This is a genomic window from Streptomyces sp. NPDC006193 (assembly GCF_040613915.1).
Lineage (GTDB): Bacteria > Actinomycetota > Actinomycetes > Streptomycetales > Streptomycetaceae > Streptomyces.
In genome coordinates this window covers 1-56228 of the sequence record NZ_JBEXTB010000005.1, presented here as the reverse complement: position 1 = coordinate 56228, position 56228 = coordinate 1, and the positions used below count along the sequence as shown (strand labels likewise).

Below are 56228 nucleotides of genomic sequence, written 5' to 3'. Positions count from 1 at the left end.
GTTGGTGTCCTTGTCCACCACGACCGGCACCCCCAGCAGGTCCGCGAGCGCGTCCCGCAGCGGGAAGCCGTCCCATTCGGGGAAGCCGGTGACGCGGTGCAGCACACCGCTGGCGTGGTCCAGCGGCCCGGGGAGCGCGAGCCCGACCCCGAGCAGCGACCCGTACCCGGGCAGCGGCCCGGCCCCGCCGGTCCTGCCGCGGCCGGCCGGTCCGCGCGAGGTCCCGCCGAGGCTGTCCCGCACCAGTTCCTCGACCGTGCCGCGGACCGCCGCCAGGACGGCGTGCGCCCCCGACCCCAGGTCCACCTCCCCGCGCCGCTCCCCGACCACGGCGCCGTCGAGGTCGACCAGCACCACCCGCAGCTCGTCCCGGTCCAGGTGCACGCCGACCGCGTGCCCCGCCTCCGGCACCAGCCTGAGCACGGTCCGCGGCTTGCCCCCGGTGGACGCGCGCCGGCCGGCCTCCGCCGCGAGCCCCTCCTCCCGCAGCCGTGCGGTGATCTTGCTGACGGCCTGCGGGGTGAGACCGGTGCGCTCGGCCAGCTCCAGGCGGCTGATGCCCCCCGCCCCGGCGTCGCGCAGCAGGCCCAGCACCAGCGCGGTGTTGTGACTGCGCACCGCGCCGAGGTTCGCTCCCGCCGGTTGGCCGCTCCTCGTCCTGTTCACCCGCCCATTGTCCCCACCGCTTGCACTTTCGCAACAGCGTTGCCAAAGTGGAGGGCATGACTACTGCCCCCCTGCGCGTCGGCCTGATCGGCTACGGCCTCGCCGGCTCCGTCTTCCACGCTCCGCTGATCGACGCCACCGAGGGCCTCGCCCTGGACACGGTCGTCACCTCGAACCCGGAGCGGCAGCAGCAGGCCCGCGCCGAGTTCCCGGACGTCCGCCTGGCCGCCGCCGCCGATGAGCTGTTCGACCGCGCGGACGAGCTGGACCTGATCGTCGTCGCCTCCCCGAACCGGACGCACGTGCCGCTGGCCACGGCCGCCCTGGAGGCGGGCCTGCCGGTGGTCGTGGACAAGCCGGTCGCCGGCACCGCGGCCGAGGCCCGCGGCCTCGCCGCCCTCGCCGACGAGCGCGGCCTGCTGCTGTCGGTCTTCCAGAACCGCCGCTGGGACAACGACTTCCTGACCCTGCGCAGGCTCCTCGCGGACGGCGAGCTCGGCGACGCCTGGCGCTTCGAGTCCCGTTTCGAGCGCTGGCGCCCGAAGCCCAAGGGCGGCTGGCGCGAGTCCGGCGACCCGGCCGAGATCGGGGGCCTGCTCTACGACCTCGGCAGCCACCTCGTCGACCAGGCGCTGGTCCTCTTCGGCCCGGTCACCGAGGTGTACGCCGAGACGGACGTCCGCCGCCCCGGCGCCGAGACCGACGACGACACCTTCATCGCGCTCACCCACGCCGGCGGCGTCCGCTCCCATCTCCACGTCTCCGCGACCGCCGCCCAGCTCGGCCCCCGCTTCCGGGTGCTCGGCTCCCGCGCGGGCTACGTCAAGTACGGCCTGGACCCGCAGGAGGCGGCACTGCGCGAGGGCAGCCGCCCCCGCACGGCCGCCGGCTGGGGCGAGGAGGACCAGGCCCTGTGGGGCCGCCTCGGCTCCGGCGAGTCCCCGCTGACCGGCGGCGGCACCCCCGTGCCGACCCTCCCCGGCGACTACCCCGCCTACTACACGGCCGTCGCCGCCGCCCTGGCCGGCGCCGGCCCCAACCCGGTGACCGCCCTGGAGGCGGCCGCCGCGCTCGACGTACTGGAAGCGGCCCGCAGGTCCGCCCGCGACAAGGTGACGGTGACCCTCTGATGTCCCCCGCGCGGCACACCCCCCGGCCGGCGTCCGAACCCGCCCCGAGCCTGGAGGAACTGGAGGCGCAGGAACGCCGCCTGGTCTTCCGGCGGTTCACGTACGACGACGCCTGGGCCCTCGGCTCGCTCCTGGTCGAGCTGGCCCGGGAGCGGCAGGCGCCGGTCGCCGTCGACATCCACCGCGGCGGCCAGCAGCTCTTCCACGCGGCCCTGCCGGGGTCCACCCCCGACAACGACGCCTGGATCACCCGCAAGCGCCGGGTCGTGGAGCGCTACGGCGCCTCCTCCTACCTGGTCGGCGCCCGGTTCCGCGCCAAGGGGACGACGTTCGAGGAGTCCTCCCGCCTCGACCCCGACGCGTACGCGGCGCACGGCGGTTCCTTCCCGATCCACGTCGAGCACGCGGGCGTCATCGGCGCGGTCACGGTCTCCGGGCTGCCGCAGCTCGAGGACCACCGGCTCGTGGTCGAGGCCCTGGAACGGTTCCTGGACGCGTAGCCCGGCCGACGCGCCGGCCCGCCGGGCGCACCCGGCGGGCCGGCCCTCCGTCCGGCGGGCGCAGCACCTGCCTGCGCCGCCCCGGCCCCGCGATCTCCGGCTCCACGACGTGCCCGTCTCGGCGGGGACCGCGTCTCGGCGGGGACCGTGTCTCAGCGGGACAGCAGGGCCTGCTCCGCCGCGGTCCACGCCGTGCTGGTGACGATGTACAGCGCGGCGGCGAGCGGGACGACGGCCACGCTGACCAGCGTGAAGAAGGACAGGAACGGCATGACCCGGGTGGCCGCGCCGAGCCCCGGCGCCTCGCCGTGGACCGCCGGCGCCGGCTGCTGCGCCATCGCCCGCCGGGCCCGCCGGCAGCTGACGGCGGCGAGGGCCGCGACGACCGCGAAGAGGCCGAGGTGGACCAGCCCGGCCGGGCCGAGCACCCCGCCGTCCGCGAGCAGGTCGGCCCAGCGTCCGCCGAGCGGCGCCGCGAACAGCCGGTGCGCGAGCAGGCCGTTGGGCTCGCCGGCGATCGTGGAGCTGGAGAAGAGGTGGTAGAGGAGGAAGAACGCGGGCGCCTGGAGCAGGCTGGGCAGGCAGCCGGCGAGCGGCGAGACCTTCTCCTCGGCGTGCAGTTCCAGCATCTTCTGCCGCAGCCGCTGCGGATCGCCGGCGTGCTTCTCGCGCAGTGCGGCGATCTTGGGCTGGAGCGCGGCGCCGGCCCGCCTGCCGCGGGCGGCGGCCCGGGACAGCGGGTGCACGAGGAGCCGTACGAGCGCGGTGAACAGGACGATCGCGGCGGCCGCCGCGGACGCGTGGAAGAGCGGGGTCAGCAGCTCGGCGAGCTGCTCGACCAGGTGGGCGAAGACGGACATGGGTGAGCCCTCCGGGGGTCTCGTCGTGCCGGGAGCGAAGCGGTGATCGGCAGGACGACCCGCGCGGGGTCACGCACTGGGATACGGGAGGACGTGCCCTACGCGGCGGTCGCCACAGCCGCGTGTCCGGGCGCTCTGGGGCGGCGCCGGCCGGGCGCGTCGGGGTCGCGCTGGGGCAGGAAGGCCGTACGGCGGGCCCGGTCGCGCATCGCCTCGCGGACGCGGGTGGGGGGCACGGCGGGCACGCTGCGGGCGGCCAGCAGCACGCAGACGGCGAGCGCCGCGGCCGCCGTGGCGGTGGCGGCGAGGGCGGTGGACAGGCCGCCGGCGCCGAGCAGCGCGGCCTGGAGCAGCAGCAGGTGCACCAGGACCGGGAGGAGGGCGAGGGGACGCGTGGCGGCGCGGCTGCGCATCGACGGCTCCCCCCTTCCCCATCGCCGGCTGTCGCCGGCGTTCAGTGTGCCGAGGCCACGATATCCGTCTCCAGCGGCTCCAGCAGCCGTTTCGGCCGCAGCAGCGCCCTGCTGACCGGATCCGCCGGCGCGGGGTCGAGTCCCGGCCCCGGCAGCATGAGAACGTCCGCGACCGGCACGGGAGTTCCGCACGTCGCGCAGTCTCCGGACGGCCCGACGTCCCCGCCGCAGTCCACGTGCCGGAAGAGGCGCATGGGGGTGGTGTCGACGTACGTGCGCCCCCACTGGCCGATGGCGCGCAGCGTGGGCCAGAGGGCCGCGCCGCGCTCGGTGAGGACGTACTCGTCGCGGGGCGGCGTCCGCTGGTACCGGCGCTTTTCGAGGATGCCCTCCTCGGTGAGCGTCCTGAGCCGGGCCGAGAGGACGGCGCGCGGGATGCCGAGATGGACGAGGAAGTCGTTGTAGCGCCGGACGCCGTAGATCGCGTCGCGGACGACGAGCAGGGTCCACCGCTCGCCGACGACCTCCAGCGCGCGGGCGATGGAGCACTCCTGCGTCGCGTAGTCCTTGCCCAGTGCCATGCCGTCCACTGTAACTCCCCGGACCGAGAGGGTTCAATGAATGAACCGAAGATGCTACGGTAGCGCGGACAGGTCGGTTCATTGACTGAACCGCAAGCTGCGGCTCCGGTGGACGGACCGGAGTCCCCGAGGACAGGACAGGCCATGACCGGGCTCGACTCCACCACCGCCCCCGCGGCCGTACGCGGCGACACCGTCCGGGTCACCCCCGTACGCCCCCGGGCCACCCTCGCGTTGACCAGTGCCGCCACCGCCGTGGCCCTGATGACGTACACCGCCCCGATGGTCACGCTGCCGGACACCGCGGCGGACCTGCACACCCCGCTCTCCGCCCAGGCCTGGCTGCTGAACGGCACCCCGCTCGGCCTCGCCGCCCTGCTGCTGGTGGCCGGCAGCCTCGCCGACGACCACGGCCGCCGCCGGATCTTCCTCGCCGGCACCCTGGCCCTCGGCCTCACCACCGTGCTCGGCGCGTTCACGACCACCACCTGGCAGTTCACGCTCGCCCGCATCGCCCAGGGCGCCGCCGCCGCGGCGCTGCTGGCCAGCAGTCTGGGCCTGCTCGTGCACGCCTTCCCCAGCCCGCGCGGCCGGCTGCACGCCACCGGCGTGTGGGGCGCCTTCGTCAGCGGCGGCATCGCCGTCGGCCCGCTGCTCGCGGGCGCGCTGCCGAACTGGCGCGTGGCCTACGGCGTCCTGGGCGCCGCCGCCCTGGCCGTGGCCGCGGCCGGCCCCCGGCTGCTCGCCGAGTCACGCGCCCCGCGCGGCGGCCGGCCGGACGTGCTCGGCGCCCTGACCTTCGCCCTGGCCCTGGTGGCCCTGATCGCGGCCCTGACCCTGGGCCGGGACGGCTGGCTGCGCACCCCGGTGGGCCTGCTGCTCGCGGCGGCCGCCCTGCTGGTCGCCGTCTTCGTCGCGGTGGAACGCCGGGCCGGCACCCCGATGATCGACCTGCGACTGCTGCGCCGCCCCGGGTTCCTGGCATCCTCCGCGGGCGGACTGTTCACCGGGCTCGCGGTGATCGGCCTGTTCAGCTTCCTGCCGTCGCTGCTCCAGCAGGCGCTCGGACTGTCCCCGCTCGCCACGGCCTGGCTGTTCCTGCTCTGGTCCGGCCTGAGCTTCACGGTCGCCCTCCAGGTCAAGCACGTCGCCGGCCGCGTCCCCCCGCGCCTCCAGCTCGCCCTGGGCTTCGCGCTGCACGCGCTCGCCGTGGTGACGATGCTCGGCGCCGTCGGCTCCGGCTCCTGGACCCGCACGCTGCCCGGCCTGGTCATCGGCGGCGTCGGCAGCGGCCTGCTCAACGGCGCCCTGCCGCTGCTCGCCGTCGAGTCGGTGCCCCGGGAGCGGGCCGCGATGGGCTCCGGCGCCCAGCAGACCTTCCGCTACGTCGGCTCCTGCGCCGGCGTGGCCCTGACCATCGCCCTCGCCACCTCGGCCGGCAGCCCGGCCGGAGGCGCGAACACCGCCCTGCTGGTCTCGGCGGGCCTGGCGGCGGCGGGCGCGGTGAGCGTCCTGGTGCTGCGCGGGGAGTAGGGGACGGCCGGGCGCCGGGCCGCCGGGCACGCGCCGCTCGGCGCGGCGGCCGCGGCCGGCCTCGGCGTCGCGGGGCGCGTCCCGCCGACCGCGCCTGCGGCCGTACGGCCTTCCGTACCTCGGGGCGACCGGCCCGGACGGCGTGCCCGGCGGCCCGCCGGGGCGCCGGGGCGCGGTGGCCCCCCTCCCCCGACGCAGCGCCCTTGCGCGCCTCACGTTTGTCACCGCCCGGCAGTACGGTGTCCCCCATGCGCCCCGACACGCCTGCCGAGAACGTCGACCACACCGCCGAAGCGGCACGCCTGGAGCGGACCGCCGGCCTCTACCCGGAGGACGCCGAGGCCCTCCTCCTGCGGGCGGCGGCCCACCGGGAACTGTCCGGCGACCGCCCAGCGGCGACCACGCTCTACGACCGCCTGCTGTCCGATGCCGCTTCGCTGGAGAACCCCCACCTGGTGCGCGCCCTCAAGGCGTCCAACCTCTGGGAGTACGGCCACGAGGCGGAGGCGAGGGCGATCATCGAGGGGCTGCGCACCGCCGCCCCCCGCGACCCGGCCCCCTGGGTGATCGTCGCGGAGGCGCTGGAGTCCCACGACGAGCTGGAGGCGGCGGAGGACACGTTCACGCAGGGCGCGCGACTCCTGCTGACGGACACGGAGCTGCCGCCGCCCGCCACCCACCCCCTCCTCTACGGCCGCCACCGCGTCCGCCGCCTGCGGGGTCTCCCCCACGACCACTGGGACACCCTCGCCGACACCCTCCACACCTCGCCGGTCACCCTCGACGAACTCCACGACCCCAAACGCGTCTGGTCCCTGGGCTCCGACAACCCCGCGGAACTCGCGGCAGAGATCTCCCGGCTCCGGGCCGAACTGGGCGCCTACCGTGAGGCCCTCTCCCGCCCCTTCCCGGTGGCGATCCTGCACTGGCCGGCCCACGAACTGGCCGAACTCCTCGCCGCCTACCCGGCCCTGAGCGCGGAGTACCCCTCCCACGAGACCCACCTGTCGACCATAGAGTCGTCCCTGCGCGAACTCGCGGCCTCCGGCACGGCCAACCTGGGCATCGTCACGGGCACGGTCCCCTCGTACGAGGCGTTCGCGGCATCGGAGGGCGCGTCCCCGGAGGACACGACCCTGCTGCCGCAGTACGCGACGACCCTGGCGGCGCGGGGACGCGCGCTGGCTTGGCCACCGCAGCGGGGGGCCGAGTGCTGGTGCGGGGCGCCTCGGACCTATGAGGCGTGCCACGGGGGCCGTGAGGGCTGAGCGCCGCAGACGGCTGGGAATGGGCCGCATGATGGAACGGCTGAGATTGGGCCGCATGATGGAATCGACGTCACCGCCGTGGTCCGGCGGCTCGCCCCGCACGGACGGGCTGCCGTCAGGGCCGAGCCACGATCGTGAAGGCACAGCCGCGTTGAGCACGATGAAGCCGTCGTCGCCCGCCGTCTCGGCACGGATGAGCAGGCAAGCCAGCAAGAACACGGCAGCGGAACTGACGGTCCGGCGCCTGCTGCACGCGGCGGGGCTGCGCTATCGCGTCGAGTACCCGGTGCCGGGCATGGCCCGGCGCAGGATCGACGTGGCCTTCACCTCGGTCAAGGTCGCCGTCCTCATCGACGGTTGTTTCTGGCACGGCTGCCCCGAGCACGCGACGCAGCCGAAGGCGAACGCGGAGTGGTGGCGGCGGAAACTGGACCGCAACATGGCGCGTGACGCGGAGACCACGGCACATCTCACGGCGGCGGGCTGGGAAGTGCTGCGGTTCTGGGAGCATGAGGCGCCGAAGGACGTGGCGTCGCGTGTGGCGGCGGCGGTCGACCGGCGGAGAGCCCTCCGGGGCCGGGGGAGGAATTGTTGAGCATGTTGTCTTTTGTCGACGTGTGCGCGGGGGCGGGTGGCCTCGCACTGGGTCTGGAGCGAGCCGGTTTCGAGCCACGCCTACTGCTCGACGAGGACGACGACGCCTGCCGGACCCTGCGGGCCAATCGTCCGCACTGGAACGTGCTGAAGACGGACCTGCTCGACTTCGATCCCGTGGAGCACCCGCAGGTGTACGACGTCGATCTGCTCGCGGCCGGTCTGCCCCGGGTGAAGTCGAGCGCGGCGGTGACGCGCAGGTCGTCCGACACCGAGATCCGCCTCATTCGGGCGACCGCTTATCTCGTCCACGCCGTCCAGCCACGAGCGCTGATCATCGAAAATGTGCCCACCTTGGTGGACGAGGACTCCTTCCAGCCGATTCGGGACTTTCTCAGCGACGAGTTGACGCACCTCGAATACGACTTGTTCTGGTTCGCCCTGAATGCCCGCGACTTCGGCGTCCCTCAGGACCGCGCGCTGGGCATCCTCGCAGCCGTCAAGCGACAGTGGGCGAACGCCTTCCGGCTGCCTCGACCCACCGTCCACGAGCACGTTTCGGTCGGAGAGGCCCTGGCGCCCTCGATGCGTTCCCGCGGCTGGCCCGACGCCGACCGCTGGGCGGCCCAGGCGACGAGTGTGGCACCGACGTTGGTGGGCGGATCCAAGACACACGGGGGCCCTGACTTCGGACCGACCGGCACCAAGGCCAAGTGGCGACGGATGGGCGTCTACACGAAGTCGTTCGGCAACGAGCCACCCGGCCGCGACTTCACGTGGGATCCGTCACTCGGGGACGACGGACTGGTGCGGATAACGGTGGACCAGACGGCTCTCCTTCAAGGCTTCCCCGAATCGTGGGAGATCACCGGGCTCAAGACCGCCCGGTACCGCCAGATCGGGCACGCGACGCCACCACCCGTCGCAGAGGCGCTGGGACGGGCCGTCGCCGAAGCGCTGAACCGGGATCCGGTGGTCCCCGCCGCCGGCTAGACTTCTGCCACATGACCAGCACGCCGCCCCGTCAGCCCATCCTCGACAAGCCCTTTGTCCTGGACCTCTTCGCAGGGCCCGGCGGGCTGGACGTGGCCGCACACGTGCTCGGCGTGCCGAGCCTCGGCATCGAATGGGACAAAAGCGCCTGCCTGACGCGTTACGCAGCCGGACTTGAAACCCTCCACGCCGACGTGAGCGCGGTCCGCAGGGAGAGTTTCGAGTCACTGCCCCCGGAGATCAACGTGCTCGCCGGCGGCCCCCCGTGTCAGACGTACTCGGTTGCCGGGAGCGGCGTCGGCCGCAAGGCTTTGGACGAGGTCAAGGGCTACATCGAACGGCTCATGGCGGGCGTCTCCGACGAGGAGATCGACAAGGAGCTGCAGAAGCTCAGCGATCCGCGCACGGCGTTGGTCCTCGAACCGCTCCGCTACGCGATCCAGGCGACGAGAAGCCCGAACCGCGGCAACCGACCGTACGACGTCATCGTCCTGGAGCAGGTCCCCGCGGTCGAGGCGCTCTGGGAGCACTACGCGCTGGTGCTGCAGAAGACCGGCCTGCCCGACGGCACGAAGTACCAGGTCGAGGTCGACGTCCTCGACACCGAGACCTACGGAGTCCCACAGACCCGTTCGCGAGCGGTGCTGATAGCTCGCCGTGAGGGGCTCGGTGAGCCCTTCCTGCCCGAGCCGACCCACCGCGCCTACGCAGCGAAGCAGTGGAACCTCAGGAACGGCGAGGCTTCCGCTCACCCGCATCAGCCGGCTCTCGACGAGGAGATCGCTCCGCAGCCGGTGACGCGCCGGGGGAAGGCCGAGGGACCACAGCCGTGGGTGTCGATGCGCATGGCCCTGCCCGGGCGCACGAAGCCCTTCCTGGTCCGCTCGAACTACGGCAGTTCCGGGAATCCTGGGCGCCGCGGTGTCCGCACCGACCAGCAGCCGGCCGCCACTGTCACCGGTCGCATCTCGCGCTTCGTGGTCTTCGAGCACCTGGACGACAACGTCGTCTACGAGGGCCCGCGGTTCAGCATGAACGAGGCGGGGATGCTGCAGAGCTTCCCCCCGAACTACCCCTGGTCGGGCACGGCACAGGCACAACAGGTGGGCAATGCCGTGCCGCCCCTCTTCGGCGCGCACCTGCTGAGCGCCGCGCTCGGCCTCCCAGCACCGGACCCGGAAGTTCTGCGGGAGCCGTGGGTGCCGGCCACGGAGGAGAAGCGGGCCAAGCTGCGCAGTGACGGATGCGGGGCGGCGGACGACTGCACCGCCCGCTGCCCGTGTCCCGAGGACCAGGCACCGCCGCGCTCCACCCCGCGCAGAAGGAAAGCGTCGGCGGAGTGACCACGGCGGTCGCCGGATCAGACCTCGCTCTTCCTCCCCCTGACCGGCGCGGTCTCGAAAAGGTCGGTGAAGTGGGCGACGAGCGCGGCCACGGACTCCTCCGGGACAGGGTCCTCGTCGGGTCCGTCCGGGAGGATGTGGCGCGAGACCGGGGGTGCCGTCTCCGCCTCCGCGATCCAGTCCCGCAGAGGGGCGGGGTCCCTGGGCTCGTCCGGTGCCAGGACGTCGTGGACCAAGGTCGCTCCCGCCGCGTTGACGGCAACGCTCAGACCGTTGATCTCCCGCCCAGTCGTGATCTTGCCGCTCTGTACAAGGCGGACGAGAGCCTGAGCCGTAGGTCGGTGATCGATCAGGTCCTTCCGCAGAACCGTGTGGACGAGGTCCTGGTTGCCACAGGCCACCTCGACGGGCTCGTAGTCCGGCCCGTTCCGGAACAGCTCGGCCGCCCACCACAGACGGGAGAAACACTGGCGGTCAGCGGGGCCCTGGAAGCGCTCCGCGGAAATACGCCGCTCCGGCCGCGCTGCCGTCGGCTCCGACAGGTGTCGCCAGGCCACATAGTCCGGGGCCACGGCCAGCGCGAGGTGTGTCCACAGGCGCTTGTCCGCCGCCTCCCGCCGTGTGAGGCGCAGCGTGGCATGAAGCCGCGGGGCGAGCCACGCGTCGGCGCGGGTGCGGTCGTCGCGGAACTCGAACATGGCGTCTTCCACCAGGCTGCGAATCGGTTCGACCGCCCATCTCACGTCGTCCTCGGGCAGCGGTTCGACCACCTTGGCGATGTCGATGCCGCCGTGGACCTGTTCGGCCTTCAGCAGTTGCTCGGTGAGGAACCTGTCGGCGGCCGATGCGGGGAGCAGCGCCAGACGCTCCGGTACGTGGTCGGGCTGGGTGATCACTTCTCGCTCTCCCGGTTCGCTTGTTCGAGACTGCGGATGGCATAACCCAGCGCCCTGGAGGCCTCGGCGCGTCGGATCGCCGCGTAGTGGATACGTGTCTGTAGCTCCGCCCAGCCCGAATCGCCGGTGCGCCGGCGGTGCACCTGCCGCAGGGCCTCCTCGACGTGCACGCCGGGAACGACGTCCGGGAGCATCTCCCGCAGGACCTCGCCCTGCCAGTCGGTGGGGAAGACCGGGTTGCCGCCGGGCTCGACCTCCAGGTCGCCGATGGCACCGTGGAACACGGCTGTCCACACGTCCGTGGACATCTGGGCGACGAGGACGTCGCGGACCTTGCTCTCCAGTCCGGAGCCGCTGCTGTCCAACAACCCCACGATTCCGTCGACGTCGGTGTTCACGAAGACGGTGGGCACCCTGGCCGAGGTGTCCACGATCCAGGGCGCGTCCGCGTAGGCCCGCAGCCATTCCCTGGAACTCCTGGTGAAAGAGGCCTTGCGGACCTCCAGTGGGAGGCCGCTGACCGGCTCGTCGGAGACCGTGTCGACGATCCAGCTCCGATCGGTCTCGGCGATCGACCGTCCCGCCACTCCGTCGACCGTGCCGACGGCGTAGACGGCGAGGGAGGCGCGCCCCAGGTGGTCGTCGCGGAACACCGACACATGACCCGACCAGTCACGGCTGTCCTCCGCATCGCGCGTGAGGTCCGTCGCGGTACGGAGGTTGGTCTCGCCGTCCGTCAGCACGGCGAGGACGCGCACGTCGGACCAAGCCGCGTCCGGCGCGTCGGCACCGGGAGGCAGGGTCGCCGACAGGCCGATCGTGGCACTGACCCAGTCGTCGTGCCCCGCGACGCCGAGCGCGACGGCCTGTTGCTGGGTCGAGTACGCACTGGTGTCCAACTGGTCACGCGTACCGTCAGCGAGTTCCAGGGAGACCGATGTCACCCGGAGCGTGATCGGGCGGTTGAGCCGCTTGTACGGGTAGATCTTCACGCGTCACTCCCCCTTGCCGGCACGCAGTTCGAGCACCAGGCGGGTCAGCACGGTCCTGACCGGGTGGCTGGTGACGTCGGTGGCTCCCCGGAACCGCGCACGACGCACACCGGGGCTGAAGCGGAGAGTGCCGTCCTCCACCTCGCAGCCCTCGACGGCCTCCAGCTCCGCCCAGTCCAACTTCGGGCGACCACCGGAGCGCACGTCCAGCAGGGCGACCGGCACCATCGGGACGATCTCGTCACCGCGCGGTATGCCGACCTCGGCGGTGATCCGCCACTCGCCCGCATCGCCGATCGTCGCATCGAGCCCCTTCAGCACCGGGATCACGGGGCCGGTGGGCACCTTCGCCTTCGATCGGTTCTTCACGGTCAGCGCCTTGCGCAGCGCCTCGCCGCCTTCCCGGCTGCTGCGCCTCGGGCGTGCGACGAGTTCCCTGACGGCGTTGTTGACCTCCTTGGTCAGCCCCTCGATCCGTCGGTAGGCGGAGGGCGACCAGCGCAGCGTCAACTCCTCCGTCTGGCCCCAGCGGTCGTGCTCGGGGGGTTCCGCAGCGCGCAGGAACTCCTCGGCCTCCTTGGCGAAGGGGGCCGCTTCCCCGGCGGCCTCGCCTGCCAGGAGGACAGCCTGGAACGGGTTGGTCCCGAGCGGCAGTCGTGGGACCGTCGCCTTCCTGACGGTCATGCGGTTGCCGCGCAGCGCATGCACCTGATTGATCGGCCTGTCGTGGTCGCCGGCCGCCTCGGTGACCAGCAGCACCGCCTGGTGGATTCCCAGCGTGCCGCCGGGAGCACCTCCCGACAGCGGCAGCTTCAGGGGAACGTTGCGAACCGCGACCTGCCCGGCCTCCGTGAGCCTGTCCACCGTGGTGCCCTCGTAGAAGGCCCGCAGGGCGCGGGTCCTGGAAGGTTGTTCGACCGAAGGATCCACCTTGGTCTCCTCGACCACCACCTCCCCGTCGTTGCGCAGAGCGCGGACCGACACCTCCAGGAGGGGGAGTCGGCCGCCACCACCGGTCATGGCCGCCCAGAAGTCACGGCCCAGCGCCTGGACGAGTCGTCTGTGCATCCTGCGGATGTCGCGGGTGTCCTCGTCCCCCTCCTCCTCGACGATGTCGTCGTCGAGGTCGGACGTGCTCGACTCCAGGCTGGCCACGTCGTGCGCACCGACGATGAGGAAGGACGTACCGGGCTCGTCGCTCTCACGGCTCAGGTGCAAGCGCGCCACGGTCTCCTCGTCCGCCCACCAGGAGCGGGCGACCTCGGCGCCCGGCGAGTCGGGATCGGGGCGCCCGAACCAGGCGGGGCCCGCGTACGGGCGGCCGTCGACCTCCCGCCACGGCAGTTCCAGGCGGCCGATCAGCCGCCGCTCGGTGCGTCCCTCGTGGGGCACGGAGAGCGTGGAGTTGATGAGCACCAGACCGAGCGCGCTGGTGGCCCACAACGTCGCCTTGCCCAGGCCGTAGGAACCGCCGGCCGAACGCCCGGACTTGAGACTCTCGAGCTGGCGCCTGACCACGGCGGCGAACTTCCCGTCCGCGTAGTCGTCGCCGGTGAGGCCGGAGGCGTTGTAGTCGTCGACACGGAGCAGAACCAGACGGCCCTTCTCGTACATGTCGCGCACGCCGGCGTCCACGACCCGCCCGACCTTCTGGTTGCCTGCGAGTTCGGAGACGGCCGAGTAGTGCGGGAAGAGGTCGTTCCAGAGGATCGCGTCGCGGAAGGCGTCAAGGTGTTCGCCGGTCAGCTCGTGCAGGGTGTAGCGCACTCGGACGGGACGACCGTTCTCCGTCAAGCGCTCATCGAGGCTGTTCTGACAGGTCTCTCGTGCGAGTACCTGTACGTCCGCGTCGAAGGCGAAGGCGGCGGCATTGCCCAGTTCCCGCCCGCCGTCGGGGTAGCCGGGACGGTGGTACCACGTCACCGGGAGACCGGCCTGCGTGTCGGTGGTACGCGTGTGCACCGTGCCGAGGTCCGTGCCGAGCGCCTTGGCGATGTCCGCCATCACCGTGGGGCGTGGCGTCGACCTCCTTGTGATCCACGCGGAGACAGCGGCTCGGGTCAGGCCGAGCTCCTCGGCCAGTTCGGCCTGTGTCTTCCCCGCTAGCTTGAGCTGCCGGGCCAGCCACGGCCCGAACTCCTCACCTGTCTCCACGCGCCACCTGCTCTTCCTCTCGGACCGTCACGGTGACGCTATTTGACATCGGCGATCTTGTCAATCGATAGTTGACCGAACGATCCCGATCCTCTCGCTCAGCACCACCGCCCGACTTGTCCGGATCGACCGCTTTGCGCCCGATCAACCCAAGGCGAAGAGGCGGAATCGTCAACTCCATACAGGGGAACGACAGTTCGCCTTGCACCCGGCCCGTTCCACCGCTACGTTCTTCGACGATGGGAAAGCCGTCCCGCTCGTACATCCGGAATTCCGGTAGGACGATCGGCCGGGGTAGAAATGCGTCCGCATAAGGCCCGGAGCGCGAGGGGACCATTGCGTCCACGGAACCCCCGGAACGGCACCGGAAAGATGTTTCGGGAAAGGGCTGGCGGCACCAGCCCTGGACCCGCTAGCGTTTCGCAACGGGAGAGAATCCCGAAACAAGAACCATTGCGTTTCACGGGGGAATTGGGCTGTAACGCCCCTGTGCGAACACGCGAAAATAAGCAACAGGGGAGGGCTCATGGACGAGGACGACTGCGGTTTCCTGCCGCTTTCGAAGCGGGAGCTCAGCGCTTTAGGGCTGAGTATCCGGACGGCAAAGAGCAAAGCGGAAGTGACGCGCATCCTGCAGGGGTACGAGCTGTCCGAAGAAGACTTCGAGAAGGGCTTCCCGTACCTGATGAAGGTGGTCCGGGACCTGCCCCCCGACACGGCCGACCGCACACCCTGACACCCCCGCCGTCATGTCCTCATCAGCGCCTGCACCAGGGAAGACGGCCCCTCGAAGGCTCTCTTCGACACCCCGGCGCACCCACACCGACACGGGCCGGTCCCGACAGCCGGCGGCCGGCCCGTCCCTCACCGCCCACCTCATGTCCCAGGAGCCCAGAACAGTGCCGTCCTCGTCCTCCGCAGTCATCGAAACCGTTCTCGAGCAGTCCGCCCGCGTCCTCCAGACTTATGCCGTGGACCCCGGCCTCGTGGCCGAGCACGCCAACGGCGAACGCCGTATCACACAGGGCGGATACGGTGACCGGCAGCTTTTCGAACTCGTCCAGAACGCGGCCGACGAAATCGCGGACGAACCCGGAGGGACAATCCACGTCGTCCTCACGGGCAGCCATTTGTACTGCGCGAACGAGGGCAACCCGGTGACCCCGGAAGGCGCGGAGACGATTCTTCGAATGAGCATGTCGAAGAAGCGCGGCGGTCAGATCGGGCGTTTCGGAGTCGGCGTGAAGTCCGTTCTCGTGGTGACGGACACCCCCGAATTCTTCAGCAGCAGCGGCAGCTTCGGATTCAACCGGGCCTGGTCCTACGAGAGGATCAAATCCGTGCCCGGTGTGACGGCGCGCTACGGCCCGGATTTCGACGCCCCCGTCCTGCGCATGGCCCGCCCTCTCGACATGCAGGCGGAACGCGCCGCCGACCCCGTGCTCGACGAGCTGCTCGCCTGGGCGACCACGGTCGTCCGACTCCCCCTGCTCCCGAAGGCCGACGAGCGGCTGGCCCGGGACATGCACGGCGCCAGAGGCAAGGACCACGGCGAACCCCGAGAGGAGTTCCCGATCGGCTTCCAGCTCTTCTCGCCGCACGTGGCGAAGGTCGTGCTGGAGGACCGCCGACCCAGGCCCGCGGCTCGCCGGACACTGACCGCCGACCGGTCCGGCAACCTGCACACCGTGGTCGAGGAGCGCACCGACAAGGCCTCCACCACCGAGCGGTGGCGCGTCTTCACGGTCACACACGAGCCCGGTCCCGCGGCCCGCGGCGACGCCGGAGAGCTGCACGACCGCATCACACTCGACCTGTCCTGGGGCGTCCCCGCCCTGGAGAGGGATCCGGAGAGCGGCCTGTACGTCAGCCCGCGCTCACGCGGTCGCGGCAAGTTCTGGTCCTTCTTCCCGACCAAGTACGAGATGTCGCTGAGCGGCATCCTGAACGGCGCCTGGAAGACCAACGAGGACCGCCAGAACCTGCTCGACTCCTCGGCCTTCAACCAGGACATGATCAGAAGGTCGGCGCAGCTGGTCGTCGACTCCCTTCCCGCCCTGGCTCCCGCCGAGGACCCGGCCGCCTACCTGCCGCTGCTCCCGGGTCGTGTCAAGGAAGCCATCAGCTGGGCCGACGAATTCCTGACCCGTGAGATCTGGATGCGGGCCGGCCGCTGCCCGTCACTGCCCGATCAGGACGGTGTCCTGCGCGTCCCCACAGCGCTTCGCGTCCATCCACGGCTCGACAAGGACCCCCGGAAGCTGTCCCGTTGGCTGCGGATGTGGCACGAGTGCCCGGACCGCCCCACCGACTGGCTGCATCCGAGCGTCGAGGCCGACAGCCTGCGCTCCGGAAAGGTCGAGCACATCCTCGCCGCGGCCGGGCACGGGCGGGCCGAGGTCCGTGAATGGCTGGAGGCTCTGGTGGAGCGCGGCACGCCGCAGGCGTCGGCCGTGGCCGTCCGCATCCTCGCGGACATGATCGAGCAGGGCTCCCCCTTCGCCGAGGAGGCGCGGAAGGCCCGCATCGTGCTCACCGAGGAGCACGGTCTCGTCGCCCCGGTGCACGGCAAGGTGTTCCGCCGTGCCGACCAGGACGGGCTGCGCGAGTCCACGGTGTACGTGGTCGCCGATCTGGCGCAGGACCCGTCGCTGGCGCACGCCCTGAACGTTCTCGGCATCCGCGAGGCCGATGCCGAGGGCCGCTTCATCAGCGTCCTCGACCGGGGCTTCGAGCACTATTCCGATTCGGACTGGCTGCGGTTCTGGGAGCTCTTCCGCCGGGCAGGCGTCCGACGACTGGCTCACAAGGTCCTGGAACGGGTGCCCGAGCCCCGTTCGACGCTCCGTGTGCGGACCGCCGACAAGCGGTTCCGACCGATCGAGGACTGCATGCTGCCCGGTGTCGTGGTCGACGCCGAGCGCGACCCCGAGGTGGCCGTCGACATGCACTTCCACTCCGACGACACCTTCTTCTTCTCCCAGGTCGGCTTGCGGGACCGGCCGGCCGGTGGGATTCAGCCGCAGGCGGGCGAGGAATGGTTCGAGGAGTACCGCGCGGCCGTCCACTCCTCCTACCTGCGCACTCTGGACAACAGCGCTCCACGACCCGCGCTGAACCGGGTGAAGGTCGAGGGCGCCGCGATCGGTGGCCCGCTCCACCTCTTCCGCGCCCTCTCGTCGGAGTCCCGTGCCCGCTTCCTGAAGGAACTGCCCGACGACGCCGTGGTGGCCAACTGGACACGTCAGATCGGCGCCCAGACCGGCACCCGGCAGGCGGTGACGTCCCCGATCCGATGGATGCTGCGGAAGTACGGCACGGTCGCCACGTCGAAGGGCGTCAAGCCGCTCTCGGAAGCCGTCGGCCCCCAGCTCGACGCGTACCGCGACGTGCTGCCCGTCGCCGACATCTCCGCCGAGAAGGCCCGCAGGCTGCGTCTTCCCGGCACGGTCGAGGAAGTTCCCGCCGACCGGTGGAACACGCTCCTGGAGGAAGTGTCCCGCAGCGAGGACGACGTGTTCGTCGGCACCACCTACGTGATGTTGACCCGGTTCGGTGCCGACTTCCCCGAGGACTTCCTGACGCGTTGCCGGATCGGCGACGCGTGGGGCACCCGCCCCGACGACGAGATCACCGTCGCGGTCGGTGAGGTCGAGTACCGGGCCCTGCGCGCCGAGCAGATCCCGGCGCTGCTCGTGCCGACCGCCGGGGACGCCGAACTGATGGTCGAGAAGTGGGGGATGCTGCGCTACTCCGAGGTGATCAGTCGGGAGACCCGCGAAGTGGCGGAGGGCGACCCCGTGCCACTGGTCGAGCTGTTCCCCGCCCTGCGGCAGCGGCTGAACAGCGCCAACCGGAACAGCATGGTGCAGCGGTGCACCGAGTTGGAGGAGGTCACTCGTACCCCCAACGGCACCCAGACCTCCCCCTTGGACGCGGTACGCCAGGACAGCACCGTCAAGGTACGCGTGCCTCTGGAACCCGAACCGATGCTGCGGCTGATCGACCGGGAACTGGGCCTCGGCCTCGGCGCGGTCGGCTGCCGTGCGGTGCTGGAGCACCAGGAGCGCATGGCCCGCGACACCGAGCTGAAGGCGGCACGGAAGGCCGTGCGTGAGGCGAAGGACGTCGTGACCAAGATCGAGTTGCTGATCGGTGCGGACGCCCTCAGGGCAGGCCTCCCGGAGGGGTTGATGGAGGCAGAACTACAGGCGAACGGCGGTGTGGAGCCGTCCCCTCGTCGCATCGCCCAGATGGCGTTCAACGCACACGGCGACGGCGTGCTCAAGGAGCACGCCCGCGACATCCAGGCCCGCTTCCCCGACGCTCCGATGTCGTACGCGGGTTCGTCGTCAGCCATCGGGTTCGTCTCGGACCTGAAGCTGCCGATCACGTTCGCCGGTTCGCGGACTCCGTCACCGCCCCCGTTCGAGACCGTGGAGGGCCCGCGGGACTTTCCCGGCCTGCACGACTACCAGGAGGATTTGGTCCGCAACATCTCCACCATGCTCGACCGGCTGGCCCCGCAGCGTGGCATGCTGTCGCTGCCGACCGGCGCGGGCAAGACGCGGGTCACCGCCGAGGCCGTCATCCGCTGGGTCAAGCGGGTCGGCGATCTCAAGGGTCCGTTGCTGTGGATCGCGCAGACCGAAGAACTGTGCGAACAGGCAGTCCAGAGCTGGAAGTTCGTGTGGAGCAAGGTCGGTGCGGAACGGCCGCTCACCATCAGCCGCCTGTGGAACAGCAACGAGGTCGGGAACGTCGTCGACCACCCCCACCTGGTGGTCGCCATCGACGCCAAGCTGGAGAGGTGCCTGGGCACCGACCAGTACGCGTGGTTGCGCGAGGCCGCGCTGGTGATCGTGGACGAGGCTCACACCGCCATCTCGAAGCGCTACACAGAGATCCTGAGCCTGCTGGGACTCACCCAGTACGAGACCCGCCGGCATCTGCTCGGGCTGACCGCCACCCCGTTCCGCAACACCAATGAGGACGAAACCCGCCGGCTGATCAATCGCTTCGGCAACAGGCGGCTCGACGAGGGGGTCTTCCCGTCCGGCGACCCCTACCGTGACCTGCAGAACTGGGGCATGCTCGCCCAGGTGGAGCACCGGACGCTCGAAGGCGGCCGGATCGAGCTGAGCCGGGACGAGAAGACGCACGCCGAGCGCATGGCGGTGCTGTCCCGCGCCGCCGAGCAGCGACTCGCGGACGACCACGAGCGCAGCCGGCGCATCGTCGAATCGGTGGCAGAACTTCCGAAGGACTGGCCCACGTTGTTGTTCGCGACCTCCGTGGACCACGCCAAGTATCTGGCAGCCATGCTGAACGACCAAGGGGTGCCGTCCGCCGCCGTGGACTCGACGACCAGCGCGCAGGACCGTCGCACCCGCATCGAGAACTTTCGATACGGTCGCATTCGCGTCCTCACGAACTACGGTGTTCTCACCCAGGGGTTCGACGCCCCGTCGACCCGTGTCGTGGTCGTCGCGCGGCCGGTCTTCAGCAGGAACGTCTACCAGCAGATGATCGGTCGTGGTCTGCGCGGCCCCAGGAACGGCGGCAAGGACACCTGCCTGATCCTCAACGTCAGTGACAACATCGCCAACTTCGACACCCAGCTCGCGTTCAACCAGTTCGAGCACCTCTGGAGCCGCACGTGACCGACGTCTACCTCGACAGCCCTCCGCTCACGGCCGAGCAGCGGGCCGTGGTCGAGCAGCCCTGGGACGCGCGCGTCCTGGTCACCGCGGGCGCCGGGGCGGGCAAGACGCACACCCTGGTGCGCAGGCTGGACGCGCTGTGCGGTCACGAGGACCCCGACGAGGCGCTGGAGGCATCGGACATCCTCGTGCTCACCTTCTCGCGAGCCGCCGCTCGTGAGTTGCGCGAACGCATCACGCGGCACGGGGAGCGGGCCCGCCGGGTGCGCGCCCAGACCTTCGACGCGTGGGCGTACGGGGTGCTGGCACAGGCCTGTCCGGATCGGGAGTGGGGTGGCGTCTCCTTCGACGAGCGGATCCGCGCCGCGACCGAAGCGGTCGAGAAGGGCGCGCTGGAGGCAGGCGACTCCGTGCCGCCCGCCCACGTGATGATCGACGAGGTGCAGGACCTGCTGGGCGACCGGCGGGAACTGGTGGAGGCGTTGCTCGACCGCTACCAGGACAGTTGCGGCTTCACCGTGGTGGGCGACGCAGCCCAGTCCGTCTACGGCTTCCAGATCGAGGATCGGGAAGAACGCGACGCCGAGACCGGCCGGTTCTTCGAGTGGCTGCGGTACTCGTTCCCCGACGACTTGGTCGAACTGCGCCTCACGGAGAACTTCCGGGCCGTCACCACGGAGGCGCGGCTCGCTCTGCCGTACGGTCCCCGACTCCAGCGGGTCCGGGAAGCGGACGAGGCGACTGGGCTCTACGACGAGCTGCGCGACCTGCTCCTCGACCCGGTGAACGCGCACGGCGACCTCACCGACGAGTACACGCTGCAGGGTCTGCGGGATCTCGACGACACCTGTGCGATCCTCACCCGCGACAACCGGCAGGCGCTGGTGGTGTCGCAGCTCCTCCACGAGAACGGCGTCGAACACCGACTGCGCCGTCCCCTGGAGGAGCGGCCGGTGCCCTATTGGGTGGCCGAGCTGCTGCGCCGTACCGAGGCCAACGGTCTGACCGAGGACCGGTTCCGGTCGCTGCTCGCGGAGATACCGCTGCCCTACGAACCGAACCCGGCCGCCCTGTGGACCGTACTGCGGCGCGCCACGCGCTCGCCCGGCCGCACCGCGCTCGACCTGACCAGACTGCGCCGCCTGGTCGGCGACGGCCGGTTCCCCGACGAGGCGGCCGACCCGGAGACCGCACGGGTCGTCGTCTCCACCGTGCACCGCGCCAAGGGCCTGGAATTCGACCGGGTGATCGTGCTGACACCCCCGGCCGTCCCCGAGCTGAACAAGCACTACAAGGACGAACTCGACCTCCCCGCCGAAGCCCGAGCGTTGTACGTGGCGATGACACGCGCCCGACGAGACCTCTATCACATGAGTTCTCCCGAGCTGCCCCTGTTCCGAAGAGCGGGCAGTCGGAAGAACGGCCGACGCTACATCGGCGGATGGCGGTCGTACGACAGGTACGGGATCGTCGCGGAGGCCGGCGACATCTGCCGGGACGTCCCGCCCGGCCACGCGTCGGACGCCGTGGCGACCCAGGAGTATCTCCTGGAGCGGGTCCGCCCGGGGCACGAGGTGGTCCTGCGCAGGCGCCACGACCTGCCGATGGGGGAGGCCCAGAGCCCGCCGTACGCACTGATCCACGAAGGGCGTGAGATCGGAGAGGCGTCGGAGCGGTTCCGGACGGGGTTGTTCCAGGTACAGAAGGTCAACCGGACGTGGGACCCGTGGTGGCCCGACGAGATCCACGGCCTGCGGATCGACACTCTGGAGACCGTGGCGGGCGGTGTCGCCGCCGGCGCCAACGCCGGCCTCGGCGACCGAGGGGTGTGGATCGCGCCCCGGATGACCGGTATCGGCATGTTTCGACGCGCTGAAGACAACGAGGAGCAGGGCGCATGACGTACGGGGCAGGTCGGCACTCCGAGCACTACCGGGTGCGGGACGAGGAACTACTCGTGGGACTACGTCGTGAACTCTTCGGCCCCGCCGAGGACGCCACGCCGGAGGAGCGGGCCGAGATTCTCGCCCAGGACGCGCCGATCGACCGTTATCTGACCGGCGTGCTGTACCCGCGTGCCTCCAAGGAGCGGAAGAGCGAGGACTCCGCCGAACAGGACGGCCCGGACGCTGCTCCGTTGCCCGCTCGTAGGGATGCCGAGGAGGCCGGCGGCACCGAGGATCTGGGCGTCTCGGGAGACAGACGGCCCTCTTCCATGGGGCTGACGTTCGCAGTCGCCTCGGAGACGAGCACGATCGTGGTCTCCACGCGTGCCGCGGTATACGAGCCCACCGACGCCGAGGGCAATCCGATCCCGGCGCGCCGCGCCGAGGCCCGGACCACCGCCGAACAGCGGGAGCGGTGGCACCGCAAGGAACTGGACCTCCCCGACGTCCCGATCGACGTCACCACCCCCGTCGGCGACATGCGGGTGGATCTCGACGACAGGGCGCAACTGCGTGTCGTCGTCCGCCGCCCCGACCCCGGCACGGGAACGGTCACGATCACGGTGACGCTGGTCAACAAGCAGAAGGTCGGCGAATGGGACCTCCAGGACGCCTTCGCCCTGTTCCAGTGCGGCATGAGGGTCCGGGCCGCCGACGGTTCCAGCGCGATCGTCGAGCGTCCCGCCCCGACCGCCGCGCACGACCCCGAGATCGCCACCAGCCGGCTGCTGCACCGCCACGCCCCGACCTTCGCCGTCGGACACGGCTGCGCCGCCGCGTGGGACTGGGTGCCCTCGCCCATAGGGATGACCGAAGCCCGCGACGCCGCAGTCCACGAGGTGCGCACCGAGTTCGTGCCCAGCGTGGAGGTGCTGCTGACCGATTCCAACCCGGAGATCGACAGCTCGTCGCTGTCCATGCTGGGCCTGGCCGAGAAGTCCGACGCCGAGGTGCTGGCGGCATTGGAGACACTCGCCACGGGCTACGAGGACTGGATCGCCCGCAAGTCGGCCGAGGCGGACGCTCTGGTGGGCGGCCCGCACGAGAGACCCGCGCGGGACCGGGTGAAGGCCTGCCGCGAGGCGCTCGGCCGGATCCGTGAGGGCATCGGGCTGCTGCGGGACAAGCCCGATCTGATGAGGGCTTTCCGGCTCGCCAACCGCGCCATGGCCGACCAGCGTGCGCGCAGCGCCTGGGTGAAGGGCGGACGCGTCGGCAGCCCCGATCCGGCAGCCGGTCGCTGGCGGCCGTTCCAGATCGCCTTTCTGCTGCTCTGCCTGGCCGGCATCGACGACCCGAAACACGACGACAGGAAGATCTCCGACCTCCTGTGGTTCCCCACCGGTGGTGGCAAGACGGAGGCGTACCTCGGGCTGATCGCCCTGACGTCCTTCCTGCGCCGCATCCGCAAGGGGCCGCGCGGCGGCGGTGTCACCGTCCTCATGCGCTACACGCTCCGGCTGCTCACCCTGCAGCAGTTCGAGCGTGCGGCGATCCTGCTCTGTGCCATGGAGCACATGCGGCGACGCACGCCCGAGCTGGGCGACGAGGAGTTCTCCGTCGGCATGTGGGTGGGCCGCTCGGCCACGCCCAACACGCTGGCGGAGGCCGCCGCCAGACTCGACGAGCTGCGCACCGACCTCGACAAGCGGCTCGCCACCGAGAACCCCGTCCAGTTGCATGCCTGTCCCTGGTGCGGGACCCGCCTCGACGCACGGAACTACGAGGTCGACGAGGTGGCCCAGCGGATGTACATCCGCTGCCCCGGCGGGGACTGCGACTTCGCCGACGGACTGCCCGTCCACCTGATCGACCAGGCGGTCTACGACGCGCGCCCGACGCTCGTGATCGCCACCGTCGACAAGTTCGCCTCGATGCCTTGGCGCCCGGCGACGTCCGCGCTCTTCAACCGCGACGACCCGGACGACGGCACCCCTCCCCCCGAGCTGATCGTCCAGGACGAACTCCATCTGATCTCCGGTCCGTTGGGCACGCTCACGGGCCTGTACGAAACGGCGGTGGACGCGCTGGCCGACCACCCCAAGGTGATCGCCTCGACAGCGACCATCCGGCGAGCGGCCGACCAGGGCCGCCGCCTCTTCGACCGTGACGTGCGACAGTTCCCGCCCGCCGGCCTTGACGCGCGCGACTCGTGGTTCGCCGTGGAGACTCCGCGCGAGGAGAAGGCCAGCCGACGCTACGTAGGTCTTCTGGCCCCCGGCACCAGCCAGGCCACGCTGCTCATCCGTACGTACGCCACACTGTTGCACCGGGCCCTGCACGCCGACACCGACGACAAGGTGCGCGACGCGTACTGGAGTCTCGTCGGTTACTTCAACAGTCTGCGGCTGTTGTCCGCGGCCGAACTCCAGGTCCACGACGACGTCGTGGCCTATCTGGAAGTCCTCGCCGAGCGCGAGGGCGTCACGGTTCGCCAGATCGCCAACTACTCGGAGCTGACCAGCCGCATCGACGCCAGCGAGATCCCCACGCGCCTCAAAGGCATCGAGAAGCGGCTCCCCGACGAGGACACCGTGGACGTGCTGCTCGCCACCAACATGATCGCGGTGGGCGTTGACGTGGACCGGCTGGGTCTGATGGCCGTGATGGGCCAGCCACAGACGACCGCCGAGTACATCCAGGCCACGAGCCGTGTCGGGCGCGCCCATCCCGGTCTGGTCGCCGTGATGCTCAACTCCGCTCGCGCACGGGACCGTTCTCACTACGAGAACTTCCAGCACTACCACTCGGCTCTCTACCGCGAGGTCGAGTCCACGTCCGTGACCCCGTTCTCCGCCCGTGCCCGCGAACGGGGCCTGCACGCGGTGATCGTCGCCCTCGCCCGCATCCTGGTCCCCGAGGCCCGCCCGAACGATGGCGCCGGCAGGATCCAGGCCTACGAGGGCGTCCTTCGCGGGCGCATCAAGAAGCTGCTGCTGGAGCGCGTCCGCGCGGTGACTCCGGAGGAGGCCGCCAGCGTGGAGAAGGACTTCGACGAGTTCGTCGACTGGTGGCTCGAGGAGGCCGACATCCACAACAAGCTGCTCTTCGAACCGCAGAAGGGCAGCCGTGCGCCCGCACTCCTGAGGCCGTACGACGACGATTCCACCGAGCCGTACCGCACGCTGTGGAGCCTGCGCGACGTCGACGCCGAGTCCGCCCTGTTCATGGAGGGAACCCGATGACCCCGCCGCCCGCGAGACGCCGCCGGACCGGAGCGAACGGCTCGACGCCCGCCCACAACCTGCCGCGGCGCGGCGCCGTCCGGCGCGCCCAGGCGATCACCACGTACGGCGTCGGCTCGCTCGTCGCCGTCGATCACGAGTCCTTCATCGTCTCGGGACTGGACGAGGCCGACCGCAGCTGGAACGACCGCGAGGCACCCCGCATCCACGAGCGGCGCCTGGAACGGCTGCTCGGGGTCGATCACTTCCGTCTGCCGCCGGCGTCCGACGACGACAGCAATGACGGTCTGCGGGTGCGCCGCTTCCCCTTGATGCATTCCTGCCCCGAATGCAACGAGCTGCAGAGGCATCGGGACTTCGCTCCACCGCCCGGTAGAAGCGTCTGCGGCACGTGCGAGGCGGACCTCGTCCCGTCCCGCTTCGTCGTCGCCTGCGAGGCCGGACACCTCGACGAGTTCCCCTACTGGCAGTGGGTGCATCGCTCGTCCGACCGTGGATCGGGGGTGTCCGGGGGGTGTGGGGGCAGGCTCAGGATGCGCACCTCCGGGCGTACCTCCTCGCTCCGCTCGATCCTCGTCTCCTGCACCTGCGGGAAGGTGCCCGAGGTCTCGATGGAAGGTTCCTTCCGCAGAAGCGCGTTGAAGGATCTCGGGCTCACGTGCCGCGGCACCCGTCCCTGGCTCGGCGCTTCCCTCCCGGCCCAGAAGTGCGGGCGTCCCCTGCGGACGTTGCAGCGCGGTTCCTCCTCGGTGTGGCAGCCGGTGCTGAAGTCGGCGCTCTCCATCCCGCCGTGGAGCAGCGGCCGCGCGGATCCGCTGGCGGAGCACTGGGAGGCTCTTCGCCACCTCGAGAACCGTGAGCACATCGGCATCTATCTGCAGGGCGCGTTCAAGGGTCGGTGTCCGCTCTCGCTCGACGAGGTGATGACCCTGCTCGACGCGGAACGCGAGGAGGAGGCCGAGGGAGACGCGGCCAAGTCCTTCGACCACCGCTACCGCGCCCTGCGCAACAAGGAGTACGAACGCCTGCGCGCCGGCAACGACGAGAGCGAGCACTCCCGTGACGAGCAGTTCGTCTGCGAGACCCCACTCGGTGACCGGAGCGTGCTCGAACCGCTGGGTGTCACCGGCCCGATGCTGGTCAAGAAGCTGCGCGAGGTGCGGGCCCTGAAGGCCTTCACCCGGCTCGTCGACGCCGAGTCGACGACCGACGCGAAGGAGATGGCGCTCTCCGAGAAGCCCCTGCGCTGGTTGCCGGCCATGGAGGTCCGTGGCGAGGGCGTCTTCCTCCGCCTGGACGAGGAGCGACTGAGCGCATGGGAGAAGCAGGCCGCGGTGGTGGACCGGGGCGAGCGCATGCGCGGCGCCCATCAGCGGATGCTCGATCAGCGGGCCGACGATCCCACCCGGGCCGTGGCGTCCCCGGCTACCCCACGCCTTGTGCTGCTGCACACCCTCGCGCATGTCCTCATCAACGAATGGAGTCTGGAGTCCGGTTACCCGGCCGCGTCCCTGCGAGAGCGGCTGTACGCCGACGACGAGATGGCAGGCGTGCTCGTGTACACGGCGACGAGCGACTCGGCCGGCAGCCTCGGTGGACTGGTCGCGCAGGGCGAGCCGGAGCGCCTCAGCGAGACGATCCGTTCGGCCGTACGTCGCGCCGAGTGGTGTTCCGCGGACCCCCTATGTCTAGAGGCCGAGACGTCCGGCGCCGACGGGACCAACCTGGCCGCCTGTCACGCGTGCGTGATGCTCCCGGAGACGAGCTGCGAGCACAACAACATCCTGCTCGACCGCGCGCTGCTCGTCGGCACGCCGGACGATCCCGAGGTGGGCTTCTTCCGAAGGGCGCTCACCCCAGGGGGATGAGTGGCGCGAGGGCGGGGCAGCAGGAACCGGGCCGCCCCGCCCTCCCGCACACTGGGGCACGCTTCGATCTCCTGACCGGAGCTTCTGTCACGAAGGCCGTCGCGAGGGCTCACTCCGACGAACGATGCCCGATCCCGGTGCGGTCTACGCCGTCGCCGCCAGTTCCGCGCGGCCGAAGAGGAGGGCGTAGCCGGGCGGGAGCTGGTTCAGGACGCGGGTCGTCAGGTCCTCGCCGATCCGGTCCGCGAGGACGCTCAGGACCGAGCTGACGTCCCAGCGTGCCGTCGCCGGGGTCGAGCCGTCGATGCGGGTCGCCACCGACTCGACGAACTCACGGGCGGTGAGCGGGTGGGTCGCCGGGATCTGGGAGGCGATCACCCGGCCCGCCTCCAGGGGGAGCGCCTGGGCCAGGGCCACGCGTTCCTCGCCGGTCACATGGCCGCCCAGGGCCGAGAGGACGATCCGTGTGACGCTCTCCGCCTCCGCCCTCGTCGGGTACTGGCCCGCCTCACGCACCGCCTCGGTCAGCTCCAGCCAGCCGGCGTCCTCGACCGCGCCCCTGACGTCGGCGCGGGGGCGCAGGGACGGGGCGGGTGCGGGAATGGTCGTTCTGGGCTGCGGGGTCGTCACGGTCATCGTGCTGGCTCCTCCTCCGGGACACTTCGGGGCACCGAGAGCCCGGTACCCCGTAATGCAGCGGGCATGAGCGGGAGTTCGGCCAATGTGCGGCATGAGGTGTGTGCGGCACCGGTGCGGCGTGCGGCGAGGGCGCGGCGTGCGGCGGCCGGCGCGGCGTGCGGCGCCGGTGGCCCGTGCGGCGCGGCGCCGGTGCCGGCTCGGTGCCGCGGGCAGGCGACCGTGTCCCGGGCCCCGCTCGGGCCACGGGACGCGTCGGTGCGGTCGGCGGCAGATCGGCGGCGGGTCGGCGGCGGCCACGGCGGCGGGGACCGCTTCGGCGGTCGGTCCGGGGCCGCCGTCTTCCGTCGGGTTCCGACGGCCGGGCGGGCGGCCCGTCGTCAGCCGCTGATCTGCTTGCGTCCTTCGCCGCCGCCGCTGATCTGGATGCGGCGCGGCTTGGCCTGTTCGGCCACCGGGATGCGCAGGGTCAGGACGCCGGCGTCGTACGAGGCGTCGATGCGGTCGGTGTCGAGGGTCTCGCCCAGGAACAGCTGGCGGGTGAAGGTACCCGTGGGCCGCTCGGCGACCAGCATCTCGGCGTCCTCGGGAGCGGGGCTGCGCCGCTCGGCGCGGACGTTGAGGACGTTGCGCTCGACGTCCAGCTCGATCGTCTCGGGGTCGATGCCGGGCAGGTCGAAGTGGACGAGGAACTCGTCACCGGACCGGTAGGCGTCCATCGGCATCGCGGACGGCCGGGCGTTGGCGCCGAAGACCTGCTGCGCGAGTCGGTCGAAATCGCGGAACGGGTCGGTGCGCATGAGCATCACAGGTCACTCCTCTCCTCGGGGGCTGGAATGCGATGCCCTTCGACTTCTTATATAACTCTCCGCTGGAAACTTGACAAGCCTCGACTCAGGTTCGTTTCGTCCGGTTGTCGGCGCGTTAACCTCGGCCCAGACCCGCGCGTGCCGCACAGGAGGCAGACATGGCCAGGATCCCCAGCTCGATCGTCGCCGCGACCGGACTCGTCGGCGGCTACGGCGTCGCCCGCTGGACGAGGAAGCGGCAGCTCGGCGGGGCCGTCCTGGCCGTCGCCGGCGCCGCCGCGGCACAGCAGTGGCGCAGGCGGGCCGGCGGGCCGGCCGCGGGTGCGCTGACCGCCGCGTACGTCGCCGCCTTCGCCGGATCCCACCCGCTCGCCAAGAAGGTCGGCGCCTGGCCGTCCGTCCTGGGCGTGGCCGGGGCCGTGGCCCTCGCCTCCTGGGCCGTGGCCGACCGCAAGGCGTAGACCGGCGGGGCGATCCCCGGGGCGCACCCCGCGTCCAGCCCACCCCGCGTCCGGCCACCCCGCGTCCAGCGCACCCCGCACCCGGCCATCCCGCATCCGGCACCGACGCACGACGCCGCCCGCGGGCCGCCCGCGCCCCTACGACGCCCTCTCGGCTCCCGCCCGGAACGCCCGCCGGTACGCCTGCGGGCTCGTCCCCGCCACCTTCCGGAAGCGTTCCCGGAAGGCCGTGGGCGAGCCGAACCCCACCCGGGCGGCGATCCGTTCCACCGGATGGTCCGTCGCCTCCAGGAGGTACTGCGCGCGCCGCACCCGCGCCCGGTGCAGCCACTGCAGCGGTGTCGTGCCGGTCTGCTCGCGGAACCGGCGGTTGAGGGTGCGCGCGCTCATGCCGGCCCGCGCCGCGATCTCGTCCAGGGTGTGGTCGCGGTCGCAGTGCTCCTCGAGCCAGGCCAGCAGGGGCTCCAGGGTCGCGCCCGCCGGAGCCGGGGGCAGGTCGTGGACGATGAACTGGGCCTGCCCGCCCTCCCGTTCCAACGGCATCACCGACATCCGGGCCGCGTGTGCGGCGACCGCCGAGCCGAAGTCCTTGCGGATCATGTGCAGGCACATGTCCAGGGCCGCCGCGGCGCCGGCGGAGGTGAGGAACTGGCCGTTGTCGACGTAGAGGACGTTCGGGTCGACGGTCACCTCGGGGTGCCGTTCGGCCAGGCGCGTGGCCGCGGCCCAGTGGGTCGTCGCGCGCAGGCCGTCCAGCAGGCCCGTCGCCGCCAGGAGGAACGCGCCCACGCAGATCGACGCGATGCGCGTGCCGTTCGCCGCGGCCTCGCGCAGGGCCTGCGCGACTGCCCCGGGCAGCGCCTCGGGGGGTTCCGCGACGCCCGGCAGCACGATCGTGCCAGCGTCCGCGAGTGCGTCGAGGCCGTACGGCGCCCGCACGGTGAAGGCTCCCGCGCCGACCTCCTCCCGCACCGAGCACACCTTCACCCGGTACGGCGTCCGGCCGTCGGGCAGCCGCGCCCGGCCGAAGGTGTCGACGGGGGCGGACAGGTCGAACGGGATGACCCCGTCCAGCGCGAGCACGGCGACGGTGTGCATGGCAGGAACCTAGCCGTACGACGGCCTGCCGCCAACCGCGTCCAGCAGCACGGGGGGACGGCGGGCCCTGGCCGTACGGCTGGCGAGAATCCGTTGGTTGCTGGCAGTCCCGCCACTTCTGGGCGGCCGCCGCCGCCCGTACCGTCCCCGCGTGAACAAGTTCCTGCTGACCGTCCACGTGCTCGCCGCGATCCTCGCCATCGGCCCCGTCGCCGTCGCCGCCAGCATGTTCCCGCCCGCCGCGCGCCGCGCGCTCGCCGCACCGCAGGACGAGAGCGCCGCCGCGACGCTCCGGCTGCTGCACCGGATCTGCCGGGTCTACGCCGTCGTCGGCGTCGTCGTCCCGGTCTTCGGCTTCGCCACGGCGAGCGGGATGGGCGTCCTCGGCAGCGCGTGGCTGATCGCGTCGATCGTGCTGACGGCCCTCGCCGCCGTCGTCCTGGCCGCGCTGGTGCTGCCCGCGCAGACCGCGCTCCTCGAGGAAGCGGCCGCAACGGCCCGGGCGACGTCCCCCGGGCAGACCCCGTCCCCCGGACACGCCACGCTCCGCGAGGAAGCCGCCGGAACCGACCGCACCGCGCCGGCCGCCCGTACGGCCGGGCCCGCCCGGCCTCCGCTCCGCCGCGGGGCGGCGGGGGCCGGGCGGGCCGCGCGGCTCGCCATGTTCACCGGGATGTTCAACCTGCTGTGGGCCACGGTGACGGTTCTGATGATCGTCCGGCCGGGCTCCACCACGGGCGCCTGACCGTCACGGCCTGCTCGCCGCCGGCGGCGCCGAGGGACCGCGGCCGGTGCCGGACGGCCGGGCGTTCTTCGCCGCCGCCTTGGCCCGGCCGGCCACCGCCGTCAGCGGGCGGGCGACGTCCTCCAGGGAGCGGCGCTCGGCGCTGACCGCGAGGGCCGCCGCGACGAGCCCGGCCGCGCACATCAGCGCCGCGCCGATCGAGAAGGCGAGGACCGTGTCGCCGACCCGGCCCGTGCCCGTCAGGTCGGCGAACAGCAGCGGGCCGCTGATGCCGCCGGCTGCGGTGCCGAGGGCGTAGAAGAAGGCGATGGACATCGCCCGGGTCTCCATCGGGAAGATCTCCGAGACCGTGAGGTAGGCGCTGGAGGCGCCCGCGGAGGCGAAGAACAGCACGGCGCACCAGCAGGCCGTCAGCGTGCCGGCGCCCAGGGAGCCCCGGTCGAACAGCCAGGCCGTGCCGAACAGGAGCAGACCGGACAGGAGGTAGGTCGAGGAGATCATGATCCTGCGGCCGACCGTGTCGAACAGCTTGCCCAGCACCAGCGGGCCGAAGAAGTTGCCGACCGCGATCACGGCGAAGTAGTAGCCGGTGCGGTCGGAGGGCACGTCGAAGAACTTGGTCAGGATCGCGCCGAAGCCGAAGGTGATGGCGTTGTAGAGGAACGCCTGGCCGATGAAGAGGGAGAAGCCCAGCACGGCGCGCTTGCGGTACCGGCCGAAGACCGTGCGGGCGATCTCCAGGAAGGTCACGTTCTCGCGCCGGCGGATCTCCAGTTCGCCCTCGGGGTCGGGGAGCGGCTCGCCTCGTTCGGCCTCGATCGTGCGCTCGATGTCCGAGACGATCTCCTCGGCCTCACGGTCCCGGCCGTGGATCAGCAGCCAGCGGGGGCTCTCCGGCACGTGCCGCCGGACCAGCAGGATGACCAGGGCGAGCACGGCGCCGAGCGCGAAGGTGAGGCGCCAGCCGACGTTCCTGGCCAGCAGGTCGGTGTCGAGGGCGACGATCGACAGCAGGGAGCCGCCGACCGCGCCGAGCCAGAAGCTGCCGTTGATGATCAGGTCCACCCGGCCGCGGTAGTCCGCCGGGATCAGCTCGTCGATCGCGGAGTTGATCGCCGCGTACTCGCCGCCGATGCCGAAGCCGGTGAGGAAGCGGAACAGCAGGAACCACCAGGCCTCCCACGAGACGGCCGTCAGCGCCGTCGCCGCGAGATACACCGCCAGGGTGATCATGAAGAGGTTCTTCCGGCCGAAGCGGTCGGTCAGCCGGCCCCAGAAGAGGGCCCCCAGGCAGGCGCCCGCGACGTACAGCGCGGCGGCGATGCCGGTGATCTGCCCGGAGGTGATCGACAGCCCGCTGCCGGGCTCCGCCAGACGGCCGGCGATGTTGCCGACGACCGTGACCTCCAGGCCGTCCAGGATCCAGACGGTGCCCAGGCCGATCACGATCGTCCAGTGCCACCGGGACCAGGGCAGGCGGTCCAGCCGGGCGGGAATGGTGGTGGTGATGGTCCGGCCGGTCTCGGCCTGCGCTGTGCTCATGGGCTCCCTCCTCCTCGAAGGCGGGTTATCGGGTGCCCTGGCCGCGCCGGAACAGTCCGCTCACGCTCCCAGCCCGCGGGAGACCGCGTAGATCAGCAGGCCCGCCAGGGAGCCCACCACCGTGCCGTTGATCCGGATGAACTGCAGGTCGCGGCCGATGTGCGCCTCGATCTTGCGGGTGGTGTGCTCGGCGTCCCAGCCCGCCACCGTGTCGGTGATCAGCGAGGTGATCTCCTTGCGGTAGGTCGTGACCACGTGCACCGCCGCGCCCTCCACCCAGCTGTCGACCTTGTTCTGCATCTTCGGCTCGGTCGCCATCCGCGTGCCCAGCGACAGCAGCGCGCGCCGCACCCGCAGCCGCAGCTCGCTGCGCTCGTCCTCCGCCGCCGTGACGATCATCGACCGTACGGCCGTCCACGCGGACGCGATCAGGTCCTGCACCTCGCCCCGGCGCAGCACCTCGGTCTTGAGCCGCTCCACCCGCGCCCGGGTGTCCGTGTCGGACTGCAGGTCGGCGGCGAAGTCGGTGAGGAAACGGTCCAGCGCGCCCCGGGCCGGGTGCGAGGGCATGTCCCGCATCTCGGTGACGAACCGCAGCAGCTCCTTGTAGACCCGCTCGCCGACCTTCCGGTCCACGAACCGCGGGGTCCAGCCCGGCGCACCGCCCTCCACCGCCACCATCACGTCGTCCCGGTGCACCACCAGCCAGTCCTGCGCCCGGGACACCACCAGGTCCACCACCCGCCGGTGCCCGCCGTCGGCGACGATCTTCTCCAGCATGGTGCCGAGGCCCGGCGCGATCTCCTGGGCGTCGGCCCGCCGGGTGACGGCCTCACCGACCACCGCCTGCACGTCCGCGTCCCGCAGCACGGTCAGCGCGCCGCGCAGCGCGGTCGCCAGCTCCGCCGTCACCCGGTCGGCGTGCTCCGGTTCGGCCAGCCAGGCCCCGAGCCGGCTGCCGATGCCGACCGTGCGCAGCCGCTGCCGTACGACGTCCTCGGACAGGAAGTTCTCGCCGACGAACTCGCCCAGCGAGACGCCCAGCTGGTCCTTCTTGGTGGGGATGATCGCTGTGTGCGGGATGGGCAGGCCGAGCGGATGCCGGAACAGGGCGGTGACGGCGAACCAGTCGGCGAGCGCGCCCACCATGCCCGCCTCGGCCGCCGCCGCCACGTAGTCCGTCCACGCCCCGGCCCCCGCGTGCCCGGCCGTCTTCGCCAGGACGTAGATCACGGCGACCGCCAGCAGCATGCCCGTCGCCGTGAGCTTCATCCGCCGCACCCCGCGCCGGCGCTCCTCGTCGGCCGGGGTGAACGCCGTCATGGTCCGGTACGACGCGCCCCGCCCCGGCGTTCCCGTCTCGGTAGGTTCCATCAGCTCCATCCGTTCGGTGATCCCGCCCACAATTGTCCCTTCCTGACCGACATCAGGAACGCAGCGGCCGTTCCGGGCGTCTGTCTGGAGGGGGTTTTCCCGACAGGGTCCTGTCGGACCTCCCCGGCCCATGACGCATCATGGGTGCACAAGATCGGAGCCTCGGGCTCCCATCTCCCGAGGAGAACAACACCAGCGTGACCAAGCGTCATGGTTATGCCGTCCTGAGCGCACTCGCCGCCCTGGTCGTGGCCCTGTCCGCCGGCATCTACGTCACCGTCGCGGCCGGCGACCCGGCCCCCGGCGGCACCTTCGCCGACAACCGCCCGCACCGCGGCCCCGCCGACCCCGCCTCCACCCGCACCTGGGTCGGCGCCTGGGCCACCGCCCCGGTGGGCGGCGAACCCGGCACCGAGGCGGCCGGCCTCGCGGGGCGTTCGGTCCGCAACGTCGTCCACACCTCCGCCGGCGGTACGGGTGCCCGCATCACGCTGTCCAATCTCTACGGCCGCACACCGCTGACCATCACCCACGCCACGCTCGCCCTCGCGGCCGGCGACGGCACCGCCGCGGCCGACGCGGGAACGATGCGCCGCCTCACCTTCGGCGGCAGCGCCGGCGTGGTCGTCCCCGCGGGCGGGCAGACCGTCAGCGACGCCGTGCGCCTCGCCGTGCCGCGCGACAGCGACGTCCTGGTCACCACCTACTCCCCCACCCCCTCCGGCCCGGTCACCTACCACCGCCACGCCCGCCAGGTGTCCTATCTGGCCACCGGCGACCGCACCGAGGACGCCACCGGGATCCCGTACACCGGGCGCACCCCGTTCTGGCGGTACGTGACCGCCCTGGACGTCCTCAGCGACGAGGCCGAGGGCACCGTCGTCGTCTTCGGCGACTCCATCACCGACGGCATCACCTCCACCCCCGGCGCCAACCACCGCTGGCCCGACCTGCTGGCCGGCCGGCTGCGCGGCGCGCTGGTGCGGGGGCAGCGCCTGCCGCGCTACAGCGTCGTCAACGAGGGCATCAGCGGCAACCAGGTGCTCGCCGACGGCCCCGGCCGGCCCGCCGCGAACCAGAGCGGACTCGGCCGCTTCCGCCGCGACGCCCTCTCCCGCCCCAACGTCAAGGTCGTCGTCGTCGACCTCGGCGTCAACGACATCCTGCGCGGCCGCCGGCCGGCCGCCGACCGCATCGTCGCCGGTCTGCGCACCCTCGTGCGCGAGGCGCACGCCCGCGGCCTGAAGGTCGTCGGCGCCACCCTGATGCCCTTCGAGGGGCACCGCGGCTGCACGCCGGCCCGGGAGGCCGTGCGGCAGCAGGTCAACGCGCGCATCCGGGCCGGGGGCGTGTACGACGCGGTCGTCGACTTCGACCGGGCCCTCCGGGACCCGTACGCCCCCCGCCGGCTGCGTCCCGCGTACGACTCCGGCGACCATCTGCACCCCAGCGACCTGGGCTTCGCGAGGATGGCCGAGGTCTTCGACCTGCGCACGCTGAAGGGCGCGGAGCAGGCGCGGCTGTAGCCGGGGCGGGGCCGGGCGGCGGGGCGGTGAATACTGGCGGGCATGACCCGCTTGATCCTCGCCACCCGCAACACCGGAAAGATCACCGAGCTGAGGGCGATCCTCGCCGACGCCGGGCTGCCCCACGAACTGGTCGGCGCGGACGCCTTCCCGGACGTCCCCGACGTCCGGGAGACCGGCGTCACCTTCGCCGAGAACGCGCTGCTCAAGGCCCACGCCCTCGCCCGGGCCACCGGGCTGCCCGCGATCGCCGACGACTCCGGGCTGTGCGTCGACGTCCTGAACGGCGCCCCCGGCATCTTCTCCGCCCGCTGGGCGGGCCGCCACGGCGACGACCGGGCCAACCTGGAACTGCTGCTGGCGCAGCTGTCGGACATCGGCGACGAGCACCGGGGCGCGCACTTCGCGTGCGCGGCGGCGCTGGCGCTGCCCGACGGCACGGAGCGGGTGGTCGAGGGGCGGCTCAGGGGCGTGCTGCGCCGGGAGCCGGCCGGGACGGGCGGCTTCGGCTACGACCCCGTCCTCCAGCCGGAGGGCGAGACGCGGACGTGCGCCGAGCTGTCCCCCGAGGAGAAGAACGCGATCAGCCACCGGGGCAAGGCGTTCCGGGCGCTGGTGCCGGTGGTGCGGGAGCTGCTGGGCTGAACTGCGGTGCGGCCGGAGGGACTCGAACCCTCACGGGAGTTACCCACTGGGACCTAAACCCAGCGTGACTGCCAATTCCACCACGGCCGCCTGATGCTGCCCGGCCATGCTAGCGGCCGGGCAGCGCGTTCAGATGCCCAGATCCTTGATGATCTTTGCCACGTGGCCGGTGGCCTTCACGTTGTACAGGGCGCGCTCGACCCTGCCCTCCTCGTCCACCACGACCGTGGAGCGAATGACGCCGACGACCGTCTTGCCGTACAGCTTCTTCTCGCCGAAGGCGCCGTAGGCCTCCAGCGCCCGCTTGTCGGGGTCGGCGAGGAGGGTCACCTTCAGCGACTCCTTCTCGCGGAACTTCGCGAGTTTCTCCGGCTTGTCGGGGGAGATGCCGATGACGTCGTAGCCGGCGGAGGCCAGGACCTCCAGGTTGTCGGTGAAGTCGCAGGCCTGCTTGGTGCAGCCGGGGGTCAGGGCGGCCGGGTAGAAGTAGACGATGACCTTGCGGCCCCTGTGGTCCGACAAGGACACCTCGTTGCCGTCGGCGTCGGGGAGGGTGAAGGCGGGGGCAACGTCCCCGGGCTGGAGTCGCTCGCTCATCGGACCAGCGTAACCGGGGGGCCTTGCGGTGCGGCGCGGCCCCGAGCTGACAGACTGTCCGGAAGAGCATCAGCAGACTTCGGCAGACTTCGGAGGCCGTACGGTGGCGGACACGGCGGACACCAGAACCCCGGCGCAGATCGAGGCGGACATCAGGCGCCGCCGCGAAGTGCTGGCCGAGACGCTCGACGAGATCGGGGTGCGGGTGCACCCGAAGACGATCGCCGGGGATGCGAAGGCCAAGGTCGTCGCCCACGTCGATCACACGGTCGGACGGGCGTACGTGCAGGTCAACCGAGTGGTGAGCGAGGTGCGGGCGCGGTTCGTGGACGACGAGGGCGCTCCTCGTCTGGAGCGGGTCGTGCCCGTCGCGCTGGTCGTCGTGGGGGTCGTGGGGCTGCTGGCCCTCGGGTCCCGCCGGCGCAGGGGCTGAAGCGCGCGGCGACCCGGCCGCGTACGGATCGGGTGAAGGCAGGTAGGTTCGAGGCGTGAGCGCCAACAGAAACGAGCACAGCACTCCCCATCACGACAAGCTGCCCATCCGGATGCTGCATGACCGGGTCCTGGTCAAGCAGGAGACGGGCGAGGGCGAGCGGCGGACGGGGGGCGGCATCCTGATTCCCGCCACCGCGGCGGTCGGGCGACGGCTGGCCTGGGCCGAGGTCGTCGCGGTCGGCCAGAACGTACGCACGGTGGAGCCCGGCGACCGCGTCCTGTTCGACCCGGAGGACCGGGCCGAGGTCGAGGTGCGGGGCGTGGCGTACGTGCTCATGCGCGAGCGTGACCTGCACGCCGTCGCCGCGGACCGGTTCGAGGGGTCGGAGGACTCCACGGGCCTGTACCTCTGACGCCCGGGACATCCGCAGCGTCCGCAGCGTCCGGGACGTCCGGGGTCTCCGGCGCGATCCGGGTGTTCCGGGACGTCCGGGTCTCCGGGGCGTCGAAGGCGCGGACGGCACCGGGCGACGACGCGCGGGAGGGCCGGTGACCAGGTCACCGGCCCTCCTTGTCGTGTCTTCGCCGCTCCCGGGGCGTCAGGTGCCGGGGCCGCCCTGAGGCCCCGTGACCGTGCCCGTGGTGCCGCCGGTGTCGGCCCCTCCGCCGGTGGCCGCGCCGCCGCCCGGGGTCCCGCCGCCGGTCGTGCCGCCGCCCGGGGCGCCGCCGCCGTCGGCCGCGCCCCCGCCGGTCACGTCGCCGGTGGTGGGCCCGCCGGTGGTGTTCGTCCCGCCGGTGGCGGGCGACCCGGTGGTGGCCGTCCCCCCGGTGGCGGGGGCGCCGGTGGCGCCGCCGTCGGTCGGGGTGGCGCTCGCGCCGCCGTCCTCGTCGCCGTCGTCGGCGGGGGTGTCGCCGGTGTCCTCGTCGCCGTCGGCGCCGGGCTCGGACGGAGCGGCGGAGACGGGCGGCTCGGGCTGGTCGGCGCCGGCCTCCAGCTCGAGGTCGAAGTCGGCGGCCGGCTTGCCCTTCAGCGCCTCGCGCGTGTACTGCGCCCAGATCTGGGTGGGCGGGCCGCCGCCGTTCATGCGGGGCTGGCCGAGGGCGCCGTACAGCGGCTTCTGCGCCGCCGTGACCGGGTCCTGGCCCATCACGGCGACCACGGTGGCCAGGTCGGGGGTGTAGCCCGCGAACCAGGCGGCCTTGTCGCTCTCGGCGGTGCCGGTCTTGCCGGCCGCCGGACGGCCCGCGGCCTGCGCGGCGGTGGCGGTGCCGCTCTCGACCACGCTCTGCAGCACGGACGTGGTGGTGTCGGCGGCCTCCCGGCTGACGGCCTGCTTCATCGCCTGCCCGGGCAGCTCGATCTCCTGGGTGCCGTCCTTGGTGATCTTCTGGACCAGCGTGTACGTGCCGTGCTTGCCGTGGTTGGCGAGCGTCGCGTAGGCCTGCGCCATGTCCAGGACGCTGGCGGTGGCGGTGCCGAGGGCGATCGACGGGTACGGCTGCAGGTCCGGGGTGGTGGCGGGGACGCCGAGGTCGACGGCGGTCTGCTTGACCTTGGCCGGGCCCACGTCCACGGCCATCTGCGCGTACACGGAGTTCACCGACAGGTCCGTGGCCTTGCGGACGGTGATGTCGCCGTACGACCGCTGGTCCTCGTTCTCCGGGGCGTAGGCGCCGCCGCTCCAGCCCTGGACCGGGCGCTGGTTGGTGCCGTCGTAGACGGTGTTCGGGGTGATCCTGCGGCCGTCCTGGGTGGTCGAGCCGTTCTCCACCGCGGAGGTGAACACGAACGGCTTGAACGTCGAACCGACCTGGAAGTCACCGCGGGTCGCGCCGTTGGTGTACTGCTTCACGTAGTCGATGCCGCCGTACATCGCCACGACCTTGCCGGTCTTCGGGTCGACGGAGGCGCCGCCGGCCCGGACGTAGGTGTCCGCCTTGCGGTTCTCCTTGTCCAGCTTGGACATGAGCTGGTCGTCGACCGCCTTGACGAAGGCGTCCTGCCGGTCCTTCTGGATGGTGGTGGTGATGCGGTAGCCGCCGGCCGCCAGGTGGTCGGAGTCGATGATGTTGTGGGAGGTCAGGTACTGCTTGACCGCCTCCACGAGGTAGCCGCGCTGGCCGGACAGGCCGGTGGAGATCGTCTGCTCCTTCGGCATCGGGAACTCCATGCCGGTGCGCTTCGCCTCGCTGAGCCAGCCCTTCTTGACCATGCCGTCCAGCACGTAGTTCCAGCGGGCCAGGGCGGCCTTCTTGTTCTCCGGGTGGGCCACGACGTCGAACTCGCTGGGCGCGTTGACGAGCGCGGCGAGGTAGGCGGCGCGGGCCGGGTCCAGGTCCGCGGCGTCCCGGCCGTAGTAGGCCTGGGCGGCGGCCTGGATGCCGTAGGCGTTGCGGCCGAAGTAGCTGGTGTTCAGGTAGCCCTCGAGGATCTGGTCCTTGGACTTGTTCTGGTCCAGCTTGATCGCGATGAAGAACTCCTTGGCCTTGCGGGTGACCGTCTGCTCCTGGGCCAGGTAGTAGTTCTTCACGTACTGCTGGGTGATCGTCGACCCGGACTGCTTGCCCTTGCCGGTCGCGGTGTTCCAGGCGGCGCGGATCATCGCCTTGGCGTCCACGGCGGACTCGGTGTAGAAGTCGCGGTCCTCGGCGGCCAGGATGGCGTGCTGGGCGTCCTTGGACACCTGGGCGAGGCTGACCTTCTCGCGGTTGACCTTGCCGTCGCGGGCCAGCTGGGAGCCGTCGGCGTAGAGGTAGACGTTGCTCTGCTTGGTGGCGAACGCGTTGGCCGGCGGGATCTTCACCAGCGAGTAGCCGAGGAAGAACAGACCGGCGAGCAGGAGGACGCCGACGAGGAAGGCGCCGGACACCATCCGCCAGGTGGGCAGGAGCCGCCGCCACCCGGTGCGCCGGGGCCGCTTGCCGTCGCCGCCGGCCTTGCCTTCGCCCTTGCCCTTCCCCTCGCCCCCGGCGGCGCCGGCCGCGGCGGCGAGGACGGTGGTCTCGGGCTCGGGCGACCCCGGCGTGCCCGCGCCACCGGCGCCCCCCGAGACCGCGGGGCGGTCCTGGGAACCGCCGCCGCCGGCGCCGGCCGCGCGGGCGGCACGGGCGGCACGCGCGGCGGCCGGGGAGGTCGGGACGGCGGCGCCCGCGGCGGCGGCCGGGGAGCCCTGAGCCGCACCGGCCGCGCTCGCTCCGGCGGCGGCGCCCGCGCCACCTGCGGCGCCGGCCGCGCGGGCGGCACGGGCGGCACGCGCGGCGGCCGGGGAGCCCTTGGACGGGGCGGCGGCGCCGGTGGGTTCACCGGGGGCGGACGTGGCGCCGGACCCGGGAGCCTCCGCGGCGCCGGCCGCGTCGGCGGGGGCGCCGGCGGGCTGGGAACGGTTCCGGCCGCCCGGCCGGGGCGCGGACTTTGACGGGTCCGACGGGGAAGCCCCCGCCTCCGCGCCGCCGCCCGGCTCACCTCGACGCGGCGCGCCGACGCGCCGGAGCACCTGCGTGGTCTCGGGCGCGTGCTCCGTCCGGGCGGCGGGCACCTGGGCGCCGCCGGCCGTCCTGCCGGCCTCCTCAGCGCTGCCCGCGGCCTTGCCGGAGGTACCGGCGGCGCGGGCCGCGTCACCGGTCCCGGCCTGGCGGCCGGTCTCGCCGGACCGGGGCGCGGGCGCGGATCGGGCCGGGGAGCCCTGGGACGGGGTGATGCGGCGGAGCACCTGGGTGCTCTCGGCCGACGGAGCCTCCTGCGGGGCGAGCGGGGTCCCGGAGGCGCCCTTCCCGTCCTCGCCGGGGCGCTTGCCGCCCGCCGGGCCACCGCCGGAGGCCGGGGCGCCGGCAGACGCCGGAGCACGGCCGGACGCGGCCTCGGCACCGCGGGACGCGGCACGGTCACCGGACGCCGGGCCGCCGCCCGCGGCACCCGGCTCTTCGGTCCGCGCCCCGGCCGCCTGGCGGGCACGCGCCACGGAAGCCGTACGGTCCCGCGCCGGGCCGGAGTCCGGCCGGGACGCGGAGTCGCCCGCGCCGGGCTCCTCCCCGGCCGCCCGGCCGGAATTGCGCCCGGACGCACCCGGCGCGCCGGCCCGGCCGCCCCGGGGCCCGGCGCCCGCGGGCCGCCCGGCCCCCTCGGGCCCGCCGGAACGCCCGGACTCCCCGGGGCGCCCGGGCCGGCCGGTGCTCTCGTCGCCGGTCCGGGGCACCGCGGTGTCCCCGGTGCGGCGGGCCGGTTCGCGGTTCGTCGGCCTCGCGGCGGGGTCGGTCCTTCCTCTGCGCGGCTCGGCGGCCGTGTCCTCACGGCCCCCCGGGTTCCCGGGCCTTTCAGCCGGCAGCGGCCTTTCCGGTGCCACGCCTTCGTTCCGCTGCTGCGGCTGCGGCTCGTCGCTCATGTCGTGCACGGACTCCTGTTTCGCGTCGTACGTTCCCGTACGCCTCGTACGCTTCTGCGCCCCCTGGTTGAAGACTCTCGCACCCGGCGTTCCGTTCCCGGATCCCGGCACGCTTCCGGCCGGAAAACGCATGGCCGGCCGCCGGCCTCCGCCACTAGGCTCCTGCGCTTCGGTGCGAGCGGTCCGAGGAGGTCGACTGGCGTGGGCGCGGGACGGTTGTACGCGGCCGTCGCGGCAGGGGGATTCAGACGGTACGCGACCTATCGGGCCGCCACTGCGGCAGGGGTGTTCACGAACACCGCCTTCGGGCTGATCTTCGTCTATTCATATCGCGCGCTGTGGGAGCAGAAGCCGCATCTCGGCGGGTACGACCAGGCGCAGGCCGTGACGTACGTCTGGCTCGGGCAGGCGTTCCTGTCGACCCTCGCGATCGGGGGCGGCGGCGTCGAGAACGAGTTGATCGAGCGCATCCGTACGGGGGACGTCGTCATCGACCTGTACCGGCCGGCCGACCTGCAGCTGTGGTGGCTGGCGGCCGACCTGGGCCGGGCCTGCTTCCAGCTGCTCGGCCGGGGACTCTTCCCGTTCCTGTTCGGCGCGCTGTGCTTCCCGGCGTACCTGCCGTCCGACGCCGGCACCTGGGCGGCGTTCGGCGTGGCCGTGCTGCTCGCGATGCTGGTCGGCTTCGGCATCCGGTACCTGGTGGCGCTGAGCGCGTTCTGGCTGCTGGACGGCACCGGGGTGATGCAGATGGCCTGGCTCCTCGGCTACTTCTGCTCGGGGATGCTGCTGCCGCTGAACGTGTTCCCCGGCACGCTCGGGGAGGTGGTGCGGGCCCTGCCGTGGTCGTCGCTGCTGCAGGCGCCGGCGGACATCCTGCTCGGGCACGGCGATCCGGCGTCCGTCCACCTCTTCCAGGCGGCGTGGGCGGCGGCGCTGCTGGGCGCCGGTCGGCTGGTGCAGTCGGCGGCGGCACGCCGGGTGGTGGTGCAGGGTGGCTGAGCCGCGGGCGGCACGGGCGGCCGAGGGGGCGCGGGCGCACCGGCCGGCCGAGGGCGTGCGGGCGTACCGGCTGGTGGCGGGCCTGCGGACGTACCGGCTGGTGGCGGGGATGTGGGTGCGGTCCACGATGGCGTACCGCGCGTCCTTCGTCATGACCACGTTCGGCACCTTCGCGGCGACGTTCTTCGACTTCGTCGCGATCATGCTGATGTTCTCCCGGGTGGACGCGCTCGGCGGCTACACGCTGCCGGAGGTGGCGTTCCTGTACGGGCTGTCCGCGACCTCCTTCGGGCTGGCGGACCTGGTGATCGGGTCGATGGACCGGCTGGGGCGGCGGGTGCGGGACGGCACGCTGGACACGCTGCTGGTGCGGCCGGCGCCGGTGCTGGCGCAGGTGGCGGCCGACCGGTTCGCGCTGCGGCGGCTGGGCCGGGTGACACAGGGGGCGCTGGTGCTGGGCTGGTCGCTGACCCGGCTGGACGTCGACTGGACGGCGGCCAGGCTGCTGCTGATGCCGGTGGCGCTGGTGAGCGGGTTCGGGATCTTCGCCGCGGTGTTCGTGGCGGGGGCGGCGTTCCAGTTCGTGGCGCAGGACGCCTCGGAGGTGCAGAACGCCTTCACCTACGGCGGCACGGCGCTGCTGCAGTACCCGCCGACGGTCTTCGCGGAGGAGCTGGTGCGCGGGGTGACGTTCGTGCTGCCGCTGGCCTTCGTCAACTGGCTGCCGGCGAGCTACCTGCTGGGGCGGCCGTATCCGCTGGACCTGCCCCCGGGGGCCGCGTTCGCCCCGCCGCTGGTGGCGGTGGCGTGCTGGGTGCCGGCCGGGCTTGCCTGGCGGGCGGGACTTCGTTCGTACCGCGGCACAGGGAGCTAGCGTGGGCGACTTCATCGCACTGGACCGGGTCGAGAAGGTCTTCGAGGTGCGCAGGAGGACCGGGTTCCTCAGGCGGGAGCGGCGCGAGGTGCGGGCGGTGGACGGGATCTCGTTCACCGTGGCGCGCGGGGAGATGGTCGGGTACATCGGGCCGAACGGCGCCGGCAAGTCGACGACGATCAAGATGCTGACCGGCATCCTGACGCCGAGTGCCGGACGGCTGCGGGTGGCGGGCATCGATCCCGCGCGGGAGCGGACGCGGCTGGCGCAGCGGATCGGGGTGGTGTTCGGGCAGCGGACCACCCTGTGGTGGGACCTGCCCCTGATCGACTCCTACCGGCTCGCGCACCGCATGTACCGCATCCCGGACGCCCGTTACCGGCAGAACCTGGACCGCCTGGTGGAACTGCTGGAGCTGGGCGCCCTGCTGGACGTGCCGGTGCGGCAGCTGTCGCTGGGACAGCGCATGCGCGGGGACATCGCGGCGGCGCTGCTGCACGACCCGCAGGTGCTGTACCTGGACGAGCCGACGATCGGCCTGGACGTCGTGTCGAAGGCCAAGGTGCGGGGCTTCCTGCGCGAGTTGAACGCCGAGCACGGCACGACCGTGCTGCTGACCACGCACGACCTGCAGGACATCGAGCAGTTGTGCTCCCGGGTGATGGTGATCGACCACGGCCGGCTGGTGTACGACGGCCCGCTCGCGGGGCTGCACGAGGCCGGGCAGAGCGAACGGACCCTCGTGGTGGACCTGGCGGGGGAGCTGCCGCCGGTGGAGGTGGCGGCGGCGCGGGTGGTGAGGGTCGAGGGGCCGCGGCAGTGGCTGGCGTTCCCGGCGGGGCAGTCGGCGGCGCCGCTGGTCGCGGAGCTGGCGGCCCGTTATCCGCTGGTCGACCTGTCGGTGCGGGAGCCGGACATCGAGGCCGTCATCGCCAGGATGTACGCCGAGAAGGCGGTCTCGTAGGCTGCTGCCATGAGCGACGACGCAGCCCCGGACCTCCGGGCGTCCGACGCCGACCGCGAGCGGGTCGCCGAGGTCCTGCGGGACGCCCTGGCCGAGGGGCGGCTCGACATGGAGGAGTTCGAGCAGCGGCTGGAGGCGGCCTGGACGGCGCGGACGTACGGCGAGCTGGCGCCGCTGACCCGCGACCTGCCGGCGGCCGGCGGGGCGGCCCCCGCGCCCGTCTCCTTCGCCAAGGCGCCGGACAACGGGGGCTGGGGGAGCCGGATCACCGGGCGCGCCGGGTCCTCGACGGGCGCGGTGGCGATCCTGTCGGGGTTCCAGCGCAAGGGCCGCTGGACGGTGCCGAAGCGGTTCAGCTGCCTCGCTCTCATGGGCGGCGGCGAGATCGACCTCAGGGACGCGGACTTCGCGGACCGCGAGGTCGAGATCCACTGCGTGGCCGTGATGGGCGGGGTGCAGATCGTGGTGCCGCCGGGGGTGGAGGTCGTGGTCCGCGGCGTCGGGGTGATGGGCGCCTTCGAGCATCCGCGGGAGGACGGTCCGCCCGAGCCGGGGGCGCCGCGGGTGGTCGTCGGCGGGTTCGCGTTCTGGGGCGGGGTCGGCGTGGAGCGCAAGCTCCCGCGCGCGCAGCGGCAGCGGCTGAAGGAGCAGCGCCGCCGGGAGAGGCTCGAACGCAGGGAGGCCCGGCACGAGCTGCACCGGGCGCGGGAGCGGCGGGACGGCGAACCCTGAGCGACCCGCCGCGACCCGCCGCGGAAGCCCGGGGCGCGCGGGACCGCCCGGCTGCGCGGGGCCGCCACGACCGGCCGGCATCCGGACGACGGCTGAGCGCAGCCGGCGCGCCGGGGCCGGGGGGCCGCCCGGATTCCTCCGGTGGCCCGGTTACGAGGTGCAGACCTTGGTGAGCTCGCCGGCCGCGTCCGTGACGGGGCTGACGTCCGGGGTCTCGTCGCCGTTCCGGATCGCCGAGCGGACGTTGTCGAGGGCCTTGTCCAGGTGGTCGACGGCCTGGTCGACGTCGGCGTCGTCCGTCTTGGCGTCGATCTCGCGCAGGCTCTTCTCGATGGAGTCGAGCGAGGCGTCGGCCCGGGCGGGGTCGTCGGCGGCGTTCTGCACGGCCTGCTGGAGATCGGTCACGCTGTCGGCGATGGCGTCGGCGGTCTGTACGCAGTCCAGGGCCTTGTCCACGGCGTCGCAGCCGGTGGTGAGGCCGGCGGCGAGCGCCGCGGCGGCCACGGCGGCGGCGATGGCGGTGACGCGGCCCCGGCGTGGGCGTCGGCTGGCGGACATGGTGGGTTCCCCTCCCCTGGGACGGACGGCCGGGCGCACGCCCGGTGGGCCGTGCGCCCGTACCCACAGGGACGCCGCAGGGGCGCAGTGGGTTGCCCCGGGCGCGGCGACGGTCCCGCGGCGGCCGCCGTGTGCGTCACTGCCCGCCGGTCACGGTCCTGGCCAGTGCCTCCTGCTGGAGCACGGCCAGCTCCCTGCAGCCGGTGACGGCGAGGTCGAGCAGGGCGTCGAGCTCCTCGCGCGCGAACGGCTGGGCCTCGGCGGTGCCCTGGACCTCGACGAAGCGTCCGTCGCCGGTGCAGACGACGTTCATGTCGGTCTCGGCGCGCACGTCCTCCTCGTAGCAGAGGTCGAGCAGCGGCACGCCGTCGACGATGCCGACGGAGACGGCGCTGACGGTGCCGGTGAGCGGCTGCCGGCCCGCCCGGACGAGCTTCCTGCCCTGGGCCCAGGCGACGGCGTCGGCCAGCGCGACGTACGCGCCGGTGATCGCGGCCGTGCGCGTGCCGCCGTCGGCCTGCAGGACGTCGCAGTCGAGGACGACGGTGTTCTCGCCGAGCGCCTTGTAGTCGATGACGGCCCGCAGAGAACGGCCGATGAGCCGGGAGATCTCGTGGGTACGGCCGCCGATCCTGCCCTTGACCGACTCGCGGTCGCCGCGGGTGTTGGTGGCGCGGGGCAGCATGGCGTACTCCGCGGTGACCCAGCCCTCGCCGCTGCCCTTGCGCCAGCGCGGGACCCCCTCGGTGACGGAGGCGGTGCAGAGGACCTTGGTGTCGCCGAAGGAGACGAGGACGGAGCCCTCGGCGTGCTTGCTCCATCCCCGTTCGATGGTGACCGGGCGGAGCTGTTCGGGGGTACGGCCGTCGATGCGAGACATGCGGCCGAGCCTATCCGCACACGCGCAAGGGGCCTCTCCCGCGTCGGGAGAAGCCCCTCGAGGGTGAGCCGCCTCCGGCGGCGCACCGGGTCCGGCGGCCGCCGGGCCCCCGGTGGACCGGGGGTCACATCATGTCTTCGATCTCCGCCGCGATCGGGTCGGCGTCGGTGCCGATGACGACCTGGATGGCGGTGCCCATCTTCACGACGCCGTGGGCGCCTGCGGCCTTCAGGGCGGCCTCGTCGACGAGCGAGGCGTCGGACACCTCGGTGCGCAGCCGGGTGATGCAGCCCTCGATCTCCTCGATGTTGTCGATGCCGCCGAGCCCGGCGACAATCTTCTCAGCCTTGCTGGCCATGTTCCTTCTCCCTGATCCGAACCGCTTTGTCGCAGTAACCCACAGTTGGCCCATCTTTGCGAGCGGTCATGCCGTCCGTGCCGGACGATGGCGGCCACGACAGCGGAACCGTCCCCGCCGACTGGTCTACACCACCGTGGGTGAGGTCGCCAAACCGCGCCGTCCGCGCCCTGCTCAGGGGCCCCGGGCGGATGCCTCGGGCCGCCCGTCGGCGCGACCGGGAGCTCCGCGCCGCCGCCTGAGCACAGGGGGTTACCGGGGGTCACGACCACGCTCGCGCGGGGTGCTCCGGGGGGCCGTCGCGGGCCCGCGGGGCGGGCACTGGGCGTAGTGTCCCGGTAGCGAATCTGGCGGTTCCTTACGCCGCCTTCATCGTGCTACAACAGGTCTACACCACTGAGTGGTGTAGACCACCACCGATGGAGGAAGTATGAGCACCGCCACCGACACGGCGGCCCCCGCGAAGAAGCGGGGATCCGGGCTGCTGCAAGGCCTGCAGAAGGTCGGCCGCAGCCTCCAGCTCCCGATCGCCGTGCTGCCGGCGGCGGGCATCCTGATGCGCCTCGGCCAGCCCGACGTCCAGGAGAAGCTGCACCTCCCGGCGGACGTCGCCAAGGTCTTCGCGGGGGCCGGCGGCGTCCTGTTCGACAGCTCGTTCGGCCTGCCCCTGCTGTTCTGCATAGGCGTGGCGATCGGCTTCGCGAAGAAGGCCGACGGCTCCACGGCACTGGCCGCCGTGGTCGCCTTCCTGACCTACTACGCGGTGATCCACCAGTTCCCCGTCAAGGACGGGCACGAGGGCGCCACCTACACCCCCGTCGCTCCCTTCGGCGGATACTGGCAGAAGGGCCACGAGGCCGCACAGGCCGCCACCTTCCAGAACCCCGGTGTGCTCGGCGGCATCATCATAGGCCTGCTGACCGCGGTGATCTGGCAGCGCTACCACCGCAAGAAGCTCGTGGACTGGCTCGGCTTCTTCAACGGCCGCCGGCTGGTGCCGATCATCACCGCCGTCGTCGGCGCCGCCCTCGGTGTCCTGGTGGTCCTCGGCTGGCAGCCCATCGGTGACGTGATCACCGACTTCGGCGAGTGGATGACCGGACTCGGCTCCGTCGGCGCGGCCCTGTTCGGCCTCATCAACCGCGCGCTGATCCCGATCGGCATGCACCAGTTCGTCAACTCCGTGGCCTGGTTCCAGATCGGCGACTTCACCAACTCCGCCGGCACCACCTTCCACGGCGACCTGCCCCGCTTCTTCGCGGGCGACCCGCACGCGGGCATGTTCATGACCGGCTTCTTCCCGATCATGATGTTCGGTCTGCCGGCCGCGGCCCTGGCCATCGCCCACTGCGCGCGCCCCGAGCGCCGCAAGGCCGTCCTCGGCATGATGACCTCGCTCGCCCTGACCTCGTTCGTCACCGGCGTGACCGAGCCGATCGAGTTCTCCTTCATGTTCATCGCCCCGCTGCTGTACGCGATCCACGCGGTCCTCACGGCGGTGTCCATGGCCCTCACCTGGGCGCTGGGCATGCACATGGGCTTCAGCTTCTCGGCCGGTCTCACCGACGTCGTCATCAACTGGGGCATCTCCACGAAGCCCTGGCTGCTGATCCCGGTCGGCCTGGTCTTCGCCGCCGTCTACTACGTGGTCTTCCGCTTCGCCATCACCAAGTTCGACCTGCCCACCCCGGGCCGTGAGCCCGAGGAGGAGGTGGAGGACCTCACCAAGGCGTGAGGCCGGCCGCCACGGCGCACACGAGGGCCCCCGGAGCCGCTGCTCCGGGGGCCCTGTCCGTGCGCGGGGCGGCTCAGATCTCGTAGGCGGCCCGCGGGACCGCCAGCTCCACCGGACCGCCGAACACCTCGCGGGCGTCGCGCAGGTTGACCTCGGGGTCGGTCCACGGCGGGATGTGGGTGAGGACCAGACGGCGCGCGCCCGCGCGGGCCGCCGTCTCCCCCGCCTCGCGGCCGTTGAGGTGCAGGTCGGGGATGCTCTCCTTGCCGTGCGTGAACGCGGCCTCGCACAGGAACAGGTCGGCGTCCCTGGCCAGCTCGTCCAGCGCCTCGGTGACGCCCGTGTCGCCGGAGTACGTCAGGGACTTCCCGCCGTGCTCGATCCGGATGCCGTACGCCTCCACCGGGTGGCGGACCCGCTCGGTGTGGACGGTGAACGGGCCGATCTCGAACGTGGACGGCTTGACCGTGTGGAAGTCGAAGACCTCGCTCATGGAGGAGGCGGAGGGGGTGTCCGCGTAGGCCGTGGTCAGGCGGTGTTCGGTGCCCTCCGGGCCGTAGACCGGCAGGGGGGCGCACCGGCCGCCGTCGTGCCGGTAGTAGCGCGCCACGAAGTACGCGCACATGTCGATGCAGTGGTCGGCGTGCAGGTGGCTGAGGAAGATCGCGTCGAGGTCGTAGAGACCGCAGTGGCGCTGCAGCTCGCCGAGGGCGCCGTTGCCCATGTCGAGAAGCAGCCGGAAGCCGTCGGCCTCGACGAGGTAGCTCGAGCAGGCCGATTCCGCGGACGGGAACGACCCCGAGCAGCCGACGACGGTGAGCTTCATGAAGCAGAAACCTCCGTTGGCGGGAAACCGGTGGGCGGGACGGGGAGGCCACTCAGGATGAGGGCTGACGGGGGTCGTGCGGTTTGTCGAGCGTAAGGCGCGAAAGCGCGGGTCGCTCCTCCGCCCGGGGCCGTTGTGGGGGAACTCACCTGTGCTGTCACCGGTTCGGCTGGACCCGGGGCGCACGAGGATCACAGCAGGCGCGCGGTGGACGACGCGCGCCGGTGACGTCGTCGTGCGGACACGACCCGGTGGGCCGGCGCGCGGGCGGATGTCCCCCTCGGGGACCGGAGCGGGACCAGGGACCCGCACTGCCCGGTGCTGCCCGTGCGCGGCGAGCGCGGCGGGGTGATCCCCCCTGGGACCGGGGGCGGCGCCTCCCGGGCCGGGGCCCGGAGCACACCCGCTAGCGCACCCGGACGGTGACCGTCCAGTCCTGGACGGCCCCGCACGACGCCCGGCCCGGTGCGGTGGGCTCGGCGCACCGCGGGCGGGACGAGGTGAGCGTCACCGTGCCGGCGGCCACCGCCCGGTACGCGGCCGTGGCGTCGCCCGGCCGCAGGACGAGGCCCGCGTCGACGGCCGCCAGCGCCGTGCCGCTCGCGGCGACCGGCTTCCAGGGGCGGGCCCGGGTGCCGTCCAGGGTCAGCCGCACCTCGCCGTCCCGGCTCACGCAGACGGTGCGCCCGTCGTCGGCGGCCGTCAGCTCCGCGCGGGCGGTGCAGCCGCCCGCGGACCCGGCGGGCGACGGCGTCACCCAGCGGGGCGGGGCCGGCGCCGCGCCGCCGCTGCCGGCGCCCTCCCGGGAGCCGCAGCCCGCGAGGAGCAGCGCCGCCGCGGCGAGGGCGAGGGGCGTCGTACGGCGCATGGGGTCCGCCTTTCCGTCGGGGCCGTCACCGGTGTGACGTGCCGCCGGGGCGGACGGATCCACCGCTACGCCCAGAGCTGGCCCCGCAGCGTCTCGATGGCCTCCTGCGTGGTGGCCGCCGTGTAGACGCCGGTGGAGAGGTACTTCCAGCCGCCGTCGGCCACGATGAAGACGATGTCGGCGGACTCCCCCGCCTTGACCGCCTTGCGGCCGACGCCGATCGCCGCGTGCAGGGCGGCGCCGGTGGAGACGCCCGCGAAGATGCCCTCCTGCTGGAGGAGTTCACGGGTGCGGGTGACCGCGTCGGCCGAGCCGACCGAGAAGCGGGTGGTGAGGACGGAGGCGTCGTACAGCTCCGGCACGAAGCCCTCGTCCAGGTTCCTGAGGCCGTAGACCAGGTCGTCGTAGCGCGGCTCGGCCGCGACGATCTTCACGTCCGGCTTGTGCTCGCGCAGGTAGCGGCCGACGCCCATGAGGGTGCCGGTCGTGCCGAGGCCGGCCACGAAATGGGTCACCGAGGGCAGGTCGGCCAGGATCTCGGGGCCGGTCGTGGCGTAGTGGGCGCCCGCGTTGTCCGGGTTGCCGTACTGGTAGAGCATCACCCAGTCGGGGTGCTCCGCGGCCAGTTCCTTGGCCACCCGCACGGCGGTGTTGGAGCCGCCCGCGGCCGGCGAGGAGACGATCTCGGCGCCCCACATGCCGAGCAGGTCCCGCCGCTCCTGCGAGGTGTTCTCCGGCATCACGCACACCATCCGGTAGCCCTTGAGCCTGGCCGCCATGGCGAGGGAGATGCCGGTGTTGCCGGAGGTGGGCTCGAGGATCGTGCAGCCCGGGGTCAGCCGGCCGTCCTTCTCCGCCTGCTCGATCATGTGCAGGGCGGGCCGGTCCTTGACCGAGCCGGTGGGGTTGCGGTCCTCCAGCTTGGCCCAGATCCGCACGTCCGGGGACGGCGACAGCCGCGGCAGGCGCACCAGGGGGGTGTTGCCCACCGCGGCCAGCGGGGAGTCGTAGCGCATCGCTGCGGACGGCCGATCAGCGCATGCCGCCGGCCACGGCCGGCAGGATGGTCACGTTGTCGCCGTCGGACAGCTTGGTGTTGATGCCGTCCAGGAAGCGGACGTCCTCGTCGTTCAGGTAGACGTTGACGAAGCGGCGCAGCTGGTCGCCGTCCACGATCCGGGCCTGGATGCCCGCGTGCCGGGTCTCGAGGTCGGCGAACAGCTCGGCGAGGGTGGCCCCGGTGCCTTCGACCGCCTTCCGGCCGTCGGTGTAGGTGCGGAGGATGGTGGGGATGCGGACCTCGATGGCCATGGCTCAGGGCTCCTGTCGGGAGGTGTCGTCGGGTCGGGGGGCGCGCGGGGTCCCCAGGCTTCTCGGCACCGGGGTGGGGAGCGCCGCGGCTCACGGCCGCGCGGCGGCGGGGAACGTCAACAGAGGGCGCTGTTCAGCCTGCACAGGTCGACGTGCAGCCGCGCCACGAGCAGCGTGCCCGGCGCCTTGTCGCTCACGTCGTTCAGAACCATGCGCTCATCGTATCGATTCCCCGTCCGGGTCCTGGAATGTGATTCCGCATGACGGACGGATGCCAACCACCAGTTGAGATCAGTACGCGTCCACGACCTTGACCTCCTCCTCGGTGACCTCGCCGTCGAGGATGCGGAAGGAGCGGAACTGGAACTCGCCGAGGCCGTCGGCGTCGGCCGTGGACACCAGGACGTAGTGGGCGCCGGGCTCGTTGGCGTAGGAGATGTCCGTGCGGGAGGGGTAGGCCTCGGTCGCGGTGTGGGAGTGATAGATGATCACCGGCTCCTCGTCGCGGTCGTCCAGCTCGCGGTAGAGCTTCAGCAGGTCCTGCGAGTCGAACTCGTAGAAGGTGGGCGAGCGGGCCGCGTTGAGCATCGGGATGAACCGCTCGGGGCGGCCGGAGCCCGCCGGTCCGGCGACCACGCCGCACGCCTCGTCGGGGTGGTCCTCGCGCGCGTGGGCGACGATCTGGTCGTACAGGGCCTGGGTGAGGGTCAGCATGGGGGCCAGGATAAGCAGAGGGGCCGTCCCGTACCGCAGAACGGTACGGGACGGCCCGCATGGTGGACGTCCTGAGCGGCGGCGGCCGGGGGCCCCACGAGTGCCCCCGGCCGCCGGACGTCCGTGGGAGGGGTCAGCCCACGTTCTCCAGCTCCGGCTCCCGCCGGTCCGCGATCTCCGGCGTGCGGGACTTCAGGACCATCCAGCCGACGCCCAGGGCGACCGCCCAGACCGCCATCACGTACAGGCAGACGCGGGAGTCCGCATCGTACGCGATCAGACCGGTGACGAAGAGCAGGAAGGCGATGGCGACGTAGGAGCACTTCGCGCCGCCCGGCGCCGGGAAGGCGCTGGCGGGCAGCCGGCCCGCGTCGACCGCGCGGCGGTACAGGACGTGGCTGACGAGGATCATCAGCCAGGTCCAGATGCCGGCCGCGGTGGCGACGGAGGTGACGTAGCCGAAGGCCTTCTCCGGGACGATGTAGTTGAGGATCACGCCGATGCCCATGAAGGCGACGGAGACCGTGATGCCGAGGGCGGGCGTCTTGGACGACGACAGCCGGGAGAAGACCCGCGGGGCCTCGCCGTTGTCGGCGAGGGTGCGCAGCATGCGGCCGGTGGAGTACATGCCCGAGTTGCAGGACGACAGGGCCGCGGTGAGCACCACGAAGTTGACGATGCCGGCGCCGGCCGGGATGCCGATGACCGCGAACGCCTTCACGAAGGGGCTCACGCCCTCGGCGAACTGGGTCCACTTCACCACGCACAGGATGACGGTGAGCGCGCCGACGTAGAACAGCGCGATGCGCCAGGGCAGGGTGTTGATCGCCTTGGGGAGGGTCTTCTCCGGGTCCTCGGACTCGCCCGCGGTGACGCCGACCAGCTCGACGGCGAGGTAGGCGAACATCACGCCCTGGAGCGTCATCAGCGAGGAGCCGATGCCCTTGGGGAAGAAGCCGTCGAACTGCCAGAGGTTGGCGACGGCGGCCGTGTCGCCGGCCTGGCTGAAGCCGAAGGTCAGCACGCCCAGGCCGATGACGATCATGCCGATGAGGGCGGTCACCTTGACCATCGAGAACCAGAACTCGATCTCGCCGAACAGCTTCACCGAGATCAGGTTGGCCACGAACAGGATCACCAGGAACACCAGCGCCGTCACCCATTGCGGGACGGCCGGGAACCAGTAGTTGACGTAGATCGCGGCGGCCGTCAGCTCGGCCATGCCGGTCACGACCCACATCAGCCAGTAGGTCCAGCCGGTGAAGTAGCCGAAGAACGGACCGAGGAACTCGCGGGAGTACTCCGCGAAGGAACCGGAGACCGGGCGGTACAGCAGCAGCTCGCCCAGGGCCCGCATGATGAAGAAGATGATCACGCCCGCGAGGGCGTACATCAGGATCAGGCTGGGACCGGCCTTGGCGATGTTCGCCCCGGCTCCCAGGAACAGACCGACGCCGATGGCGCCGCCGATCGCGATCATCTGCACCTGACGGCTGCCGAGCCCGCGCTCGTACCCTTCTTCAGGGGCTGTGGTGACCTTCTCAGAGGTCATGAATGGTGCGCCTTTCTCCATGCCGACCCGGGCCTTTCGTCGGCCTCGGATCGGGTTTCGATCCCCCCGGATTGATGGAGCTGTTGCCTGGCCGACGGTCGTCGGCTCGGTGGCGCACCCGGTGAACATGGGTGGTGTTCGCCGGGCGGTCGTGAAGATTTATCACGGCCGCAACACTGATCACGAGAGGGGTGTGGGGCGCATCACACGGCGAAAACCGGACAAAGAACGCCCTAATGCGGCAAAAACGTCCACAGCGGTAATAGGATCGTTATCCGCGATGGAGCGTCCGCTGAGCGGACGCACGCGACAGTCGACTTCAGGCCATGAGGGTGTCGACGAGGGTCTCCTGGAGACCGCCCAGCCACAGATAGGCCAGCACCATCGGCTTGCGCGGATCCGTGTCCGGCAGCCGGTGGAGCGCGTCGGCGTCGTCCTCGTCGGCGATCTCCAGGCGGGCGCCGATCGCCAGCCGGAGGTCGTTGAGGGCCCCGAGCCACTGCCGGGACTGCTGCGGGGACAGTTCGAGCACCGCCCCGCCGTCGCCGGCCGGGGTGAGCGCGTCCAGGGAGCGGATCACCGCGAGCGCGTTCTCCCGCTTGCCGGCCCGCAGGTCGTTCTCCGTGTAGCGGCGGAACTCGGAGGAGTGCGCCCGCCGCCGCTCGGCCTCGGCCGGCGAGGCCGGTTCCTCCTCCGGGTCGCTGTAGGCGTCCGGGAAGAGCCTGCGCAGCACCGGGTCGGCCGGCGGCTCGCTCGGCCCCTCGGCGAACAGCTCGGCGAGCGGGTCGTCGCAGGCGCCGGGGCCGGGGCCGATCAGTTCCAGCAGCTGGACGGCCAGCGACCGGATGATGGAGATCTCGACGTCGTCGAGCGCGACGGCCGCGCCGCCGCCGGGGAGCGGTTCGAAGTGTCCGGGCATGTGGGTTCGGTGGCTACTTCCGGTCCTGCTGGAGGGTGGCCCACAGACCGTAGCCGTGCATCGCCTGCACGTCGCGCTCCATCTCCTCGCGGCTCCCGCTGGAGACGACCGCCCGGCCCTTGTGGTGGACGTCGAGCATGAGTTTGGTGGCCTTGTCCTTGGAGTAGCCGAAGTACGTCTGGAAAACGTACGTCACATAGCTCATGAGGTTGACCGGGTCGTTGTGGACGATCGTGACCCAGGGGAGGTCGGGCTCGGGTACGGCGAAGACATCCTCCGCCGACTCGGTGCGTTCGATCTCTACGGGCGCGGGTGACGTCACACAGCCCATGCTGCCACGGCGCCGATAAATCGTCACACCGACGAAAAGGGAGTACGATCATCGTCATGAACACAGCGGACCTTGGGCTGCCGGTGGACGTTCCCTCGACGGCGCTCTTCACGGACCAGTACGAGCTGACGATGCTGCAGGCCGCCCTGAAGGCCGGCACGGCGGATCGGCGCAGCGTGTTCGAGGTCTTCACCCGGCGGCTGCCGGACGGGCGCCGCTACGGCGTGGTGGCCGGCACCGGCCGGGTCCTGGACGCGGTGGAGAACTTCCGCTTCGACGCCGGCGTCCTCGGCTTCCTGCGCGAGCGCAGGATCGTCGACGAGGAGACCCTGAAGTGGCTCGCCGACTACCGCTTCAGCGGGGACGTCTGGGGCTACCCCGAGGGCGAGGTGTACTTCCCGGGCTCGCCGATCATGCGGGTCGAGGGCACCTTCGGCGAGTGCGTGCTCCTGGAGACCGTCATCCTGTCCATCCTCAACCACGACTCGGCCATCGCGGCCGCCGCCTCCCGCATGGCCTCCGCGGCCGGTGACCGCCCGCTGATCGAGATGGGCGCCCGGCGCACCCACGAACTGGCCGCCGTGGCCGCCTCCCGCGCCGCGTACGTCGGCGGCTTCGCCACCACCTCCGACCTGGCGGCCGGCTTCCGCTACGGCATCCCGACCGTCGGCACCTCCGCCCACGCCTTCACCCTGCTCCACGACCGCGAACGCGACGCCTTCCAGGCCCAGGTCGACAGCCTCGGCAGGGGCACGACCCTGCTGGTGGACACCTACGACGTCACCGAGGCGGTCCGCACGGCGGTGGAGGTGGCCGGCCCCGAGCTGGGCGCGGTCCGCATCGACTCCGGCGACCTGCTGCTGGTGGCCCACCGGGTGCGGCAGCAGCTGGACGAGCTGGGCGCCACCGGAACCAAGATCATCGTCACCTCGGACCTGGACGAGTACGCCATCGCCTCGCTGGCCGCCGCGCCCGTGGACGCGTACGGCGTCGGCACCCAGCTGGTCACCGGCTCCGGCCACCCGACCGCGTCCATGGTCTACAAGCTGGTCGCCCGCGCCGAGAGCGCCGACCCGAGGGCGCCGCTGGCGCCGGTCGCGAAGAAGTCCACCGGCGGCAAGACCTCCGTCGGCGGGCGCAAGTGGGCGGCGCGCCGGGTGGACGCCGAGGGGACCGCGGAGGCCGAGGTCGTCGGCACCGGGCCGGTCCCGGCCGAGCTGGCCGACCGGCAGCTGCTGGTGCAGCTGATCAAGGGCGGCGAGGTGATCGCCCGCGAGCCGCTGGACGTACCGCGCGACCGCCACATCGCCGCCCGCGCCGGACTGCCCCTGTCCGCCACCCAGCTGTCCAGGGGTGAACCCGTCATTCCGACGGAGTACGTCCACGGGCGCTCGGGTAGCTAGAGCGGGACCGTCCTCCGCCCCTCGACGCCCCCTCCCGCAGCAGCCCGGAATTGCCTAGGCTCAGTTACTTCACTCTCAGTCGAAGGACACCCACCATGCGCCGCGCCTTGATCGTCGTAGACGTGCAGAACGACTTCTGCGAGGGGGGCAGCCTCGCGGTGGCCGGCGGCGCCGACGTGGCCGCCGCCGTCACCGAGCTGATCGGCCAGGCGGCGGGCACCGGCTACCGCCACGTGGTGGCCACCCGCGACCACCACATCGCGCCCGGCGGCCATTTCGCCGACGACCCCGACTACGTCCGCTCCTGGCCCGCGCACTGCGTCGCGGGCACCGAGGGCGTGGGCTTCCACCCGAACTTCGCCCCCGCCG

52 protein-coding genes and 1 tRNA gene (1 of these 53 running past the window's edge) are annotated in these 56228 nt (G+C 72.1%); 25 read left to right on the top strand and 28 right to left on the bottom strand.

Features of this window, described 5'->3' with window-relative positions; translation table 11 throughout:
• Positions 1-666: the 5' portion of an ROK family transcriptional regulator gene (locus tag ABZ261_RS07355; RefSeq protein ID WP_356856264.1), read on the bottom strand. It extends 516 nt beyond the left edge of the window; 666 of the gene's 1182 nt are visible here — the first part of the coding sequence; its start codon is at positions 664-666; its stop codon lies off the left edge, out of view.
• Between the two features lie 56 nt (positions 667-722).
• On the opposite strand from ABZ261_RS07355, the gene ABZ261_RS07350 reads away from it, so the two are divergent.
• Both ABZ261_RS07350 and ABZ261_RS07345 read left to right on the top strand, forming a co-directional pair.
• A complete protein-coding gene (locus ABZ261_RS07350) occupies positions 723-1796 on the top strand; it encodes a Gfo/Idh/MocA family oxidoreductase (protein ID WP_356856262.1) in 1074 nt (357 codons plus the stop codon).
• Complete coding sequence (locus ABZ261_RS07345) at positions 1796-2296, top strand: heme-degrading domain-containing protein (RefSeq protein WP_356856260.1); 501 nt, start codon at positions 1796-1798, stop codon at positions 2294-2296. Before ABZ261_RS07350 ends, ABZ261_RS07345 begins: the two co-directional genes overlap by 1 nt.
• A 152-nt stretch (positions 2297-2448) precedes the next feature.
• On the opposite strand, the gene yidC is transcribed toward ABZ261_RS07345, so the two are convergent.
• The 3 genes from yidC to ABZ261_RS07330 all read right to left on the bottom strand — a co-directional run bounded on the left by yidC (position 2449) and on the right by ABZ261_RS07330 (position 4159).
• Positions 2449-3156 carry a membrane protein insertase YidC gene (gene yidC, locus ABZ261_RS07340; RefSeq protein ID WP_356856258.1) on the bottom strand — a complete coding sequence of 236 codons (708 nt, stop codon included), beginning with the start codon at positions 3154-3156 and terminating at the stop codon, positions 2449-2451.
• A gap of 98 nt (positions 3157-3254) precedes the next feature.
• The gene (locus ABZ261_RS07335) at positions 3255-3569 is read right to left on the bottom strand and encodes a DUF6412 domain-containing protein (protein WP_356856256.1); all 315 of its coding nucleotides are present in this window, start codon (positions 3567-3569) and stop codon (positions 3255-3257) included.
• 41 nt (positions 3570-3610) lie between these two features.
• Positions 3611-4159, bottom strand: coding sequence for a helix-turn-helix domain-containing protein (locus ABZ261_RS07330; RefSeq protein ID WP_356856254.1), 549 nt, complete (start codon positions 4157-4159; stop codon positions 3611-3613).
• Positions 4160-4294: 135 nt separating this feature from the next.
• Here ABZ261_RS07330 and ABZ261_RS07325 point away from each other — a divergent pair, with 135 nt between their 5' ends.
• From ABZ261_RS07325 to ABZ261_RS07305, 5 genes are all read left to right on the top strand, one after another.
• Positions 4295-5683, top strand: a complete 1389-nt coding sequence (locus ABZ261_RS07325) for an MFS transporter (RefSeq protein WP_356856252.1) — start codon at positions 4295-4297, stop codon at positions 5681-5683.
• Between the two features lie 248 nt (positions 5684-5931).
• Positions 5932-6951 carry a hypothetical protein gene (locus ABZ261_RS07320; protein WP_356856250.1) on the top strand — a complete coding sequence of 340 codons (1020 nt, stop codon included), beginning with the start codon at positions 5932-5934 and terminating at the stop codon, positions 6949-6951.
• Positions 6952-7144: 193 nt separating this feature from the next.
• Positions 7145-7546: a very short patch repair endonuclease gene (locus tag ABZ261_RS07315; RefSeq protein WP_356856685.1), complete on the top strand. Its 402-nt coding sequence runs from the start codon at positions 7145-7147 to the stop codon at positions 7544-7546.
• Between the two features lie 2 nt (positions 7547-7548).
• A complete protein-coding gene (locus tag ABZ261_RS07310; protein WP_356856248.1) occupies positions 7549-8538 on the top strand; it encodes a DNA cytosine methyltransferase in 990 nt (329 codons plus the stop codon).
• 11 nt (positions 8539-8549) lie between these two features.
• On the top strand, positions 8550-9881 hold the full coding sequence (locus tag ABZ261_RS07305; RefSeq protein ID WP_356856246.1) for a DNA cytosine methyltransferase: 1332 nt from the start codon (positions 8550-8552) through the stop codon (positions 9879-9881).
• 17 nt (positions 9882-9898) lie between these two features.
• Here ABZ261_RS07305 and ABZ261_RS07300 read toward each other — a convergent pair whose 3' ends face one another.
• Genes ABZ261_RS07300 through ABZ261_RS07285 form a run of 4 tightly spaced genes read right to left on the bottom strand, consistent with a single transcriptional unit; the run spans position 9899 to position 14188 of the window.
• Positions 9899-10777, bottom strand: coding sequence for a DUF6339 family protein (locus tag ABZ261_RS07300; protein ID WP_356856244.1), 879 nt, complete (start codon positions 10775-10777; stop codon positions 9899-9901).
• Complete coding sequence (locus tag ABZ261_RS07295; protein ID WP_356856242.1) at positions 10774-11769, bottom strand: hypothetical protein; 996 nt, start codon at positions 11767-11769, stop codon at positions 10774-10776. Before ABZ261_RS07295 ends, ABZ261_RS07300 begins: the two co-directional genes overlap by 4 nt.
• 3 nt (positions 11770-11772) lie before the next feature.
• A complete protein-coding gene (locus tag ABZ261_RS07290; protein ID WP_356856240.1) occupies positions 11773-13923 on the bottom strand; it encodes a helix-turn-helix transcriptional regulator in 2151 nt (716 codons plus the stop codon).
• Positions 13910-14188: a hypothetical protein gene (locus tag ABZ261_RS07285; RefSeq protein ID WP_356856238.1), complete on the bottom strand. Its 279-nt coding sequence runs from the start codon at positions 14186-14188 to the stop codon at positions 13910-13912. Before ABZ261_RS07285 ends, ABZ261_RS07290 begins: the two co-directional genes overlap by 14 nt.
• A gap of 261 nt (positions 14189-14449) precedes the next feature.
• On the opposite strand from ABZ261_RS07285, the gene ABZ261_RS07280 reads away from it, so the two are divergent.
• The 5 genes from ABZ261_RS07280 to ABZ261_RS07260 all read left to right on the top strand — a co-directional run bounded on the left by ABZ261_RS07280 (position 14450) and on the right by ABZ261_RS07260 (position 26585).
• A complete protein-coding gene (locus ABZ261_RS07280) occupies positions 14450-14659 on the top strand; it encodes a hypothetical protein (protein WP_356856237.1) in 210 nt (69 codons plus the stop codon).
• Between the two features lie 142 nt (positions 14660-14801).
• Positions 14802-19586 carry a DEAD/DEAH box helicase gene (locus ABZ261_RS07275; protein ID WP_356856235.1) on the top strand — a complete coding sequence of 1595 codons (4785 nt, stop codon included), beginning with the start codon at positions 14802-14804 and terminating at the stop codon, positions 19584-19586.
• A complete protein-coding gene (locus ABZ261_RS07270) occupies positions 19583-21487 on the top strand; it encodes a UvrD-helicase domain-containing protein (protein ID WP_356856233.1) in 1905 nt (634 codons plus the stop codon). Before ABZ261_RS07275 ends, ABZ261_RS07270 begins: the two co-directional genes overlap by 4 nt.
• On the top strand, positions 21484-24717 hold the full coding sequence (locus ABZ261_RS07265; protein WP_356856231.1) for a helicase-related protein: 3234 nt from the start codon (positions 21484-21486) through the stop codon (positions 24715-24717). Before ABZ261_RS07270 ends, ABZ261_RS07265 begins: the two co-directional genes overlap by 4 nt.
• Entirely contained in the window at positions 24714-26585 is a 1872-nt protein-coding gene (locus ABZ261_RS07260) for a DUF1998 domain-containing protein (RefSeq protein WP_356856229.1), read from the top strand. The genes ABZ261_RS07265 and ABZ261_RS07260 overlap by 4 nt, the downstream gene beginning before the upstream one ends.
• Before the next feature lie 144 nt (positions 26586-26729).
• Here ABZ261_RS07260 and ABZ261_RS07255 read toward each other — a convergent pair whose 3' ends face one another.
• Complete coding sequence (locus ABZ261_RS07255) at positions 26730-27221, bottom strand: DUF2267 domain-containing protein (protein WP_356856227.1); 492 nt, start codon at positions 27219-27221, stop codon at positions 26730-26732.
• A 380-nt stretch (positions 27222-27601) separates the two neighbouring features.
• The gene (locus tag ABZ261_RS07250; protein WP_356856225.1) at positions 27602-28027 is read right to left on the bottom strand and encodes an Hsp20/alpha crystallin family protein; all 426 of its coding nucleotides are present in this window, start codon (positions 28025-28027) and stop codon (positions 27602-27604) included.
• A gap of 161 nt (positions 28028-28188) precedes the next feature.
• Between ABZ261_RS07250 and ABZ261_RS07245 the strand changes: the two genes are divergently transcribed.
• Positions 28189-28491 carry a hypothetical protein gene (locus ABZ261_RS07245; RefSeq protein WP_356856223.1) on the top strand — a complete coding sequence of 101 codons (303 nt, stop codon included), beginning with the start codon at positions 28189-28191 and terminating at the stop codon, positions 28489-28491.
• Between the two features lie 138 nt (positions 28492-28629).
• Here the strand turns inward: ABZ261_RS07245 and ABZ261_RS07240 are convergent, their stop codons facing one another.
• On the bottom strand, positions 28630-29589 hold the full coding sequence (locus tag ABZ261_RS07240) for a helix-turn-helix domain-containing protein (protein WP_356856220.1): 960 nt from the start codon (positions 29587-29589) through the stop codon (positions 28630-28632).
• A gap of 151 nt (positions 29590-29740) precedes the next feature.
• Here ABZ261_RS07240 and ABZ261_RS07235 point away from each other — a divergent pair, with 151 nt between their 5' ends.
• On the top strand, positions 29741-30334 hold the full coding sequence (locus ABZ261_RS07235; RefSeq protein ID WP_356856217.1) for a DUF2269 family protein: 594 nt from the start codon (positions 29741-29743) through the stop codon (positions 30332-30334).
• 3 nt (positions 30335-30337) lie between these two features.
• Here the strand turns inward: ABZ261_RS07235 and ABZ261_RS07230 are convergent, their stop codons facing one another.
• The gene (locus tag ABZ261_RS07230) at positions 30338-31876 is read right to left on the bottom strand and encodes an MFS transporter (RefSeq protein ID WP_356856215.1); all 1539 of its coding nucleotides are present in this window, start codon (positions 31874-31876) and stop codon (positions 30338-30340) included.
• A gap of 60 nt (positions 31877-31936) precedes the next feature.
• A complete protein-coding gene (locus ABZ261_RS07225) occupies positions 31937-33250 on the bottom strand; it encodes a DUF445 domain-containing protein (protein ID WP_356856213.1) in 1314 nt (437 codons plus the stop codon).
• Positions 33251-33447: 197 nt separating this feature from the next.
• Here ABZ261_RS07225 and ABZ261_RS07220 point away from each other — a divergent pair, with 197 nt between their 5' ends.
• A complete protein-coding gene (locus ABZ261_RS07220) occupies positions 33448-34776 on the top strand; it encodes an SGNH/GDSL hydrolase family protein (RefSeq protein WP_356856211.1) in 1329 nt (442 codons plus the stop codon).
• Between the two features lie 42 nt (positions 34777-34818).
• Positions 34819-35421, top strand: a complete 603-nt coding sequence (gene rdgB / locus ABZ261_RS07215) for an RdgB/HAM1 family non-canonical purine NTP pyrophosphatase (RefSeq protein ID WP_356856209.1) — start codon at positions 34819-34821, stop codon at positions 35419-35421.
• Between the two features lie 7 nt (positions 35422-35428).
• Here the strand turns inward: rdgB and ABZ261_RS07210 are convergent.
• Both ABZ261_RS07210 and bcp read right to left on the bottom strand, forming a co-directional pair.
• Positions 35429-35511, bottom strand: a tRNA-Leu gene (locus ABZ261_RS07210).
• A gap of 39 nt (positions 35512-35550) precedes the next feature.
• Positions 35551-36018, bottom strand: a complete 468-nt coding sequence (gene bcp, locus ABZ261_RS07205) for a thioredoxin-dependent thiol peroxidase (RefSeq protein ID WP_356856207.1) — start codon at positions 36016-36018, stop codon at positions 35551-35553.
• A 103-nt stretch (positions 36019-36121) separates the two neighbouring features.
• Between bcp and ABZ261_RS07200 the strand changes: the two genes are divergently transcribed.
• Together ABZ261_RS07200 and ABZ261_RS07195 are read left to right on the top strand one after the other, a co-directional pair.
• A complete protein-coding gene (locus tag ABZ261_RS07200; protein WP_356856205.1) occupies positions 36122-36451 on the top strand; it encodes a DUF3618 domain-containing protein in 330 nt (109 codons plus the stop codon).
• Positions 36452-36506: 55 nt separating this feature from the next.
• Positions 36507-36866: a co-chaperone GroES gene (locus ABZ261_RS07195; protein WP_356856203.1), complete on the top strand. Its 360-nt coding sequence runs from the start codon at positions 36507-36509 to the stop codon at positions 36864-36866.
• Between the two features lie 186 nt (positions 36867-37052).
• On the opposite strand, the gene ABZ261_RS07190 is transcribed toward ABZ261_RS07195, so the two are convergent.
• Entirely contained in the window at positions 37053-39947 is a 2895-nt protein-coding gene (locus tag ABZ261_RS07190) for a transglycosylase domain-containing protein (protein WP_356856683.1), read from the bottom strand.
• A 1086-nt stretch (positions 39948-41033) separates the two neighbouring features.
• On the opposite strand from ABZ261_RS07190, the gene ABZ261_RS07185 reads away from it, so the two are divergent.
• From ABZ261_RS07185 to ABZ261_RS07170, 4 genes are read left to right on the top strand one after another with little or no spacing between them, the layout of a single operon-like run.
• Positions 41034-41834 carry an ABC-2 family transporter protein gene (locus ABZ261_RS07185; protein ID WP_356856201.1) on the top strand — a complete coding sequence of 267 codons (801 nt, stop codon included), beginning with the start codon at positions 41034-41036 and terminating at the stop codon, positions 41832-41834.
• A 55-nt stretch (positions 41835-41889) separates the two neighbouring features.
• The gene (locus tag ABZ261_RS07180) at positions 41890-42708 is read left to right on the top strand and encodes an ABC transporter permease (protein WP_356856681.1); all 819 of its coding nucleotides are present in this window, start codon (positions 41890-41892) and stop codon (positions 42706-42708) included.
• A gap of 1 nt (position 42709) precedes the next feature.
• Positions 42710-43672 carry an ATP-binding cassette domain-containing protein gene (locus tag ABZ261_RS07175; protein ID WP_356856199.1) on the top strand — a complete coding sequence of 321 codons (963 nt, stop codon included), beginning with the start codon at positions 42710-42712 and terminating at the stop codon, positions 43670-43672.
• A gap of 9 nt (positions 43673-43681) precedes the next feature.
• Positions 43682-44404 (top strand): DUF1707 domain-containing protein, encoded by a 723-nt coding sequence (locus ABZ261_RS07170; RefSeq protein ID WP_356856197.1) that lies wholly within the window; start codon positions 43682-43684, stop codon positions 44402-44404.
• 150 nt (positions 44405-44554) lie between these two features.
• Here the strand turns inward: ABZ261_RS07170 and ABZ261_RS07165 are convergent, their stop codons facing one another.
• The 3 genes from ABZ261_RS07165 to ABZ261_RS07155 all read right to left on the bottom strand — a co-directional run bounded on the left by ABZ261_RS07165 (position 44555) and on the right by ABZ261_RS07155 (position 46200).
• Positions 44555-44962 (bottom strand): hypothetical protein, encoded by a 408-nt coding sequence (locus ABZ261_RS07165; RefSeq protein ID WP_356856195.1) that lies wholly within the window; start codon positions 44960-44962, stop codon positions 44555-44557.
• Positions 44963-45098: 136 nt separating this feature from the next.
• Entirely contained in the window at positions 45099-45842 is a 744-nt protein-coding gene (gene rph / locus ABZ261_RS07160; protein ID WP_356856194.1) for a ribonuclease PH, read from the bottom strand.
• A 124-nt stretch (positions 45843-45966) separates the two neighbouring features.
• Positions 45967-46200, bottom strand: a complete 234-nt coding sequence (locus ABZ261_RS07155) for a PTS glucose/sucrose transporter subunit IIB (protein WP_030610403.1) — start codon at positions 46198-46200, stop codon at positions 45967-45969.
• 430 nt (positions 46201-46630) lie between these two features.
• Here ABZ261_RS07155 and ABZ261_RS07150 point away from each other — a divergent pair, with 430 nt between their 5' ends.
• Positions 46631-47935, top strand: a complete 1305-nt coding sequence (locus ABZ261_RS07150) for a PTS transporter subunit EIIC (protein WP_356856192.1) — start codon at positions 46631-46633, stop codon at positions 47933-47935.
• A gap of 73 nt (positions 47936-48008) precedes the next feature.
• On the opposite strand, the gene ABZ261_RS07145 is transcribed toward ABZ261_RS07150, so the two are convergent.
• From ABZ261_RS07145 to clpS, 9 genes are all read right to left on the bottom strand, one after another.
• A complete protein-coding gene (locus ABZ261_RS07145; protein WP_356856190.1) occupies positions 48009-48761 on the bottom strand; it encodes an MBL fold metallo-hydrolase in 753 nt (250 codons plus the stop codon).
• A 406-nt stretch (positions 48762-49167) separates the two neighbouring features.
• On the bottom strand, positions 49168-49629 hold the full coding sequence (locus ABZ261_RS07140; RefSeq protein WP_356856188.1) for a hypothetical protein: 462 nt from the start codon (positions 49627-49629) through the stop codon (positions 49168-49170).
• A 65-nt stretch (positions 49630-49694) separates the two neighbouring features.
• Positions 49695-50645, bottom strand: a complete 951-nt coding sequence (locus ABZ261_RS07135) for a cysteine synthase (RefSeq protein WP_356856186.1) — start codon at positions 50643-50645, stop codon at positions 49695-49697.
• A gap of 16 nt (positions 50646-50661) precedes the next feature.
• Positions 50662-50940, bottom strand: coding sequence for a MoaD/ThiS family protein (locus ABZ261_RS07130; RefSeq protein WP_356856184.1), 279 nt, complete (start codon positions 50938-50940; stop codon positions 50662-50664).
• Between the two features lie 116 nt (positions 50941-51056).
• The gene (locus ABZ261_RS07125; protein WP_356856182.1) at positions 51057-51152 is read right to left on the bottom strand and encodes a putative leader peptide; all 96 of its coding nucleotides are present in this window, start codon (positions 51150-51152) and stop codon (positions 51057-51059) included.
• Positions 51153-51231: 79 nt separating this feature from the next.
• Positions 51232-51654 (bottom strand): M67 family metallopeptidase, encoded by a 423-nt coding sequence (locus ABZ261_RS07120; RefSeq protein WP_356856180.1) that lies wholly within the window; start codon positions 51652-51654, stop codon positions 51232-51234.
• A 133-nt stretch (positions 51655-51787) separates the two neighbouring features.
• Complete coding sequence (locus ABZ261_RS07115; protein ID WP_356856178.1) at positions 51788-53206, bottom strand: amino acid permease; 1419 nt, start codon at positions 53204-53206, stop codon at positions 51788-51790.
• A gap of 319 nt (positions 53207-53525) precedes the next feature.
• Positions 53526-54125 carry a DUF2017 domain-containing protein gene (locus ABZ261_RS07110; RefSeq protein WP_356856176.1) on the bottom strand — a complete coding sequence of 200 codons (600 nt, stop codon included), beginning with the start codon at positions 54123-54125 and terminating at the stop codon, positions 53526-53528.
• Between the two features lie 13 nt (positions 54126-54138).
• Entirely contained in the window at positions 54139-54456 is a 318-nt protein-coding gene (gene clpS, locus ABZ261_RS07105) for an ATP-dependent Clp protease adapter ClpS (RefSeq protein ID WP_356856174.1), read from the bottom strand.
• A gap of 56 nt (positions 54457-54512) precedes the next feature.
• Between clpS and ABZ261_RS07100 the strand changes: the two genes are divergently transcribed.
• Together ABZ261_RS07100 and ABZ261_RS07095 are read left to right on the top strand one after the other, a co-directional pair.
• Positions 54513-55859 (top strand): nicotinate phosphoribosyltransferase, encoded by a 1347-nt coding sequence (locus tag ABZ261_RS07100; protein ID WP_356856172.1) that lies wholly within the window; start codon positions 54513-54515, stop codon positions 55857-55859.
• Positions 55860-55954: 95 nt separating this feature from the next.
• On the top strand, positions 55955-56228 hold a 274-nt coding region (locus tag ABZ261_RS07095; protein ID WP_356856170.1), incomplete at its 3' end, for an isochorismatase family protein.

Coding starts and splice junctions, on each gene's coding strand:
- ABZ261_RS07350 (WP_356856262.1), top strand. CDS start 723: ATGACTACTGCCCCCCTGCGCGTCGGCCTGATCGGCTACGGCCTCGCC.
- ABZ261_RS07345 (WP_356856260.1), top strand. CDS start 1,796: ATGTCCCCCGCGCGGCACACCCCCCGGCCGGCGTCCGAACCCGCCCCG.
- yidC (WP_356856258.1), bottom strand. CDS start 3,156: ATGTCCGTCTTCGCCCACCTGGTCGAGCAGCTCGCCGAGCTGCTGACC.
- ABZ261_RS07335 (WP_356856256.1), bottom strand. CDS start 3,569: ATGCGCAGCCGCGCCGCCACGCGTCCCCTCGCCCTCCTCCCGGTCCTG.
- ABZ261_RS07325 (WP_356856252.1), top strand. CDS start 4,295: ATGACCGGGCTCGACTCCACCACCGCCCCCGCGGCCGTACGCGGCGAC.
- ABZ261_RS07320 (WP_356856250.1), top strand. CDS start 5,932: ATGCGCCCCGACACGCCTGCCGAGAACGTCGACCACACCGCCGAAGCG.
- ABZ261_RS07315 (WP_356856685.1), top strand. CDS start 7,145: ATGAGCAGGCAAGCCAGCAAGAACACGGCAGCGGAACTGACGGTCCGG.
- ABZ261_RS07310 (WP_356856248.1), top strand. CDS start 7,549: ATGTTGTCTTTTGTCGACGTGTGCGCGGGGGCGGGTGGCCTCGCACTG.
- ABZ261_RS07305 (WP_356856246.1), top strand. CDS start 8,550: ATGACCAGCACGCCGCCCCGTCAGCCCATCCTCGACAAGCCCTTTGTC.
- ABZ261_RS07285 (WP_356856238.1), bottom strand. CDS start 14,188: ATGTACGAGCGGGACGGCTTTCCCATCGTCGAAGAACGTAGCGGTGGA.
- ABZ261_RS07280 (WP_356856237.1), top strand. CDS start 14,450: ATGGACGAGGACGACTGCGGTTTCCTGCCGCTTTCGAAGCGGGAGCTC.
- ABZ261_RS07275 (WP_356856235.1), top strand. CDS start 14,802: ATGTCCCAGGAGCCCAGAACAGTGCCGTCCTCGTCCTCCGCAGTCATC.
- ABZ261_RS07265 (WP_356856231.1), top strand. CDS start 21,484: ATGACGTACGGGGCAGGTCGGCACTCCGAGCACTACCGGGTGCGGGAC.
- ABZ261_RS07260 (WP_356856229.1), top strand. CDS start 24,714: ATGACCCCGCCGCCCGCGAGACGCCGCCGGACCGGAGCGAACGGCTCG.
- ABZ261_RS07255 (WP_356856227.1), bottom strand. CDS start 27,221: ATGACCGTGACGACCCCGCAGCCCAGAACGACCATTCCCGCACCCGCC.
- ABZ261_RS07250 (WP_356856225.1), bottom strand. CDS start 28,027: ATGCTCATGCGCACCGACCCGTTCCGCGATTTCGACCGACTCGCGCAG.
- ABZ261_RS07245 (WP_356856223.1), top strand. CDS start 28,189: ATGGCCAGGATCCCCAGCTCGATCGTCGCCGCGACCGGACTCGTCGGC.
- ABZ261_RS07240 (WP_356856220.1), bottom strand. CDS start 29,589: ATGCACACCGTCGCCGTGCTCGCGCTGGACGGGGTCATCCCGTTCGAC.
- ABZ261_RS07230 (WP_356856215.1), bottom strand. CDS start 31,876: ATGAGCACAGCGCAGGCCGAGACCGGCCGGACCATCACCACCACCATT.
- ABZ261_RS07225 (WP_356856213.1), bottom strand. CDS start 33,250: ATGGAACCTACCGAGACGGGAACGCCGGGGCGGGGCGCGTCGTACCGG.
- rdgB (WP_356856209.1), top strand. CDS start 34,819: ATGACCCGCTTGATCCTCGCCACCCGCAACACCGGAAAGATCACCGAG.
- bcp (WP_356856207.1), bottom strand. CDS start 36,018: ATGAGCGAGCGACTCCAGCCCGGGGACGTTGCCCCCGCCTTCACCCTC.
- ABZ261_RS07170 (WP_356856197.1), top strand. CDS start 43,682: ATGAGCGACGACGCAGCCCCGGACCTCCGGGCGTCCGACGCCGACCGC.
- ABZ261_RS07165 (WP_356856195.1), bottom strand. CDS start 44,962: ATGTCCGCCAGCCGACGCCCACGCCGGGGCCGCGTCACCGCCATCGCC.
- rph (WP_356856194.1), bottom strand. CDS start 45,842: ATGTCTCGCATCGACGGCCGTACCCCCGAACAGCTCCGCCCGGTCACC.
- ABZ261_RS07155 (WP_030610403.1), bottom strand. CDS start 46,200: ATGGCCAGCAAGGCTGAGAAGATTGTCGCCGGGCTCGGCGGCATCGAC.
- ABZ261_RS07150 (WP_356856192.1), top strand. CDS start 46,631: ATGAGCACCGCCACCGACACGGCGGCCCCCGCGAAGAAGCGGGGATCC.
- ABZ261_RS07145 (WP_356856190.1), bottom strand. CDS start 48,761: ATGAAGCTCACCGTCGTCGGCTGCTCGGGGTCGTTCCCGTCCGCGGAA.
- ABZ261_RS07140 (WP_356856188.1), bottom strand. CDS start 49,629: ATGCGCCGTACGACGCCCCTCGCCCTCGCCGCGGCGGCGCTGCTCCTC.
- ABZ261_RS07135 (WP_356856186.1), bottom strand. CDS start 50,645: ATGCGCTACGACTCCCCGCTGGCCGCGGTGGGCAACACCCCCCTGGTG.
- ABZ261_RS07130 (WP_356856184.1), bottom strand. CDS start 50,940: ATGGCCATCGAGGTCCGCATCCCCACCATCCTCCGCACCTACACCGAC.
- ABZ261_RS07125 (WP_356856182.1), bottom strand. CDS start 51,152: ATGGTTCTGAACGACGTGAGCGACAAGGCGCCGGGCACGCTGCTCGTG.
- ABZ261_RS07120 (WP_356856180.1), bottom strand. CDS start 51,654: ATGCTGACCCTCACCCAGGCCCTGTACGACCAGATCGTCGCCCACGCG.
- ABZ261_RS07115 (WP_356856178.1), bottom strand. CDS start 53,206: ATGACCTCTGAGAAGGTCACCACAGCCCCTGAAGAAGGGTACGAGCGC.
- ABZ261_RS07110 (WP_356856176.1), bottom strand. CDS start 54,125: ATGCCCGGACACTTCGAACCGCTCCCCGGCGGCGGCGCGGCCGTCGCG.
- clpS (WP_356856174.1), bottom strand. CDS start 54,456: ATGGGCTGTGTGACGTCACCCGCGCCCGTAGAGATCGAACGCACCGAG.
- ABZ261_RS07100 (WP_356856172.1), top strand. CDS start 54,513: ATGAACACAGCGGACCTTGGGCTGCCGGTGGACGTTCCCTCGACGGCG.